Here is a 54,479-nt window from a genome sequence, read left to right on the forward strand (position 1 = left end):
AACGCGGCTGGGCCCCGCAGACCCGCGCGCAATACGACGCCAGCATCACCCCCGAGGGAGCGATGTTCGTCGGCAGCCCGGCGCAGATCACCGACAAGATCCTGAGCCTGCGGGAAGATCTGGGTTTTGACCGGGTCTCGATCCAGATGGCGATCGGCATGATCGACCACAAGGAGATGCTGAAGGCGATCGAGGTTCTGGGCACCAAGGTCGCGCCGGAGCTGCGCAAGGCCGGCTGAGGCGCATCTTTGTGCCGCGCATGCGAATTGCGCGCGGAGCGCGCGCAAGGGGGCGCTGCCCCCTTCGCGTCTTTCAAGGAAAGCCGCTGACCCCCGGGATATTTCCGAAAACCAAAGAGAGAGACGTCTTTTGTTTGCTCTGAGGTGTTGACTCGGAGGTATTCATGGGTAAAAGGCGGGCTTCATGAGATTTCGCGGATGCGCAAGCATCTGCCGTAGGAGAAGTAAAATGGCGAAGCCGACGACCATCAAGATCCGTCTGAACTCGACCGCGGGCACGGGCCATTTCTACGTGACCAAGAAAAACGCGCGCACCATGACCGAAAAGATGGTCGTACGAAAGTACGACCCCGTGGTGCGGAAGCATGTCGAGTACAAGGAAGGCAAGATCAAGTAAGATCGAGACCCTCTGAAAGACATGAAAGCCGCGCCGCACCAGCGCGGCTTTCATCATTTTGGGACCCGCGCGAAGCTTTCCTGAGAAGCGAGCCAAAGGAGGTCCCCATGACCACGCTTCAAACATCCCAACCGCACTCCTGTCTTCTGGCCGATCTGACCAAGAAGGCCACCGTCCGCGTCGCGATGCCCGCGGATACCGATGCGGTCGCGCGGGTGCTGGCGCGGTCCTATCGGGCGCTTCTGGCCAAGGATTATGAGCCCGAGCTGTTGCGACAGGTTCTGCCGCTGATTTCCCAGGCCAATCCGAGATTGCTGAGCTGCGGCACCTATTTCGTTGTCGAAGAGGAGGACCGCATCCTGGCCTGCGGCGGCTGGACCGACGTGTCGCCCCACGGGGCCCCCGGCCGGCTGGGCGTGGGGCATGTGCGCCATGTGGCGGTGGATCCGGGCGTGGCCCGGCAGGGTTATGGCGCGCTTCTGATGGAGCGGGTGCTGGCCTCGGCCCGGGCGACGCAGGTCTGGGATCTGCGTTGTCAGTCGACGCTGACCGGCGCGCCTTTCTACGGCGCGCTTGGCTTTGAAAGCCTGGGCCGGATCGAGGTGCGGATGCCCACGGGCGTGCTGTTCCCCGCAGTGCAGATGCGCCGGGTCGAGCCCGCGCAGGAGCCTGAGGACCTGTAAGGGGTCATGTGAACAAAGAAGGGGGCCGGCGGGCCCCCTTCGTTTGTCTTGGATATGGTCCGGTCATATTGCCGGGTCAGCCGACCGTGGCTCCGTCTTCGCGCCAGACGGCGATGATCGCCGAGCGCGGCTTGCCCGCGCCGTCGGGCCAGGATCCGCCGGGGTGCTGGATGCCGACAAAGGCCGTCTTGCGATCCAGCGACCAGCACAGGCCCGTCACCTCGGCCCCGTTCGGGGCGGTCAGGAAGCGGGCGATTTCGCCGGTTTCCGGGTTGCCGACCAGCATCTGGTTGTTGCCCTGACCGGCAAATTCCCCTTCGTTGCTGTCGTCGCCGTCAGTCTGGATCCAGAGCATGCCCTTGCTGTCGAAGGCCATGCCATCGGGCGAGTTGAACATGTTGCCCTCGGTGACATTTGAGGATCCGGCATAGGCGTTGTCGTAGACCGTCGGGTTGCCGGCCATGACGTAAAGATCCCAGGCGAAATCATCCGACCCGTGGTCGTCGCCCGAGGGCATCCAGCGCACGATCTGGCCATAATTGTTGGTCTCGCGCGGGTTGGGGCCGTTGACGGCGGTGTCGTCGCCACCGGCGTTCGGCTTCACGCCACGGTTCTTGTTGTTGGTCAGCGCGCAGTAGACTTCGGCGTTCAGCGGGTTGGCGGCGATCCATTCCGGGCGGTCCATGGTGGTGGCCCCGACCTTGGATCCAGCCATTCGGGCGAAGACGAGGACCTCGGCCGCGGACATGCCGGTGGTCTCGGGCGTCAGGGGCAGCCATTCGCCGGTCTGATCGTCGTTGAACCGCGCGACGTAAAGCGTGCCGTCGGACAACAGCCCGTCGGTCGGCTGGCCCTCGGCCCAGGTGCCGTTGGAGACATAGCGATAGATGAACTCACCGCGTTCATCGTCGCCCATGTAGACCACGATGCGGCCGTCGGCGGCCTGCACCATTTCCGCGTTCTCGTGCTTGAAGCGGCCCAGGGCGGTGTGTTTGACCGGCGCGCTGGTCGGGTCGGCGGGGTCGATTTCCGTGACCCAGCCGTGGCGGTGCGGTTCGTTCGGTTCCTTCGAGATGTCGAAGCGCGCGTCGTAGACCTCGTAGGCGTAGCGGGAGGAGCCGCCGATGCCATAGCGTTTCTCGCCTGCGTTCGGTTCCTTCTCGGCGGTGGTGCCGAAGTAGCCGTTGAAGTTTTCCTCGCAGGTCAGGTAGGTGCCCCAGAGCGTCTTGCCGGAACCGCAGTTGTTCATCGTGCCCTTGGGGGCCATGCCGGTGGCATCGGCATTGGTCTTGACCAAATCGGACCCGGCGGCGGGGCCGTCCATGGTCATCTGGGTTTCATGGGTGATGCGGCGGTTCAGCGGGCTGTCCTTGACGACCGAAACGCCATCCTGGGTGCCCGAGACTTCCATGACGGTGACGCCCTGGATGTTCTTCAGCATCATGACTTCGTCGGCATTGGCGGGCGTGCCGGCCGAGGCGGCGGGCAGATTGATCTTGGGGTTGGCGTATTCCGAGTTCACGACGATGACCTGGCGGCCGTCGACCTCGAACGTCTCCATCCCGTCGGTGTTTTCGCCAAAGACCTTGTCGGACATGGCGATCGAGAGGCCGGGTTCGTCGTTATAGGCACCGTCGGCCTCGGCAAACAGCGGGTCGCCGTAGCGGACCAGGGTTTTCCACTGGTAGCCTGCGGGCACGTGGATTTCGTAATCGGTGGCGATGCCGATCGGGGCGAAGTCGAAGGCGGCAGCCTGGGCGCGGGCCGAGGTGGCGGACCCCAGAACGCCCGAGCCGAAGACCGCAGCGCCGGACCCGAAGGCCAGCACGCCGCCCAGGAAGCCACGGCGGCCGATGGCGCGTTCGACGACGGCGTCAAAGCCGTTGGCATCGGCGCGCGGGTCGCGCATCTCGTCGAAGTCGTCCCAGGAAAGATCAGAGGTGTCGTGCTTGCTCATCAGGCTGGCCCTTTGGTTGGTGTGTCGCGTGCACGGGTAGTGCCGGATTGTAACGGCTTGATCCCGGGCAGGTCACGGCTTTGCGACAGGGCGCGGAAAGCTGGGGATAAGTGGGGCAGGGGCAGGGGGCGAGGAAACGTGTGGCGCAAAGAAAAAGGGCCGGTCGCGGTGACCGGCCCTTTGGCATTCATGTGTCGCGGAGTGCCCGCGCCAGGTTATTCGCGGTTCCCCAGCAGCTGCAGCAGGAACATGAACATGTTGATGAAGTCGAGGTAGAGGTTCAGCGCGCCCATGATGGCGGCTTTGCCCAGCCACTCGCTGTCACCGGAGTGCGCGTGCTGCAGGTAGGTGTTCTTGATGTTCTGGGTGTCGTAGGCGGTCAGGCCCGCGAAGATCAGAACGCCGATGATCGTGATCGCGAAATGCAGCGCCGAAGAGGCGATGAAGATGTTGATGATCGATGCGACGATCAGGCCGATCACGCCCATGATCAGGAAGGTGCCCATGCCGGACAGGTCCTTCTTCGTCACGTAGCCGTAAAGCGACAGACCAGCAAAGGCGATGGCGGTCACCAGGAAGACCTGCGCGATCGAGAAGCCGGTGAAGGCCTGGAAGATCCAGGCCATCGACAGGCCCATGACGGCGGCGAAAGCGTAGAAGAACAGCTGTGCGCCGGCGGCGGACAGGCGGTTGATCATCGCGCCGAAGGCAAAGACCATGATCAGCGGGGCGAACATGACGATCCAGCCCAGGATGTTGGGGCTGAGGGTCACGGGATCGCGGAAGACCGACAGAAGCGCGGGCGAGGTGCCGACGGCCCAGGCCACGAGGAAGGTCAGAACCATGCCCACGGACATCGTGCCGTAGACCTTGTTCATGTGGGCGCGCAGACCTGCGTCAATGGCCGCAGAGCGTGTGCCTGCCGCAGCGCGCATAGTGTTGTATTCAGCCATTCAAGCCTCCGATACTGAAACTCATGTTCCGGATGGAACTTTTCCATCTCAATATCGGAGAGCCGGGGGCCGTTTTCAAGGTTGGGGAAGGGCCTTGAGCGAAGATTTTCACTTCAGCCAGTTGCAGGGCACGTCCCAGACCGGGCGGGTTGCTTCACGCTTTGCCTGGGTCGCGTCGATCCCGATATCTTCCAGCGCGCGGGCGTCCAGATCGGCCAGCGCCTGACGCGAACGGGACAGCGCCAGCAGGGAGAGGGTCGTGCCGATCAGGGAAAAGGACCGGGAGAGACCGAGGGAAGCGGAGCGGGAGAGCGAAGCCATGGGGGCAACCTTTCTATTCGTGATGATTTCGAGCGTTTGCATAATTCATGTTGATGTATATGGTTGAGTGTGATCATTATTGGAAATGAATGTTTCTGACTTGTTTCATCACGGAGATTGATGGATGCGAAATCTCGACATGACCGCCCTGCGCAGTTTCGTGGCCGTGGCCGACCATGGTGGCGTCACCCGGGCTGCGGGCGTGTTGAACTTCACCCAGTCCGCTGTCTCGATGCAGCTGAAAAGGCTTGAGGAAATGCTGGGGCTGTCGCTGCTGGACCGGACCACGCGGAAGATCGCGCTGACGGCCGAGGGCGAGCAGCTTCTGGGCTATGCGCGGCGGATCATCGACCTGAATGACGAAGCCATGTCGCGCATGACCAGCGACGTTTTCGAAGGCGAGATCGTCATCGGCGTGCCGCATGACATCGTCTATCCGGTGATTCCCAAGGTGCTGAAGCGGTTCAACGCGGAATTCCCGCGGATGAAGGTGCAGCTGATCTCGGGCTATACCTCGAAGCTGAAGACGGATTTCTCGAAGGGGTTGGTGGACCTGATCCTGACGACCGAAACCGCGCCCGGCGGCGATGTCGAGGTTCTGGACGAACGTCAGCTGTGCTGGATCTGCGCCCCCGGTGGCACCGCCTGGCGGCAGCGGCCGCTGCGCTATGCTTCGGCGCGGACCTGCCTGTTCCGGGTCGAGGCACTGCGCGCTCTGGAAACGGCCGGAATTGACTGGGAAAGCGCGGTCGAGACGGACCAGGACCGCACGGTCGAGGCGACGATTTCCGCCGATTTGGCTATCGGGGCCATGCTGGAAGGCACGGTGCCGACGCAGCTGGATACCGTGACCCACAACGGGGAATTGCCGGATCTGGGCGTGCTGCAGATCTGCATGTATTCGCAGGATCGCGGGTTCATGCAGGTGATCGAACGTCTGAAGACCCTGTTGCGTGCCGGGTTCAGCGGCAACGATTCGCTGCCCCTGCAGGGTGATCGAGAGCTGAAGGTGGTCGCCTCCTGACCGGTGGCGACCCGTTTCGGGAGGGGTCCTTCCGTTCTGCGCCTTCGCACAGGTCGGCGCCTTAGATGTTGATGATCACCTTCCCGGTCGATGCGCGGGATCGCAGCAGGTCCAATCCCTCGGCGGCCTGATCCAATGGCAGGCGATGGCTGATATGGGGCTGAATGCGCCCCTTGGCGGCCCAGTCGAATAGAACTGCCAGGCTATCGGTCACGATCTTCGGGCGGAATTTCAGATAGCCGCCCCAATAGAATCCCAGAACGTCGATATTCTTGACCAGCAGGTGATTGGCGGGGATCTGCGGCACGTCCCCCGAGGCATGGCCGATTGCCAACAGCCGCCCTTCGGGTTTCATGGCGCGGAAGGCGGCGCGGAACGGGTCCCCTCCGACGGCGTCATAGACCACGTCGGCACCGCCCAGGGCCTTCAGTTTTTCGCGCAGCTCCGGGTCGGTGGCGTCCAGCAGGTGATCCGCGCCGGCCTGCTTGGCGACTTGCAGCTTTTCCTCGCCCCGGGCGACCGCGATGACCTGCGCGCCCATGAGATGCCCCAGTTCCACAGCCGTCAGGCCGACGCCCCCGGCTGCGCCCAGCACCACAAGGGTTTCGCCGGGTTGCATCCGCGCCTTGTGATCCAGCGCCACATGCGATGTGCCATAGGCCACCTGCAGCGCCGCGGCGGTGTCGAAATCGATGGCCTCGGGCAGGATCACGACGCGATCCGCGGCAAAGATCCCATAGTCGGCCAGCCCGCCCGAGCCGCCGAATACCGCAACCCGCTGACCGGGTTCAAAACCGGCCACATCGGGCCCCAGGGCATCGATCGTTCCGGCGACCTCCATTCCCAATGTGAAGGGCGGTGTCGGCGTGTCCTGGTATTTTCCCTTTACCATCAACAGATCCGCGAAGTTCAATCCGCAGGAGGCAATGCGGATCCGCACCTGACCGGGGCCGGGAGTGGGGATCTCGCACTCGGTCAGTTCGGGGGGCTGGTCGAGGGCGGTCACTTGAAAGGCGCGCATGTCTATTCCTTGATTGATTCGAACGCTTTTCTGACGGCGGATTGAAATTTGTGCAAATTCTGAGTGGACGAACAATCACTTTAAGAATTAAAGACTGTTGCCAGTTGTAATCTAAAGTATAGGTTTGCCCCAACGTCACTTTCCGCCACTCAGGGCTAATTTACTTGCGCGTAACCCAGATGATGCTAACGTAATGCAGCCCATCAGGGGTTGTCGGGAACGTGTTTGCAACCAGCGGTGGATTTTTAGACTAAACTGTAAGCACTATTTTTGTTTTCCCCATATGGTAGTTCGAGGAGACGCGTGATGACGCACCCAGTTGATGTACATGTCGGAAAAAGGATTCGTCACCGCCGGTGGCTGGTCGGCATGACTCAGCAGCAGCTCGCTGAACGCGTCGGGATCAAGTTCCAGCAGATCCAGAAGTATGAAACCGGGGCCAATCGCGTCAGCGCGTCGCGTCTTTGGGACATCGCCGATGCGCTGGAAGTGCCGGTGAACTTCTTCTTCGAAGGCCTGGACGAGGAAAACCCGCGTCAGGCAACGGGCATCCCCGCCGATATCATGGGCGACAAGGAAGCACTGGATCTGGTGCGGTCTTACTATGCCATCCCCGAGGCGCAGCGCCGCCGCCTGTTCGAACTGGCCCGCGTCCTTAGCGACGTCGCCTGATCCGGGCGATCTGGGCCGATCCGGCTCGATCTGGCCTGACCGCAGCGAACAGACCTTGAATACCAAAGAATCGGGCGCCCTGAGGCGCCTTTTCTATTTGGGCGGCCCGTCCTATAGCGGGATCATGGACCGACAGCAGATCATCGCCACCGCTCATGAAATGGCCGACGCCGCGCGGGCGGCCATTCTTCCCCTGTTCCGGGTCACCGGGCTGGATACCACCAACAAGCTGGAAGGCGGGTTCGATCCGGTCACGGCCGCCGATCACGCCGCCGAACGCGCCATGCGCGAGGTTCTGGCGCGGCGCCGTCCCATGGACGCGATCCTGGGCGAGGAATTCGGCGCGCAAGAGGGCACAAGCGGCCTGACTTGGGTGCTGGACCCGATCGACGGCACTCGCGCCTTCATCTCGGGCACACCGACCTGGGGCGTGCTGATCGCCGTTTCTGACGACACGGGCCCGCTGTTTGGCATCGTCGATCAGCCCTATATCGGGGAAAGGTTCGAGGGCGGCTTTGGCCGGGCCACGCTGACCGGCCCGCATGGCACGATGCCCCTGCGCAGCAGTGCGACGGCCGTGCTGGCCGAGGCGAAGCTGTTCACTACCTTCCCCGAAGTCGGAACCGAGCAGGAGCGCGCAGGCTTCAACGCCGTCGCCGCCCAGGCCAAGCTGACCCGCTATGGCATGGATTGCTACGCCTATGCGCTGGTCGCCATGGGGCAGGCCGATCTGGTGATCGAGGCCGGGCTGAACGCCTATGACATCCAGGGGCCGATGGCGGTGATCGCTGCCGCTGGCGGGATCGTCACCGACTGGACCGGCGGGCCCGCACATCAGGGCGGCCGGGTTCTGGCCGCCGCAAATGCAACGCTGCACGCCGAGGCGCTGGAGCTTCTGAAACCCTTCACCTGAGGTCCTCATGTCCGAGATCCTGATCCGCGCCGCCGACACCATCCTGACCATGGACGGGACGCGCCGCGAATTGCAGGGCGCGGACATCCGGATCCGCGACGGCATGATCGCCGAGGTGGGCACCGGGCTGCATAGCGAAGGCGAGGTCGTGCTGGCCAAGGGCTGTGTGGTGACCCCCGGCCTGGTGAACACGCATCACCACCTCTACCAGACGCTGACCCGTGCGGTGCCGGGCGGGCAGGATGCGCTTCTGTTCGGCTGGCTGCGGACGCTTTATCCCATCTGGTCGCGCTTCGGCCCGGAGGAGATGCGGATCTCGGCCCTGGCCGGGCTGGCGGAACTGGCGCTTTCAGGCTGCACGCTGACCTCGGATCATCTGTACCTGTTCCCGAACGGGTCGCGGCTGGACGACACGATCCATGCGGCGGGCGAGATCGGGGTGCGCTTTCACCCGACGCGCGGCGCGATGTCCATCGGCGAAAGCGACGGCGGCCTGCCCCCCGATGCGCTGGTCGAGCGTGAGGCCGACATCCTGAACGATTGTATCCGCGTCATCGACGCCTTCCACGATCCGCGCCCCGGCGCGATGGTGCGCGTCGGTGTCGCCCCCTGTTCGCCCTTTTCGGTTAGCCGCGACCTGATGCGCGACGCGGCGATTTTGGCGCGGGACAAGGGGGTGATGCTGCACACCCATCTGGCCGAGAATGACGAAGACATCGCCTATTCGCTGGAACAATTCGGCTGTCGTCCCGGCCAATATGCCGAGGATCTGGGCTGGACCGGCGATGACGTCTGGCATGCGCATTGCGTGAAGCTTGACGGGGCCGAGATTGATTTGTTCGCCCGGTCACGCACCGGGGTCGCCCATTGCCCCTGTTCCAACTGCCGGCTGGGGTCGGGCATCGCGCCGGTCAGGGCGATGCGGGATGCGGGCGTGAAGGTGGGGCTTGGTGTCGATGGCTCTGCCTCGAACGACGCGGCCAACCTGGTGGGGGAAGCCCGGCAAGCCATGCTGTTGCAGCGGGTCGCCCAGGGGGCCGATGCGATGTCTGCGCGCGAGGCGCTGGAGATTGCCACACGTGGCGGCGCGGATGTGCTGGGCCGCCCCGACTGTGGCCGGATCGAGTTGGGCGCGCGGGGGGATGTCGCGATCTGGGATGTCTCGGGCGTGGAAAGCGCGGGGTCCTGGGATCCCGCGGCCCTGCTGCTGACCGGGCCGACGCGCGTGCGCGACCTGTTTGTCGAAGGGCGGCAGGTGGTGCGCGGTGGTCAGGTCACGACGATCGACCTGCCGCGGGTGGTCGAACAGGCGAACCGGCTGGCGCGGGCGCTGGCGGGCTAAGGCTCAGCCCGTCGCGCGGCCGTTGATCCAGGTGGCCCGCACCGCCCGGTCATCGCCCATCATGATCGTCGCAAACAGATCGTCCCAGTCGCTTTCCGCCCGCTCGGCCCGCTGCGCGATGGCAGGGGTCGAGGCCAGGTCGAGCACCGTCAGATCCGCCTCCATCCCCCGGTCCAGCCGCCCGATGTGGGTATCCAGCCGCAGCGCCCGGGCCGATCCTTCGGTCGCCAGCCAGATCAGCTGCGCCGCATGCAGGGGCGTGCCGCGCAGTTGGCCGATCTCGTAGGCGGCGGCCATGGTGCGCAGCATGGAAAAGGACGACCCGCCGCCGGTGTCCGTGGCCAGCCCGATGCGATGGCCCTGTGCCATCAGCCCCGCCATGTCGAAAAGACCCGAGCCGATGAAGGTGTTCGAGGTCGGGCAATGCACCAGCGCGGCCCCGACCTCGCGCAGGCGGTCCTGTTCGCGCGGCTCAAGGTGGATGGCGTGCCCATAAAGGCCGTTCGGCCCCAGCAGCCCGTGCTGTTCGTAGGTGTCCAGGTAGTCCCGCGCCTGCGGATACAGCGACCGCACCCAGGCGATTTCGTCAACCTGTTCAGACAGATGCGTCTGCATCAGGCAATCGGGATGTTCGGCCCAAAGCGCGCCCAGGGCCGCCATCTGATCCGGGGTCGAGGTGGGCGAGAACCGCGGCGTGATGGCATAGGACAGCCGGTCCACACCGTGCCATGCCTCAAGCAGGGCCTTGCTGTCGTCATAGGCGCTTTGCGCGGTGTCCTGCAGCCCCTCGGGCGCGTTGCGGTCCATGCAGGTCTTGCCGGCGACGATCCGCTGGCCCCGCGCCTGCGCGGCCTGCATGATCGCATCGACCGAGCCCGGGTGCACCGTGCAGAAGGAACAGACGGTCGTCGTGCCATGGGTAGCGGTCAGATCCAGATAGCGGGTCGCGATCGCGTCCGCATAGGCGGGATCCGCCAGGCGCATTTCTTCCGGAAAAGTATAGCTGTTGAGCCAGTCGATCAGCCGTTTCCCCCAGGAGGCGATGATCGCCGTCTGCGGATAATGCACATGGGCGTCGACGAAACCGGGGCAGATCAGGTCGCGGCCATAGGCGATTTCGGTGACCTGCGGCCAGTTGGCGCGCAGGGTCGCGGCGGGCCCGATGTCGGCGATCCGTCCGTCCTGCAGCACCACGCCCCAGTCGGTTTCGATCCGCAGCGCGGTCTCGGGCGCGGCGATGAAAGGGTCGTCCAGCGTGCGCAGCACGCGGCCGGTCAGCAGGGTGGGGTGGGGCATCGGTCTCTCCGGTTCGGCAGTGCAGCGTAGCGCGTGGGCGGGTCGCGGTAAACGGGCAGAAATCCCATGTGGATTACGTTCTGAACCATTGTTTTTCTCGGCGCTTGTCCTCTATGACACCCATGCAGAAGGAGCGACGACATGAGCGAAGAAAACCAGCCGGTCGAAGAAAACGAGCGTCCCGAAGAGGACAGCTATACCATCGACCGCAAGGTGATTGCGTCGATCCTTTATGCCGTGGACACGGACGACCGCGACAAGCTGGTCGAGCTGATGGAGCCGCTGCACGCCGCCGACATCGCCGACCTTCTGGAACAGATCAACGCCTATGACCGCCGCCGGCTTGTCCTGCTGTACGACAAGGAATTCGACGGTGAGATCCTGTCGGAACTGGGCGATTCCATCCGGGAAGAGATCATTTCGATCCTCAAACCCGACGTCCTGGCCGAGGCCGTGCGGGAACTTGATTCCGATGACGTGGTCGACCTGGTCGAATACCTGGAAGACGACCAGCAGACCGCGATCCTTGACGTGCTGGAAGACAGCGACCGGGTCGCCGTCGAACAGGCGCTGTCCTTCCCGGAAGAATCCGCCGGTCGTCTCATGCAGCGCGAGGTCGTCGCGGTGCCCGAGTTCTGGAATGTCGGCCAGGCCATCGACTACATGCGCGAACGCGACGACCTGCCCGAGCAGTTCTATCACGTCATCCTGACCGACCCCCGGTTCAAGCCGGTGGCGCATGTGACCCTGGGGATGCTGATGGCCAGCCCCCGCCGCACCCCGCTAAGCGAAATCACGGAACCCAGTTTCCGTACCTTCAACGGCAGCGTGGACGAAGGCGACGTGGCCTATGCCTTCAACCAGTATCACCTGATTTCGGCCCCGGTTGTGGACGACGACGAACGGCTGGTCGGCGTGATCACCATCGACGACGCCATGATCGTGCTGGACGAGGAACACGACGAAGACATCCTGCGTCTGGCGGGGGTGAGCGAGGAAAGCTCTCTTTCCGACCGCATCTACGAGACGACCAAGCGGCGGTTCCCCTGGCTGGCGGTGAACCTGGTGACGGCGATCCTGGCCTCGCTCGTCATTGCCCAGTTCGAAGCGACGATCGCGCAATTCGTGGCGCTGGCGGTGCTGATGCCGATCGTGGCCTCCATGGGCGGGAACGCGGGCACGCAGTCGCTGACCGTTGCGGTGCGATCGATCGCCACCAAGGACCTTACCGGGGCCAACGTCTGGCGGGTGATCTGGCGGGAAGGGGCCGTGGGTCTGATCAACGGCGTGATCTTTGCCGTGGTCATGGGGATCGTCGGTATCATCTGGTTCGGTTCACCCGCGCTTGGGGCGGTGATCGGCATGGCCATGGTGATCAACCTGGTGATCGCGGGGCTTGCGGGCACGGTGATCCCGGTGGTGCTGGACCGCGTGGGCGTTGACCCGGCGCTGGCCTCGGGCGCGTTCGTGACCACCGTAACCGACATCGTGGGCTTCTTCGCCTTCCTTGGCCTTGCCGGCGTGGTGCTGCTGTGAGCACCGGGGACCTGGCCGCGGTGAAAGAGGAAGCGCGCCGCGCGGCCTTTGCCCGACGGTCCGCCGCACACAAGATGAACCGGGGTGATGCCGCCGGCGTCCTGTCCGAGGTGCTGGCAGGCCATCGCGGTGTGCCGATTTCGGGCTATCTGCCGATCCGCACGGAAATCGACCCGCGCCCCGCCATGGCCGAGGCCGTGGCCTATGGCCCGGTCGGCGTGCCGATCATCGAAGGCGCGGGCAAGCCGCTGATCTTTTCGCAATGGGCCCCGAACATGCCGCTGGTCGATGGGCCTTTCGGCGCGCAGATCCCGGAAGAACCGCTGCCCATGGTGCCGCAGATCGTCATCGTGCCGCTTGTGGCCTTCGACCGGCGCGGCGGGCGGCTGGGCTATGGCGGCGGCTTCTACGACCGCACGCTGGAGCAGCTGCGTGCCAAGGGGCCGGTCATGGCCATCGGCTTTGCCTACGGCGCGCAAGAGGCCGAGGCTCTGCCGCTTGAGCCGACGGATCAGCCGCTGGATCTGATCGTGACCGAACGCCGTGTGATCGAATTCACCTGACGCCTGCGGCGGCCCCGCTGCCATTCCCGATTTACCGCGCGCCGCCCATGGGCTAAGACGCGCCGACAGAGCAGGAGGCCCAGACATGTCCGCCCATGGCACCCCGATCCCCATGCAATCGCTGGCCGCAGGGCCTCTGACCGGTACGGCCGATGTGCCGGGGGACAAGTCGATCTCGCACCGGTCGCTGATCCTTGGCGCGCTGTCCATGGGAGAGACCCGGATTTCCGGCCTTCTCGAAGGGCAGGACGTATTGGATACCGCCAAGGCGATGCGCGCCTTCGGGGCCGAGGTGACGGATCTGGGCGGCGGCAACTGGCGGGTGCAGGGCGTCGGTGTCGGCGGCTTTGCCGAGCCGGACAATGTCATCGACTGCGGCAACTCGGGCACCGGGGTGCGGCTGATCATGGGGGCGATGGCCACATCGCCCATCACCGCGACCTTCACCGGCGATGCCAGCCTGAACAAGCGCCCGATGGCGCGTGTGACCGATCCGCTGGCGCTGTTCGGTGCGCAGTCGGTCGGGCGCGAGGGCGGGCGTCTGCCCATGACCATCGTCGGCGCGGCCGATCCGGTGCCGGTGCGCTATGTGGTGCCGGTGCCCTCGGCTCAGGTGAAATCCGCCGTGCTTCTGGCCGGGCTGAACGCCCCGGGCCAGACCGTCGTGATCGAGAAGGAAGCCACCCGCGATCATACCGAACGGATGCTGGCGGGCTTTGGCGCGACCATCACCAGCGAAGACAGTGAAGAGGGTCGGGTCATCACCCTGACCGGTCAGCCCGAGCTGACGGGCCAGACCATCGTCGTGCCACGCGATCCGTCCTCGGCCGCGTTTCCGGTCTGTGCGGCGCTGATCGTGCCGGGATCGGACGTACTGGTGCCGAACATCGGGCTGAACCCGACCCGCGCCGGCCTGTTCGAGACGCTGCGCGACATGGGGGCGGACCTGACCTATGAGAACCCGCGCGAAGAGGGTGGCGAACCGGTCGCCGACCTGCGCGCGCGCTTCTCGCCCGACCTCAAGGGGATCGAGGTTCCGCCGGACCGCGCGGCCTCGATGATCGACGAATATCCCATCCTGTCGGTGGTCGCCGCCTATGCCGAAGGCCAGACCGTGATGCGTGGCGTGAAAGAGCTGCGGGTCAAGGAATCCGACCGGATCGACGCCATGGCCACCGGGTTGCGCGCCAATGGGATCGAGGTCGAAGACGGCGAGGACTGGTGGATCGTCACCGGGCGCGGCCATGGAAATGTGCCCGGCGGGGCCGAGGTGGAAAGCCATCTGGACCACCGCATCGCCATGTCCTTCCTGTGCCTCGGCATGGCCTCGACGGCACCCGTGCGGGTCGATGACGGCGGGCCGATCGCCACGTCCTTCCCGATTTTCGAACCGCTGATGGCCACCCTTGGTGCGCGGATCGAACGTCTGGCCTGACGGGGTTCAGGCGGTCAGCGCCTGTCCCCTTCCGGGTTTGCCAAGCCTTCCGGGATCTGGCATCAATCGCGTCCCAGCAGGAGAGAGTGCATGAGCCCGACACGTCTGACCATCGCCATCGACGGCCCCGCCGCGGCCGGCAAGGGCACCCTGTCGCGCGCCCTGGCGGTGGCCTTTGGGCTGGCGCATCTGGACACCGGCCTGATCTATCGTGCCACGGGGCGGCGGACACTGGACGGCACCGCCGCGCTTGAGGCCGCGCAGACCCTGACGGCCGAGGATCTTCAGGCCGATGACCTGCGCACCCCCGAAGTCGCCCGCGCGGCCAGCGTTGTCGCCGCCATCCCCGAGGTCCGCGCCGCACTGGTGGATTTCCAGCGCGCCTTTGCCCGCCGTCAAGGCGGGGCGGTTCTGGACGGGCGCGACATCGGCACGGTGATCTGCCCCGAGGCCGAGGTGAAATTCTTCGTCACCGCCTCGGACGCGGTGCGGGCCGAGCGTCGGTTCAAGGAGCTGGTCGAAGGCGGTCATGACGTCACTCTGGACGGCGTGCTGTCGGATCTGCGCGAACGCGACGCACGGGATTCGGCGCGGGCTTCGGCCCCGATGGTCGCGGCCGAGGATGCGGTGACGCTGGATACCTCGGACATGGATATCGCCGCTGCGGTCCAGGCCGCGATCCGTCTGGTGACCGAAAAGACCGGCCACGCCCCGGTTCAGTGATTGGGTTCAGGGACGGGGCGCAGGGATGCGCCGATTGGCAACTGTCTGAAAATTGAACCGATCGGACGAGTCCCCGCCGGGGATCTTCCTTTTTTCTGACATGGTTGCAGGCGATACTGCCTGAAACAGCTGTCGAAAGGCCGGGGACACGGCCGGGCAGCATCAGGCAGAGCAGCAAAGGCGGTGGCCGGCATGGGCACCCAAACGGGCATTTCAGGCAAACAGGCCGACCTGTCGGGCTGGGGACGGTTTCCCCGGCTGACCGGTCGGCTGACCCGCATCCGCAGCCTTGATGCACTGCGCAAGGCGCTTGGCCCGCACCCCGTGATCGCGCGCGGCAATGGCCGCAGCTATGGCGACAGCGCGGTGCAAGTGCAGGGCACGCTGGATATGCGCGGCATGGCCCATATGCTGTCGTTCGATGACAGCACCGGCGTTCTGGTGGCTCAGGCCGGGGTGCTTCTGGGCGATGTGATCGACAGCTTCCTGCCGCGCGGCTGGTTCCCGCCGGTGACGCCGGGGACCAAGTTCGTCACCCTGGGCGGCATGCTGGCCGCCGATGTGCACGGCAAGAACCACCTGCGCGACGGCAGCATCCGCCAGCATGTCGACTGGATCGAGGTGCTGGGCCCGGATGGGCAGATCCACCGCGCCTCTGCATCCGAGAACCCGGAGCTGTTCGACTGGACCCTTGGCGGCATGGGGCTGACCGGGGTGATCCTGCGCTGCGCCCTGCGTCTGCGCCGGGTCGAGACGGGATATATCCGGCAATCGCTGCATGTGGCCGGGAACCTGGATCGGGCGATAGAGGTCTTTGAAGTGGCCACCAGCCGCTATGCGGTGGCCTGGTTCGATTGCCTGGGCCAGGGTGCGGCGCTTGGCCGGTCGGTGGTCATGCTGGGCGATCACGCAGAACCCGAGGATCTGGAACCTGCGCAGCGCGCCGCCCCCTATGATATCCCGCGCCGCCGCCCCTTGCGGATGCCCGTGGATGCGCCGGGCTTTGCGCTGAACCGCCATACCCTGCGGGCCTTCAACGCGGTCTATTACCGGGCGCAGGCGCGCAAGGCGGGCGAAAGCCTGGTGGACTGGGACCGCTATTTCTATCCACTGGACACTGTGCTGGGCTGGAACCGGATCTACGGTGGCCGGGGATTCGCTCAATATCAGGTGGTGATCCCGCTGGCCTCGGCCCGCGCGGGGCTGACCGAACTGCTGGGCGCGATTTCGGATGCGGGCGCGGGGTCCTTCCTGGCGGTGCTGAAACGGCTGGGGCCCGAGGCCGGGCCGATCTCCTTCCCGATGGAGGGCTACACGCTGGCGCTGGATTTCCCGGTGTCCGACGCGGTGCTGGCCCTGCTGACGCGGCTGGACGCGATCACGGCAGCACACGGCGGGCGGGCTTATCTAGCCAAGGACAGCCGCATGACTGCCGAGACATTTCACAAGACAGACCCCCGCGCGGCGCGTTTTGCGGCCTATCGCGACGGGATCGGGGCGCGGGGCGTCTTTGCCTCGGCGCAATCGGAAAGGGTGACACTATGAACCGACGTGTGACGATCCTTGGGGCGCGGTCCGACATCGCGATGGCCTGCGCCCATGCCTTTGCGGCGGCGGGCGATGATCTGACCCTATGTGCGCGCCAGTCCGAAACCCTGGCCGAGGCCGCGCAGGATCTGGAGCTCCGCCATGGCGGCAGCGTCACCCTGCGGGAGCTGGACGTGCTGGACGTCGACCCGCAGGCCTTTGCCGATGACGGTGATCTGCCTGACGTGGTGATCTGCGCCGTGGGTGTGCTGGGCGACCAGCTGCTGGACCAGGACAATGCAGCGGCGATCCGGTCGGTGCTGCGGGCGAATTTCGAAGCCCCGGCGGCGCTGCTCTCGGCCTATGCGACGGCGATGGAGGATCGCGGATCGGGCGTGATTGTCGGCATCTCGTCCGTGGCGGGCGACCGGGGTCGGGCGACGAATTACGTCTATGGATCGGCCAAGGCGGGCTTTACCGCCTTCCTGTCGGGGATGCGCAACCGGCTGGCGAAAACCGGGGTGCATGTGATCACCGTGAAGCCCGGGTTCGTCGACACCAGGATGACCGAAGACATGGACCTTCCGGGTGCGCTGACCGCGCAACCAGCGGAAGTTGGCGCAGCCGTGCTGAAAGCCGTTGAGCGGCGTCAGGACGTGATCTATGTGCGCGGCGTCTGGCGGCTGATCATGGGACTCATCCGCCTGATACCGGAGCGCATCTTCAAGAAACTCTCGCTCTGATCCGGATGGGACCAGGGCCACGACCAGAGAAAATAACAAGACAGGGAAGATGGGCATCCACCCTTTGTGAAAGCAGGCAGACATGATCGACAAGACCAAGGAAACCCCGCGCGCCGACCAGGCGCATCAACCGCAACAAAGCGTGCCGGACTGGCGCCGTCTGGACTTTGCCTCGGACTGCCTGTGCCTGCGGTCCGAACCGGCATCGGACACGCCGCACGCGCCGCGTTAAGGGCGATCTGCGGCAGGCTGACGCAGGGATTCTGGCCCGGATGTTGACGCTATCATCGCCCGCAAGGTGTTGATATCGCGCCGTGTTTTCGGGCTGGAAACAGAGTGTCGGGGATTCTGCGCTAAGGCGAATGGTGGAACTGGTGTAGGCTGAACGTGTTGATTTTACTAACAACACGCTTTCGGAGGAGGATTTCATGACCTTCATGTTCACTGCACCCAACACGCCGATTACGCCGCGTGATCGTTCGACCAAGGACCCAAAGGTTGCCACGGAAGACCAGTGGCGCAGGTTCGATTTCGGGATGGATTGCCTGATCCCGGCCGAGGATTACGCCCTGCCCAAGGGGTACGAGCAGTCCCGGCAGGATTGATCCGGGCCTCGACCCCGGCAATCGACGACCCGGCAATCGGGCCTGAACGGCACGGGGCCCGGCAAGGGACAGCCCCGCATCCGGTGACAGGATCTGACGTCCAAAGGCGGCCCATGGCCGCCTTTTGGCGTTTTCAGGGGCAGGGGGTACTGGCCTTTTGCTCTTGATTTGTTGGTGCATTGGGGGTATCCGCCCTGCGTCGACAAGGCAAAAGCCGCGATGGAACACAGGCAGGGTCGGACCACCGGCCCTTTCTTCATTCCCGGCTTGCTCGAAATGACCAACCCAAGACCGGCGGAGACAACCGCTCGGCCAGTATAACCCTTGAAAAGGAAATCATAGGCCACATGGCTCAGAACGCATCCATGGAGGAATTCGAAGCCCTCCTGAACGAAAGCTTCGAAATGGACACGCCCGAAGAGGGTTCCGTTGTCAAAGGCAAGGTCATCGCTGTTGAAGCAGGCCAGGCCATCATCGACGTTGGCTACAAGATGGAAGGCCGCGTCGATCTGAAAGAATTCGCAAACCCCGGTGAACAGGCAGAAATCTCTGTCGGTGACGAGGTTGAAGTTTTCCTGCGCGCAGCTGAAAACGCCCGTGGCGAAGCCGTCATTTCCCGTGAAATGGCCCGCCGCGAAGAAGCCTGGGACCGCCTGGAAAAAGCATACGCAGACGACGCCCGCGTCGAAGGCGCGATCTTCGGCCGCGTCAAAGGCGGCTTCACCGTCGATCTGGGCGGCGCTGTTGCGTTCCTGCCCGGCTCTCAGGTTGACGTGCGCCCCGTGCGCGACGCCGGCCCGCTGATGGGTCTGAAGCAGCCGTTCCAGATTCTGAAAATGGACCGTCGCCGTGGCAACATCGTTGTTTCGCGTCGCGCAATCCTGGAAGAATCGCGTGCCGAACAGCGCGCCGAGGTCATCTCGAACCTCGAAGAAGGCCAGGCCGTGGATGGTGTCGTCAAGAACATCACCGAATACGGTGCCTTCGTTGACCTGGGCGGCGTTGACGGCCTGCTGCACGTCACCGACATGGCATGGCGTCGCGTGAACCACCCCTCCGAGATCCTGTCGATCGGCGAAACCGTCAAGGTTCAGGTCATCAAGATCAACAAGGAAACGCACCGCATCAGCCTGGGCATGAAGCAGCTGCAGGAAGATCCGTGGGATCTGGTTGCTGCCAAGTACCCGCTGGAATCCACCCATCAGGGTCGCGTCACCAACATCACCGACTACGGTGCATTTGTTGAGCTGGAGCCCGGTGTCGAAGGTCTGGTCCACGTCTCCGAGATGTCCTGGACCAAGAAGAACGTGCACCCCGGCAAGATCGTCTCGACCTCGCAGGAAGTCGAAGTCATGGTCCTGGAAATCGATGGTGCCAAGCGCCGCGTGTCCCTGGGTCTCAAGCAGACGATGCGCAACCCGTGGGAAGTCTTCGCGGAAACCCATCCCGAAGGCACCGTTGTCGAAGGCGAAGTCAAGAACATCACCGAATTCGGTCTGTTCGTTGGTCTCGACGGCGACATCGACGGCATGGTTCACCTGTCCGACATCTCCTGGGACGAGCGTGGCGAAGACGCCATCCAGAACTACCGCAAGGGCGACATGGTCCAGGCGGTTGTCTCGGAAGTCGACACCGACAAAGAGCGTATCTCGCTCTCGATCAAGAACGTGGGCGGCGACAAGTTCGCGGATGCCGTTGGCGGCGTGAAGCGCGGCTCGGTCATCACCGTCAACGTGACCTCCATCGAAGATGGCGGGATCGAAGTGGAATACGAAGGCATGAAGTCCTTCATCCGCCGCTCCGATCTGTCGCGTGACCGTGCCGAACAGCGCCCCGAGCGTTTCTCGGTCGGTGACCACGTCGACGTGCGCGTCACCAACGTGGACAGCAAGACCCGTCGTCTGGGCCTGTCCATCAAGGCACGCGAAATCGCGGAAGAGAAAGAGGCCGTGGAACAGTACGGTTCCTCCGACTCGGGCGCGTCGCTTGGCGACATCCTGGGCGCAGCCCTGAAAAACGACTGATCTGTCTGACAGATCTTCGGAAAACCCCGGCCATCGCGCCGGGGTTTTTTGTTGCGCGGATGGTGGGGCGTGAGGGTCCGAATCAGGGCCGCATGCCGCGCTGCAGCGTCACGCGATTCTGCGGCTGCTGTGTTGCGGCAAGGGATTTCTCTGCGCGCGCAAGGCGCAAAACCCCGATTTAACATGAAAATTTCGGCCCCCGACCCTTGCTAGTCTGTTTCGGGATGCCACAATTGATCCTATAGTCGTAACAAGTCCGATTGCGCTGCCACGTGACCTGGGAGAACTCGAAATGATCCGCTCTGAGCTGATTCAGAAAATCGCCGACGAAAATCCGCATCTGTACCAGCGGGATGTCGAAAAGATCGTGAACGTCATCTTTGACGAGATCATCGAGGCGATGGCACGGGGCGACCGGGTCGAGCTGCGCGGTTTTGGGGCCTTTTCCGTCAAGAAGCGGGATGCGAGAACGGGTCGTAACCCGCGCACCGGCGAAGCGGTCGAGGTCGAGGAAAAGCACGTGCCTTTCTTCAAGACCGGCAAGCTGTTGCGCGACCGACTGAACGGACAAGCCTGACATGAAATACATCCGGTATCTTTTCCTGCTCTGCCTCGCGGTGGTGCTGATCGCGGTCGCCTTGGCTAACCGTGGTGCCGTGGAACTGAAACTGCTGCCCGAAGGGCTGGCGCGTGTGGCGGGGATCGACCCGGGCACCTCGCTGCCGCTGTTCGTGGTGATCTTCGGCGGCGTCGTTGCCGGCCTGCTGATCGGGTTCGTCTGGGAATGGCTGCGCGAGCACAAGCACCGCGTCGAAGTGGACCGCAAGGCCCGCGAGGTCGGCAAGCTTGAGCGCGAAGTGAAGAAGCTGAAGGGTGAGAAGAACCGCGGCAAGGACGACGTCCTGGCGCTTCTCGACTGATCCCGATTGCCGTCCAGGGCCTTGCGCTGATCAGGCGCAATCTGGACGGCATCCCCCATCTCGCCTAGACCTGCGGCATGGATATTCGCGTCAAGATCTGCGGTCTCAGCCGCCCCGAGGATGTCGCCGCCGCCGCCGATGCCGGCGCGGTCTATGGCGGCTTTGTCTTCTTTCCGAAATCCCCCCGGAACGTGTCGATCGACGTGGCGCGGGACCTGGCGGTTGCGGCGCCCGTAGGGCTGGCCAAGGTCGCGCTGGTGGTGAATGCCGATGACGCCCTGATCGACGCGATCACCGGGGCGGTGCCGCTGGACATGTTGCAGCTGCACGGCAAGGAAAGCCCCGAACGGGTGGCCGAGTTGCGGGCCCGCACCGGGTTGCCGGTGATGAAGGCCGTGGGCATCGCCGGGCCCGAGGATCTGGAGCAGATCGCGATCTACGAACAGGTGGCGGATCAGATCCTGATCGACGCCAAACCGCCCAAGGGGGCGGATCTGCCGGGCGGCAACGGGCTGGCCTTTGACTGGCGGCTGCTGCAGGGGCGCAAGTACTGGACGCGGCCCTGGATGCTGGCCGGTGGCCTGACCCCCGACAACGTGGCCGAAGCCGTGCGCCTGACCGGGGCGCGTCAGGTCGATGTCTCCTCGGGCGTGGAAAGCGCGCCGGGGGTGAAGGATCTGGACCGGATCGGGGATTTCGTCCGCGCCGCACAGGGCTGAGGGGCGGGACGCCCCCGAGGGCTAACGGAAGCTGACCGGCTGAACCCACCATTTGGGATGCGCCAGGCGCTGCGCCATGGCCTCGGCCGCGTCTCGGGTGTCGCTCAGGCCAAAGCAGGTCGCGCCGGATCCGGACATGCGGGCCAGGCGACAGTCGGGATCCTGGCTTAGCCGTTCCAGAACCGTGCCGATGATCGGGGTGATGGCGATGGCCGGGGCCTCAAGATCGTTGCGGGTGGTCTTCAGCCAGTCGATCAGGGTCCTTGTGTCGGGGCCCTCGGGCAGATCGGGCATGGGCGGATTGTCCCGCCGGGTCAGTGCCTTGAAGACCGACGGGGTCGGCACCTCGACCCGGGGGTTGATCAGCACGCCGTGCAGGGCGGGCAGCGGGGGCAGGGGGGTGACGATGTCTCCGATCCCCTGCATCCGGGCGGCGCGACCGATCAGGCAGACGGGAATATCCGCGCCCAGGCGGTGCGTGTCGCGGGGCAGGTCGGTGCCGTGGATCTGCGCCAGCCCGCGCAGCGTGGCGGCCGCATCCGAGGATCCGCCCCCGATCCCTGCGGCGGCTGGCAGGTGTTTTTCCAGGTGCACATCGGCCGTCAGCCCGGCGAACTCCATGGCCTTTACCACCAGGTTGCGCGCGTCGGTCGGGACCCCGGCGGCGAGCGGACCTGACAGGGTCAGAGAGCCATCGCCCCGCGTCAGGGTCAGGCGGTCGCCCATGTCGGCAAAGACCACCAGCGAATCCAGCAGGTGATAGCCATCCTGACGCTGCCCGGTGACGTGCAGCGCCAGATTGATCTTGGCCGGTGCGATCTGCTGCACCGGGGATGTGTCTTGCATGGATCAGCCGCCGTTGCTTGTGTCCTGGGCCACTTTCAGGGGATTGGCCCCTTCTTCGGCCAGAACAGCATCCAGGCCAACCTTCAACTTGCGGCGGATGCGTTCGGCATCGCCCGCTTCGGGGTCGAAGGACAGGGCGCGCTGCCACTGGAATTCGGCTTCAAGCCGCCGGCCGACGGCCCAGTAGACATCGCCCAGGTGGTCGGTGACCGTGGGATCCACGGGCATCAGTTCTGCGGCGCGTTCCATGTGGCCAACCGAATCGTCATAGCGGCCCAGCCGGTACAGCGCCCAGCCCAGGCTATCCAGGATATAACCGCTGTCGGGGCGCGCATCGGCGGCGCGTTCGATCATCGACAGCGCTTCCTCCAGCTTTTCTTGCTTTTCGACCAGAGAATAGCCCAGGTAGTTCAGCACGCGGGGATGTTCGGGGTTGAACTGAAGCGCGGCGCGGAAATCGGCCTCGGCCTCGTCCCAGTGGTTCAGGCGTTCCTGGCAGATGCCCCGGACATAAAGGACAAACCATTGCGCGCGGTCGTCTTCATCGTAAAGCGACAGGGCCCGGTCATAGGCTTTCACCGCCTCCATGTAGCGTTCGGAGCCACGGAACAGATCGCCGCGCGTGCTGTGCACGATCGGCATGTCCGCGTGGGTCTCGGCCAGCTGGTCCAGCACTTCCAGCGCGGCATCGGCGCGGCCCGACCGGCGCAGCGCCTCGGCCCGGCCCAGTTCGGCGGCGTGGAAGGCGGGGTTGTCGCGCGGCACCCTGCGATAGGCGCGGGTGGCCAGTTCCGGGCGGCCCATGTCTTCCAGAAGTTCGGCCGACAGAAGGATCGCGTCGACGTGGTCGCGGCGCAGATCCTCGGCCACGCGGGAATAGATCAGCGTGTAGTCGTTCGTGGCCTCACCGCGCAGGGCGGCGGCAACGGAATAGAAGATCTCGGCCACGCCGTCGGTGATGCGGGTCACATGGGTGAAGGGCAGGGTCTCACCGGTTTCGAGCCCTGTCCGCATCGCCGACAGGCCGGGGTCCAGGTCCGTGCCGAACAGACGGTCCAGCAGGGCCAGCGCATCGGCGTTGCGGTCCAGTTGCGACAGCACCTCGATCCGGGCCATGGCACCACGGCGGGTCATCTGCAGGGGGCCGGCCTGTTCGTCGGAATAGATCGCCTCAGAGGCTTCGAAATCGCCGACCATCGCAAGGGCCAGGGCCTTGTGGTACAGGGCAAAGCCGCGCAGGCCTTTGGTCTCAGCCACGGTGTCGAAGGCGGCAAGGGCGGCGGTCATGTCGCCGGACCCCAGGCGCGCCCAGGCGGCCATCAGGCCATCGACCAGCGGGCCGACGCCGCGATCTTCGGTCACGCGGGACAGAACGGCGGTGTAATCGCCCGCCTCGAATTCATGGGCGGCCAGAATGGCGCGGGCGATCTGGCTTTCGACGCCGTTCTTTTCCATCCGTTCGGCCACGGGCACGGCGCGGGCCAGGTCCCCGGCCGAGAGCTGCGACAGGGCGGCCCCCTCAAGCAGCTGCGGATTCTTCGGATCATCCCCAAGGGCGCGTATGTAGTAATAGACGGCCGCATCGAAATCGCCGGCCATGCGCGCCTGCCGCGCGGCCAGGTAATCGCCTGAATTGCCGGCAAATGCCGGCGTTGCCAACGTCGTGGTCGCCGTCAGGGCCAAGGCAGTCAGAAACTTTGCAGTCAGGATCTTGCGTTTGGTCATGTGGTCCCTCGCCTCACTTGGGGTCAGGTCAGGGTAAGGGGACTTCGTTACCAAAAGCAATGCGGGGCACCGGTGGATGCCCCGCATTTAAGAAATTGTGATCGGTCGACGACAGGGGGCCGTCAACCTGCTGATTTATTGGGCCAGCTTACATGTTCGGATAGTTCGGGCCGTCGCCGCCCTGGGGCGTGGTCCAGACGATGTTCTGGGACGGATCCTTGATGTCGCAGGTCTTGCAGTGCACGCAGTTCTGGAAGTTGATGACAAAGCGCGTGTCCTTGCCTTCTTCCTCGACGAATTCGTAGACGCCTGCCGGGCAATAGCGCGACGAGGGGCCGGCGTATTTCGGCAGGTTGTCCAGAACCGGCACGTTCGGGTCCTTCAGTTTCAGGTGCGCCGGCTGGCTTTCCTCGTGGTTGGTCATCGAGAAGCTGACGTTGGTCAGGCGATCGAAGGACAGCTTGCCGTCGGGCTTGGGATAGTCGATCGGCTTGTGCTGCGATGCCATTTCGGTCGCTTGGGCGTCGGTCTTACCGTGTTTCAGCGTGCCCAGCAGTGAGAAGCCGAAGGTGTTGGTCCACATGTCGAACCCGCCCAGCCCCAAAGAGGCCACGAGCCCGTACTTGGACCACAGCGGTTTCACGTTGCGCACCTTCTTCAGGTCCTTGCCGATCGGGCCCTTGCGCACGGCTTCTTCATAGTCGTGCAGCTCGTCGCCCGAGCGGCCGGCCTTGATCGCGGCATGGGCGGCTTCGGCCGCGGCCTTGCCGGACAGCATGGCGTTGTGGTTGCCCTTGATGCGCGGCACGTTGACCATGCCGACGGAACAGCCCAGCAGCGCCACGCCGGGCGCAACCATCTGCGGCATCGACTGATAGCCGCCTTCGGAAATCGCCCGCGCGCCATAGGCCACGCGCTTGCCGCCTTCCAGCAGCTCGGCGACCATCGGGTGGTGCTTGAAGCGCTGGAATTCCATGTAGGGGAACAGGTGCGGGTTCTTGTAGTTCAGGTGAACCACGAAGCCGATCAGCACCTGGTTGTTCTCGAAGTGATAGATGAACGAGCCGCCGCCGGCATTGCCGCCCAGGGGCCAGCCCATGGTGTGGGTGACGGTACCTTCCTTGTGCTTGGCCGGATCGATTTCCCAGATCTCTTTCATGCCAAGGCCGAATTTCTGCGGCTCCTTGCCGTCGGACAGGCCGTACTTCTCGATCACTTCCTTCGACAGCGACCCGCGCACGCCTTCCGACAGGAAGACGTATTTGCCGTGCAGCTCCATCCCCGGCTCATAGCCCGGGCCCTGCGTGCCATCGGGGTTCAGGCCGAATTCACCGGCCACGACGCCCTTGATGTCGCCGTTGTCGCCATAGACCAGTTCCGAACAGGCCATGCCCGGGAAGATCTCGACGCCCAGTTCCTCGGCCTGTTCCGCCATCCAGCGGCAGACGTTGCCCATCGACACGATGTAGTTGCCGTGGTTGTTCATCAGCGGCGGCATGGGGAAGTTCGGCACGCGCAGCTTGCCTGCCTCGCCCAGCATGTAGAAGTTGTCTTCCTTGACCGGAACGTTCAGGGGGGCACCCTTTTCCTTCCAGTCGGGGATCAGCGCGTCCAGGCCGCAGGGATCCAGAACCGCGCCCGAGAGGATATGCGCGCCCACTTCCGAGCCCTTTTCAAGCACCACGACTTCCATGTCGGGATCAAGCTGCTTCAGGCGGATCGCCGCGCTGAGGCCAGCGGGGCCGGCACCGACGATGACCACATCGTATTCCATCGTTTCGCGCTGCACTTCGGACATTTGATTCCTCTCCCTTCGCGGGTCATTTGCGAAATTTTGTTTCGCCGTGGATATCGCGCCGCGGTGCGGCGGGTCAATTGCGACAGAGCGTCATTTTGACCGATCGGTCACCAAAATCACGGTTTTTCTTCGGTCAATGGCGCGTCACCCAGCATATAGCGCGGTCCGGGCCCCTGTCTCGCCGCGCGGTCGCCGGGATTGTACAGGCCGCACCGGTCCAGTGACAGGCAGCCGCAGCCGATGCAGCCGTCCAGGTCGTCGCGCAGGCGGGTCAGCTGATCGATTCGGCGGTCCAGGTCGGCGCGGTAGGTCGCGGACAGGCGTCTCCAGTCGGCGGCGGTCGGGGTGCGACCCTCGGGCAGGGAGGAGAGCTGATCGCGGATCTCGGCGATCGAGAAGCCAAGGCTCTGGGCGATCATGATGAAGCTGAGCCTGCGGATATCCGCCTTTTCGAACTGGCGCTGTCCGCCGGGGCCGCGACCCGGCGCAATCAGCCCCTGATCTTCGTAGTACCGGATGGCCGATGCGGCCAGACCGGTGCGACCGGCGATATGGCTGATGGATAAGCCTCTGTTTTTCATCAACTCATACCCCTTGCCTTCAAGTTAACTTGAGGAATTACAAAGCAGGGGTCAACGACGAAAGGGACACAGATGATTACCTTGGAGCACGCAAATGTCACCGTTTCCGATCCTGATGCGACTGCGGCCTGGCTGGCCAAGGTCTTTGGCTGGCACATTCGCTGGTCGGGACCCGCGATGCAGACCGGTCGAACCGTCCATGTGGGAACACCCCAGGCTTATGTCGCGCTCTTTTCCCACGGAGAAACGCAGACAACAGATGCGGATAGCTATCGCACTGTCGGCATGCTGAACCACCTGGCGGTCTTCACCGACGAAGACATCGACGCGGTCGAGGGGCGGGTGAAGGCGGCCGGGTTCACGCCGATCAACCACAACGACTATGCCCCCGGACGGCGCTTCTATTTCCACGATTCCGACGGGATCGAATGGGAAGTCGCCTCGCACCAGGGATGATGGCCATTTCACTTGCATTTGCCGGCCCGATTGGGTTGGGTAGCCGGACCTGATTTGTAGCGAAGGGGCCTTGGTGAAAGGCCCCTTCGTCATTGCCGTGGAGGACCGAATGGAAAAGATCCCGATGACCCGCGCCGGTTTCGTTGCCCTCGAAGCCGAGTTGAAGCATCTCAAAAGCGTGGAACGTCCCGAGATCATCAAGGCCATCGCCGAAGCGCGTGAGCTGGGTGATTTGTCGGAGAACGCGGAATACCATTCGGCGCGCGAAAAGCAGTCCTTCATCGAAGGCCGCATCAAGGAACTTGAAGGCGTGATTTCCCTGGCCGACGTCATCGACCCCAAGACCCTGTCCGGTGCGGTGAAATTCGGTGCCAAGGTCACCGTCGTGGACGAGGACACCGACGAAGAGAAGAACTGGCAGATCGTTGGCGAATACGAAGCCAACATCGAAAAGGGTCTTCTGAACGTCAAATCCCCGATCGCGCGGGCGCTGATCGGCAAGGACGAAGGCGATTCCGTCGAGGTTCGCACGCCGGGCGGGCAGCGGTCCTATGAGATTCTCAAGATTGAATATAGTTGAATAGGGACCACAGCGATTCCCCGTTCATTGGTTGAGTGATGACCAACACCCCCGATCCCAGGCCGACCCCCGTCGGAGTCTATGACCAGCCCCTGCCAGAGCGTCTGTCAAACGCAGAGAAGATCGCCCTGGGTCTTTCGGTGGTCTGGCTGCTGGGTGCGGGTCTGTTCTTCGTGGTGATGCGCGGTTCCTCGGCCCGCTCGGAAGGGAGCTATGATCCCTTGACCTTCGTCATGGTTATTCTGGCCGTCTTCCTGCCGGTCGCGATGTTCTGGGTGGCGGCGACCGTGGCCCGGACCTCGCGCCAGATCCGCGAGGAAAACCGCCAGCTGCGCGCCGCTATCGACGCGATCCGCGAAAGCCACGCCGCCGACATGGCGCGGGCCGGCGGCGGCGAAGGCAGCATTGCCCGCAAGCTGGATGAAATCGCCGCCGCGCAGCGCAAGACGGAAACCACGCTGGCGACCTTCCATTCGATCCGCGCAACCGAAGCCGCGCGCCCCGATGTGGCACGTGCGGAAACGCCGGGCGACACCCCCGGCCTTCCCGCCGGGGTCGAGGAACAGGTGGATCTGCCCCTTGCTGTCGAGCTCGAGGACAGCCCGCCGCTGCCCCGAGCGACCTTCATCCGCGCGCTGAACTTCCCCGAAACCGCCGAGGACGAAGTGGGCTTTGGCGCGCTGCGCCAGGCGCTGAAGGACCGGCAGTCGGCCAACCTGATCCAGGCGGCTCAGGACGTTCTGACCCTGCTTAGCCAGGACGGCATCTACATGGACGACCTGCGCCCCGACATGGCCCGCCCCGAGGTCTGGCGCCGCTTTGCCAATGGCGAACGCGGCCGCGTGGTCGCGGCGCTTGGCGGGATCCGCGACAGGTCTTCGCTGGCGCTGACGGCCGGGCGGATGCGGCAGGACCCGGTGTTCCGCGACGCGGCGCACCATTTCCTGCGCCGCTTCGACCGCATGTTCGTAGACTTCGAAAAGACCGCGTCGGACCAGGACATCACGGCGCTGTCGGAAACCCGCACCTCGCGCGCCTTCATGCTGCTGGGGCGTGTGGCGGGCGTCTTCAACTGACCGATGTCCCCGCAAGGGGGGCCTGGCCAGGCGGCTAAAGCCCAAGCGTCGCGCTGATGAAATCCGCAATCGCGCCCGTGTCATCCAGATGGAAGACCACCCAGCCCTCGGGGCAGGCCGAGGGCGTGTCGCTGGCGATGGCCAGGATCGTCGGATCCTGATCGGCCAGGAAGGGCTTGCCGGTCTCCGCTCGGTGCGCCTCGATCCGGGGATGGGGGCCGGATTTGTAGCCCTCGACCAGCACCAGGTCGACCGGCGACAGCTTGGGCAACAGCGCCTCGAGCGGCGGTTCGGGATCCTCGCGCAGCTCATGCAACAGGGCCCAACGGTTTTCCGACACGATCAGCACCTCTTGTGCGCCGGCCTCGCGGTGGCGGTGGCTGTCCTTGCCGGGCTTGTCCAGATCGACCCGGTGGTGGGTGTGCTTGACCGTGGACACGCGCAGCCCACGGGCGGTGAATTCCGCCACAAGCCGTTCGGTCAGCCCGGTCTTGCCCGAGTTCTTGTAGCCCGCGATGCCGAAAATTTTCATGTTGTTCCGTCCAGATAGGCCGCGGCCCGGGTCAGGTCCTCGGGCGTGTTCACATTGTAGAAAGGGTCCGGGTCGGTCGCCGGAAAATTGGCGGTACGGGCGTCGATCGCCGTGGTCCAGTCGGTGACGCGGCGGGTGCCGCCGCGGATCGCCCGGTCCAGATCATCGGCCAAAGCGGTCGGCCAGAGCCCGCAGACCGGATGCAGCCGCCCGCCGCTTGCCGCCAGCGCGGCGTGGTGCGCGGGGTCGTCCGCGGCCAGCATCAGCCGGGGGATCAGATCGCCGGGCAAAAAGGGCGCATCGGCCGGCACGGTGATGACAAAGGGCTGATCGCCGAGTTCGCGGGCCCATCTTATCGCGGTCAGGATACCCGCCAGCGGTCCGGGGCGGTCGGGCAGGGTGTCGGGATGACAGGGCAGGTCGATGCCCGCCAGTCCTCCGAGGGTGTTGGTATTCACCGCCACGGCCCCGGCCTGCGGTTCGATCCGGTCGCGCACATGGGCGATCAGCGGGTGACCGGCCAGCGGCAACAGCGCCTTGTCCGTCCCGCCCATCCGGCGCGAGCCCCCGCCAGCCAGGATCATTACCCAGGGCGCAGTCATGCGCGGACTCCGGCGACACGCCGGGAAGCGCGCCAAATCGCGCAGCGGGCAAAAGCGCTTTTGTCTGGGGGGGAAGATTGCATCGGGATGGGGCAGGGCTTAGGGACGTCTGGGTTCACTCTAGGGGCTTGTCGCCATGTCCTCCACCATTTCCAAATGCTTCTGGCGCGGTTTCCGGGATGGGTTGCCGTTTCTCCTCGTCGTGGGGCCGTTTTCGGTTCTCTTCGGGGTGGTCGCGGCCGAGGCCGGGCTGAACGTGATCGAGGCGCTGAGCTTCTCGGTCGTGGTGATCGCGGGCGCGGCGCAGTTCACGGCCGTGCAGCTGCTGCAGGATGATGCCCCGACGGTGATCATCATCCTCTCGGCGCTGGCGATCAACCTGCGCATGGCGATGTATTCCGCCACGCTGACCCCGCATCTGGGCAAGGCCCCGCTGTGGCAGCGTGCCTTCGTGGCCTATTTCCTGGTGGATCAGAGCTTTGCCCTGTCGGCCGCGAAATACGAAAAGGAACGCGGCTGGACCACGGCGCAGAAGATCGCCTATTTCTTCGGGACGGTCACGCCGATCTGTCCGATGTGGTACGTGCTGACCGTGGTCGGTGCGCTGATCGGAAATGCGATCCCGCCCGAATACGCGCTGGACTTTGCGCTGCCCATCACCTTCCTGGCCATGATCGCGCCGATGCTGCGGTCCCTTCCGCACCTGGCGGCGGCGGCGGTGGCTATGACCGCGTCGCTGGTCTTTTCGGGGCTGCCCCTGAACCTGGGCCTTCTGGTAGCCGGCGTACTGGGCATGATGACCGGTGCCCGCGTCGAACTGTGGACCACCGCCAAGCAGAAGGAGGCGCTGGCATGACGGGCATGATCGACCGGACCGAACTTTGGATCGTGATCCTGGCCCTTGGGCTGGGCAGCTTTGGCCTGCGCTTCGTCTTTCTTGGCCTGGTCGGGGACAAGGCGATGCCAGACTGGGTGCTGCGGCATCTGCGGTACACGGCGGTTTCGGTGCTGCCGGCGCTGGTCGCGCCGCTGGTCGTCTGGCCCGGTGCCACCGAAGGAGAGATTGATCCCCCCCGGCTGATCGCCGCGCTTGTGGCGGTGGCCGTGGGGCTGGGAACCGGGCGCACCCTGGCCGCGATCCTTTGCGGCTTTGCGGCGCTTTACGGGATGTTCTGGCTGATCGGCTAGGAGCGGCGGGTCGCTGGACCCGCCTTGCCGCGTATCACGGGGCCAGCCGCCCGACCACGATCAGTCGTTTTCGATGATCGTGGTTTCCTTGGCCGTCACCAGCCGCTTGATCTGGTTTTCCAGGTTGACCGGGTAATAGGTCCGTTCCACCCCTTCGAACCCGGGCAGGGTCTGCAGGATCGACGAGGTGCTTTGCGCGCAATGGGCCGCACCGACCGCGCCGTAGGTTTTCACCTTCTGAAGCGCCATCTGCGCCACCTGCGGCGAAACCGGGATTTCAAGCTTGTTCACCAGGTAGGCGCTGCGCGCGTGCTGGCTGGAGAAGGCGTTTTCGACAGGCGGGGTGAAGCCGTACAGCACGTCGCCGGACCGCACGACGCCCTGGGCCTCGAAGCTGCCGGCGGGGTCGAAAAGGACGCGTTCGTCGGCATTGACGCCAAGCGCGGTATGGCCCCCCGCACCGGTGTTGCGGTTGATCACCGTGTAAAGCGTCAGTGTGGTGGGGCCGGTGTTGGGAACCTTCAGCGCGGCCAGTTCGGCCGGCGGGGCGGTTTCCGGGTTGCGGGCGGTACAGCCCGCAAGAACGGCCACGGCCGCCAGGGCAAGAAACAGGCGTTTCATCGTCGTCTCCTGTCCGGGCGGGCGCGGCCGCCCGATGGGTTTAGCTGTTGAACAGGGCCAGGAAGATCAGCACGCCGATCGAGATGCCGGAAACCCAAGCCGAGGCCTTGATGAAGCCGTCAAAGGTCTTTTCCTGAACTTCGATGTCCATTTCACCGTGCTTGTGGTCGGCCATTGTGCAGATCCCTTATCTTTCACGCCATCTGGCGAATGCTGTTGGTCGCAGGCTGATTAGCGGATTTGCCGGGCCGAGTCACGCGTCCCCGGCGGCCTGCGACGACTTTTCCAGATCCTGTCGTAGCCGGAACCCGATCCGGCGCGGCGGTTCCTGTTCGACAACCTTGGGCATGGCGCGCAGGGTCACCGACAGCTGGGTCACGTGCTGGATCAGCTGGGTCTTCGTGCCGGTGGCGTCCTGACCGTAAAAGGTCACGATGTCGGGGTCGAAAAAGCCCATGCCCTCGATCCGCAGGGTGCCGGTTTCGCCGCCGACAAAGCCCATGGCGACCTCGTGATCCGCGTCCAGGCCTTCCTCGAAGTTCTGGATGTACAGGATCAGCCGTTCATAGGCCCATTCCGCGGGGCTTTTCGCCTTGGCGGGCTTGTCGGTGACATGGTCGGCGCGGTCGCAGTCGTCGTTCCGGTCGGCCTCGGGGAGGGCGTCGTGACGGCGCGGGATGGCGTCGTTCTCGTGGGCTTCGGCCGAGGTTTCGATCTGATCGTTGCTCATCATGTTGCCTGCCAGGTATAGGCCCCGTCCTCGCGCAGGGTCCGCGTGGCGCGGCCGATCTTGTGCAGGTGCTGGAGGTGGGCGTATGCCTCGACCATGGCCAGCCCGTAGATCGCATCGACGATCTCGCGCTTGAACAGGGGAGAGAAGCATTCCACCGCCGTGCGGGGCGTTTCGATATGTTTCGCAAGCCGGTCCAGCGCGGTGTGGTGGTTCGCGATCAGGTCCTGCATGCGGCGGGGCAGCCCGGTAAAGGGCAGCTTGTGCCCGCCGATCACCAGGTGATCTTCGCGGGACAGCGGGGCCAGCCGTTCGCAGGCTTCCAGCCATTCGGCCAGGGGGTCGGCCTCGGGTTCGGCAGGCTGCACGCCGATATTGGGGCTGATCGTGGGCAGGACCTGGTCCCCGGCGATCACCAGGTTGTCGTCACGCGACCACAGGGTGACATGTTCCGGCGCATGGCCGTTGCCCATGTGCACGTCCCAGTCGCGGCCGCCGGCGCGGATCACGTCGCCCTGCTGGATGCGGACGTGGCCCACGGGCACCGGGTGCACGATGTCCGAGAAGTTGAAGGGCCGTTCGGTACGGCGCTTGTCTAGCTTGTCCTTGGGCATCCCGGCGCGGGTCCAGTAGCGGATCGCCGGTTCGGTCGGGTATTTCTCTTCGTCCAGCACCAGCATCCGCGTCAGCAGATACGAGGTGCGCGAGGCCCAGTGTTCCGCCCCGTGGTTCTGCATCAGCCAGCCCAGCATGCCGACGTGGTCGGGGTGGTGATGGGTGATGATGACGCGCGAAATCGGCTTGCCCTTCAGGGGCCCGCCGATGATCGCCTGCCATTCCTCGATCGTGTCGGGGCGATAGGTGCCGGTGTCGACGATGGTCCAGCTGTCGCCGTCGTCCAGCGCGATGACGTTCACCCATTTCAGCGCCATCGGCAGGGTGATCGAGAACCAGAGCACGCCTTCCGCGATTTCGATGGCTTTCCCCGGTTCCGGAGGTTCGGACCAGGGAAAGGCGAGCGGGGCGTGATCCGAGGGGCTCATGCGGTCAGCTCATCCGTGGTCAGCGCATAAAGATCCTCGGCTCCGCAGGTGGCATGGGCCAGGTGGCCTATGTGTTCCGGCAGCAGGCGGGTGATGTAGAACCGAGCCAGGCGGGTGCGCGGGCCATTATCGCCCTCGGCCAGGGCGGCCTTGAGGTGGTAATGCGCGCCCAGCACACGGGCAAAGCCCATCAGATAGGGGACCGCGCCGGCAAAGCGTTCGTTCAGCTCTCCCTGGGCGGTCATCCATTCGGTGGCCTCGCGCAGGGTCTCGGCCGATTGCCAGACCGCTTCGCCCAGGTCGGGCAGCTTGGCGCGGGCTTCCTCGGCGGTGGCCTCGATCTCGTCGATGATGGCATTGGCGGTTTCGCCGCCGTCCATCATCTTGCGCGCGACCATGTCCATCGCCTGGATGCCGTTGGTGCCTTCGTAGATCGCGGTGACGCGGACGTCGCGGGAATATTGCGCCGCACCGGTTTCCTCGATGAAGCCCATGCCGCCGTGGATCTGCACGCCCAGTTCGGACACGCGCATGCCGACCTCGGTGCCGAAGGCCTTGGCGATCGGCGTCAGGAAGGCCGCGCGGGCGGTCCAGGCCTTGTCGCCGGTGGCGGCGGTCATGTCGATGCCCACACCGCAGGCCAAAGCGATGGCGCGGGCGGCAAAGGTGTCGGCCTTCATGGTGGCGACCATGCGGCGCACGTCGGCGTGGTCTAGGATGGTGCCGGTGCCCTCGGGGGTGCCGTCCAGCGGCGTGCGGCCCTGCTTGCGGTCCATGGCATAGGCGATGGCGTGCTGCATCGCGCCTTCGGCAATGCCGATGCCCTGGATGCCGACGCCCAGGCGGGCGTTGTTCATCATGGTGAACATCGCCGCCATGCCCTTGTTTTCCTCACCGACCAGCCAGCCGGTGGCGCGGTCGTATTCCATCACGCAGGTCGGCGATCCGTGGATGCCCAGCTTGTGTTCCAGCGACACGACGCGCAGCGAATTCGCCTCGCCCAGGGAACCGTCTTCGTTCGGGATGTACTTGGGCACCATGAACAGGCTGATGCCCTTGGTGCCCGGGGCCGCATCGGGCAGCCGCGCCAGGACCAGGTGACAGATGTTGCCGCCGAAATCGTGATCCCCCCAGGAGATATAGATCTTCTGCCCCGAGATCGCATAGGTGCCGTCGCCCTGCGGTTCGGCCTTCGAGGTCAGCGCGCCGACGTCGGACCCGGCCTGCGGTTCGGTCAGGTTCATCGTGCCCGACCACTCGCCCGAGATCAGCTTGGGCAGGTAGAGGTCCTTCATCCAGTCGGGCGCATGGTGTTCCAGCGCCTCGATATGGCCCTGGGTCAGCAGCGGGTTCAGGCCAAGCGACATGCACGACGCGGCGAAGAAGTCGTTCACCGCGCAGCTCAGCGTCTGGGGCAGGCCCATGCCGCCGTATTCGGGCGTTGCCGCCAGGCCCAGCCAGCCGCCTTCGGTCATCGCCTTGTAGCCGTCGGCAAACCCCTTGGAGGTGCGCACAACGCCGTTTTCCAGCCGCGCCGGGTCCAGGTCGCCGTTGCGGTTCAGCGGAGCCATGACCTCGTCTGCCAGTTTCGCGACCTCGGTCAGGATGGCATCCACGGTGTCGGGCGTTGCCTCGGCATAGGTGTCCGTGGACGAGACGTCCGAGAAGCCGACGACATGTTCCAGAACGAACTTGTATTCGGAGACGGGCGAACGATAGGGCATGGGATCCTCCTGAACTCTGGTCCGGATGCCTGGCAGGCGCGGCACTGTCGCGTTGCTTGGCAATCGGCACGCCGTCTTCTATGCACGGCTTTAAGTCGAAAGACTAGTGACCGCCCGGTGGAGGACCCGCCGACGCGGCGTCATTTGGGGGCCGAACCGTGACCGAGATACTGGAGCCAAACGCGCAGGGCCTGCGCAGCGCCGCCGCGATTCTGGGCCGGGGCGGGCTGGTCGCCTTGCCGACGGAAACGGTCTATGGGCTGGCGGGCGACGCCACCAATGACAGCGCCGTGGCCGCGATCTACCAGGCCAAGGGACGCCCCAGTTTCAACCCCCTGATCGTGCATGTGGCCGATGCCTCTGTGGCCGAAGGGCTGGTGACGGTGTCGCCCATGGCGCAGCGCCTGGCGGATGCCTTCTGGCCCGGCCCGCTGACGCTTGTGCTGCCGCTGCGTCCGGATGCGGGCGTGTCGCCACTGGTGACGGCGGGGCTGACGACGCTGGCGGTGCGGGTGCCGGAACACCCCGTCGCGCAGGGGCTTCTGCAGGTCTTCGGCGGCGGTTTGGCCGCGCCTTCGGCCAACCCCTCGGGGCGGGTCAGCGCGGTGACGGCGGACCACGTGATGACCGGGCTTGCGGGTCGCATCGACGCGGTTCTGGATGGTGGACCCTGCAGCGTCGGCGTGGAAAGCACCATCGTCGGCTTCGATGGCGACCGCGCCGTGATCCTGCGCGAAGGCGGTGTCCCGGCCGAGGCGCTGGCCGAGGTGCTGGGCCACGATCCCGACCGCCGGAAAGAGGTCGGGGCGATTACGGCACCCGGTCAGCTTGCCTCGCATTACGCGCCGGGCGGTGCCGTGCGGATCAATGCGACCATGGCGCAGCCGGGCGAGGTCTTTGTCGGCTTTGGCCCGATGGAGTGTGATCTGAACCTGTCGGAAACCGGTGATCTGGCCGAGGCGGCGGCGAACCTGTTCCGGCATTTCCACCAGCTGGACGCCGAGGGTGCCGCGCGTATCGCCGTGGCCCCGGTTCCCGAAACGGGGCTGGGCCGGGCGATCAACGACCGGCTGCGCCGGGCCGCCGCCCCGCGCGACAGCTGAACTGGGAAAGCGCTGCTATCAGGCGTGACCGGCGGTCGAGGACAGGGTGAGGATGTCGATATTCTCGTTAACCAGGGCCTTGTCCCACTTGCGCGCATCCTCGGTCCCGAAGACCAGGTCAAAGGGCGCGTCCCCGATCAGCCAGGCGTTCTGGGCGATTTCGCTTTCCAGCTGGCCGGGGCCCCAGCCGCAATAGCCCAGAAGGACCAGCGTCTGCACCGGTCCCTGGCCCAGGGCGATGTCTTCCAGAATATCCAGCGTGCCGGTCAGGGCCAGATCCTCGGTCACGGGCAGGGTGGAGATCGCGCTGGCATAATCCTGCGAATGCAGCACGAAGCCGCGTTCGGTTTCGACGGGCCCGCCGGTGTGGATCGGCAGGTCGCGAAAACCGTCGTTGGTGTCCAGGTCCAGCTGTTCGGTCAGATCGGCCAGGGTGATCCCCTGGCTGGGCTGGTTGATCATCAGCCCCATGGCCCCTTCGTCGGAATGGGCGCAGATCACGATGACCGAGCGTGAGAATCGCGGATCCCCCATGTCGGGCATGGCGATCAGGATCTTTCCGCTAAGGTCGAGGGTCTGTGACACGTCTGCTCCGGGTCTGAAGGGTGGGTCCAAGTGTGGGCGCTTTGTGGCCCGGATTCAACGGGTGTCGTCATGGAAAGCTGTCTCGCCTATTTGTGAGTTGGCTTTGAAGTCGTGACCCGGCAAATCTGGCGATCATGACTTTGCGCCACCTTCTGTCCTCTTGCTGCCTTGCGCTGCTTCCGGTTGTTGCCGGGGGTGTGGCGCAGGCCAATCCCTATGCCGACCACCTTGCCGTGCGGCTTTTGCCGGGCTGGAAACAGGCCGACGGGTCGCATATCGCGGGGCTGGAATTCCAGCTGAGCCAGGGGTGGAAGACCTATTGGCGCGCGCCCGGTGACGCCGGGGTGCCGCCGGTTTTTGACTGGAGCGCATCGCAGAACGTCGCCCGCGTCGACGTGATCTGGCCGACGCCGCATGTCTTCTGGCAGAACGGCATGCGGTCCATCGGCTATAGCGACCGGGTGGTGCTGCCGCTGCGGATCGAACCCTCGGGCTCGGGCGCGGTGCATCTGGACGGCGTGCTTCAGGTCGGCATCTGTTCCGACATCTGCGTGCCGCTGCATGTGGATCTGTCGACGCTGGTGCTTCCGCCGCAGGGGCGGCGCGACCCGGCGATTGCCGCATCTCTGGCGGAACGGCCCTTTTCCGGGGCCGAGGCCGGGGTGCGCGACGTGACCTGCCGGGTGGAACCCAAGGGCCGCAAGATGCGCCTGCGGGCCGAGATCGTGATGCCCGCCGCCGGCGCGGATGAGGTCGTCGTGGTCGAGACCCGCGATCCCAACCTCTGGGTGTCCGAGGCCAAGACCCGCCGCCAGGGCGATCATCTGACCGCCGAGGCTGTGATCATGCCGATGTCGGGTGGTGCGATGATGTTTGACCGCTCGTCCCTGAACCTGACGGTTCTGGGCGGGGGCCAGACCATCGAGATCGAGGGCTGCGCGGCCCGTTAAGCCACGCCCTTTCCCGTATCTTCCAGCCTCAGCCCGCCCGCCGGCGGGCCATCATCAGCGTCAGCGCGCCCAGGGCGTAGACCGCCAGCGCGATCAGCGCCGTGCCCAGCACGAACAGGATCAGGCCCGCGGTCATCGCCGATCCCACGGGGGCCAGCGGGGCGATCATCGCGGGCAGCGCGCCGGTGACGGCGACCCAGCCCAGGGTCAGCGCGAACCAGCCCAGCACCAGCACGGTCGCGGCCTGAAGCGCGCCGCGCAGCTGCGTCGCGCGCCGGGCCCGCAGCCCGCGCCGCCAGGCCCCGACCAGCCGCGAAATGTCGTCCTGCACCGCCAGAAGGGCGGGCACGATCATCAGGACCAGCACCATGCCGAAGCCCAGGCCATAGACCAGGGTGATCACGGTCGGTCGCAGGAACTGTGCCTGGCTGGATTGTTCGTAGAGCAGCGGGGCCAGGCCCAGGACCGTCGTCAGCGTGGTCAGCATCACGGGCCGCAGCCGGTCCGCCGTGCCGTCGATGATCGACGGCACCAGCCCGCGGGTTTCGGAATATTCGTCGATCGTGGTCACCAGCACGATGGAATCGTTGATGATGATCCCGGTCATGCCCAGCAGGCCGACCACGGTGAACATCGACAGCGGTACATCCCACAGATAGTGGCCATAGACCGTCCCGACGAGGCCGAAGGGAATGATCGCCATGACGACCATGGGCCGGGTCCAGCTGGAAAACACCCAGGCCAGGACAAGGTAGATACCGACCATGACCAGGATCGCGCCATTGCGCGCATCGGTCAGGAATTCGTCTTCCTGTTCGCTCAGCCCCGACAGGCGCCATTCGACCTGGTGATCGGCGGCGATGATCGGCAGGATCTCGTCCTGCAGGGCTTCCAGGATTTCCGACGCGCGGGCAGGATCGTCTTCCGAGATGTCGCCGGTGACCGAGATCAGCCGCAGCCCGTTTTCCCGCCGCACGGTGGAAAATCCGGTCTGCCGGTCGACGCGCACGATGTCGGCCAACGGCACATAGCCGCCCGAGGCTGTGCGCATCTGGGTGCGGTCCAGGAAATCGGCCGTCAGCTCTCCCTCGGGCAGTTCGACGCGGATGGTGGCGCTGCGGGGGCCATCGGGATAGGTCGCGGCCTCGATCCCGTTCAGGCGGTTGCGCAGCACGCGGCCCAGGGTGTCGATGGTGAAGCCAAGCGCCTGGCCCTGCGGGGTCAGCTCCAGGATCAGCTCTTCCTTGTCGAAGGCCATGCTGTCCTCGACGGCGGAAACCTCGGGGAAGGGCAGAAGCGCGACCTTCAGCGCCTCGGCCGCCGTTTTCAGCGCGTCGGAACTGGCCCCGTAGAACTGCACGTCCAGCGCATCGCCGCCGGGGCCCGACCGCCAGCCGCGGAAGCTGAGTTCTTCCAGCATCGGATGGCGTTCGACGCGGTCCTGAAGATCGCCCAGGAAGACAAAGCTGGAATAGGGGCGGTCGTCGGCCTCGATCAGTTCGATCGCGATGGACCCCAGCTGATCGGCGTCCTTGGTGTCGGCCCCGGTCAGGGCGCGGCCGGTGTTGCCGCCGATCTCGGCCAGGGCATAGTCGACGGGGTTCTTGCCGTGCTCTTTCTCGTACTCCGCCGCCAGGTCGGTGACGGCCTTCTGCAGCAGGCGCATCTGCGCCAGGGTGTCGTCGCGGCTGGCCCCTTCGGCCATCATGAAGTTGCCGCTGATCGACCCGCGTTCCGGCGCGTTGAAGAACCGCCAGGGCACATCGCCGCTGATCAGCAGCACGGCCTGGCTGGACAGCGCCACGGTGACCAGCGCAAAGACCGGATAGCGGGCCCAGACCACGGCGGCGACGAAGGGGCGGAACAGGGTGTCACGGACCCAGCCGAAGCCCCGGTTCACCTGGCGCGAGGGCCAGTCGTACCAATGTTCGCGGTCGGTGTGTTCCAGCGCATGGGACATGTGGCGCGGCAGGATCAGGAAACATTCCACCAGCGAGGCGATCAGCACCGCGATCACCGTAAAGGGAATGTCCGCGATCATGTCGCCGAAGCGGCCGCCGATGGCCGTCAGGCCAAAGAAGGCGATGACCGTGGTCAGCGTGGCGGAAAACACCGGCATGGCCATGCGGCGGGCGGCATTCTCGGCGGCGATGATGGGCGGTTCGCGCAGCTTGCGGGCGCGGGCGTCGGCGTGTTCTCCCACGACGATGGCGTCATCCACCACGATGCCGGTGGTGATGATCAGCGCAAAAAGCGAGATCATGTTGATCGTCAGCCCGCCCAGATACATCAGCGCAATCGCGGCCAGCATCGACACCGGGATGCCGGCGGCAACCCAGAAGGCGGTGCGCGCGTTCAGGAACAGAAACAGCAGGATCACCACAAGGCCCAGGCCCATCAGCCCGTTGTCCAGCAGGATGTTCAGGCGGCCGGTGATCGCCTCGGCCCTTGTGCGGATCAGGTCGATCGAGGTGCCCTCGGGCAGGGTCTGCACCATCTGGTCGGCGACATCCTGCACCACGCCCTGGATCTTGATCGCATCGCCCTGGTCGGACCGGTCGACCCGCACCGAGATGGCCGGGTTTTCGCCGACGAAATAGCCCCGCAGGCGCGATGCGCCCTCGACCGTGATCGTGGCCACGTCGCCCACGGTCAGGTTGGTGCCATCGGTGTTCGACCGCAGCACGATGCCGGCGATCTGGTCGGCGGATCGCTTTTCGACCCCGGTGCGGACGCGGGCATTGGCCCCGGTGACGTCGCCCGCCGGGCTGGCGTCGACCTCGGCCGCGATGGCGCTGGCGATCTCGGCCATGGTGATGTCATGGGCGATCAGGTTGACTGAGGGCACCTCGACCATGGTCTGCGGCGCGGCGACGCCACGGATGGTGGTGCGGGTGACGCCTTCGGCGAACAGGCGGGTGACGAATTCATCGGCAAAGCGGCCCAGTTGATCCACATCGACGGGGCCGGTGATGACCACGTCGGTGACCCGGTCGCGCCAGCCACCGCGGCGGATCTCGGGGTCGTCGGATTCCTCGGGCAGGGTGCTGATCGCATCGACCGCCGCCTGCACGTCGTCGCTGGCGCGGGACATGTCCCAACCCGGCTCGAACTCCAGGTTGATGCTGGCGCGCCCCTCGGTCGAGGTCGAGGTCGAGCTTTCGACGCCTTCGACCGCCAGCAGCGCGGGTTCCATCAGCTGGACGATGGCGCTGTCGATATCCTCGGCCCCGGCGCCGTCCCAGGCCACGGTGACGGTGATGTCATCGACGATGGTGTCGGGGAAGAACTGCGCCCGCATCTGCGGCACGGCGCTGATGCCAAGCGCCAGCAGAAGCACCAGCAGCAGGTTCGCGGCGGTGCGGTGCCGGGTGAAATAGGACAGGATGCCCTGGGCGGGCGCCGGCGCGGGGATCATCCTAGCCCCCCATCCGGGATTCGATGCGTTCGATCATGGCGGCGGGCACGCGGTCGGCTTCAAGCTGGGTCAGGATCCGGGTCTTGATGTCCGACGGCAGGCGGTCGTTACCGGTGATGAAGGCCTTCAGCTTTTCGCGCCGTTCCGGCGTCAGTTCGACCAGCGCGGGGGCGCTGCCGGCTTCGTCCTGGGGGCCTGTGCGCAGGGGGCGGACCTTGATGCCGCTGCCCAGCAGGGGAGAGCGTTGCGCGACGATCTCGCGCCCCTCGATGTCGGGGGCGCGGACCAGCACGTCATCGCCCTGGCGGCGCATCAGCGTGACCTGCAGCGTTTCCAGGCGGTCATCGGGGGTGATCGCCAGCACGGTTTCCGCCGCATCCAGCGCGGTTGCGGGCAGGCGGGCGACGTTTTCCAGCGGCGGTTCCGTGATCGAGACGGTGACGAAATCGCCGGGTTTCAGGCCCCGCGCGCTGTCGAGGCGGGCATAGATCAGCCGGCCGGTCTGGCCTTCGCCAACGGCGGCGCTGTCACGGGTGATCGTGCCGTCCGCCGTCAGCGCGATGCCCGAGACATCCAGCGTGACGGTCACGGGCGCGGACAGAAGCCGCCCCTGGTCGTTCAACAGCCGCGCATATTGCGAGGTCGAGACACGAAAGGCGACCTCAAGCGCGGTGTCGTCGACCAGCTGCGCCAGCTGTTCATTGGCAGATACCAGCCCGCCCTGAACCGCCGTCGGTCCCGACAGCGTGCCGTCGAATTCGGCGCGGACCACGGTATTGTCCAGCACGCGCTGCGCCTCGCCCTGGGCGATGCGGGCGCGGCTGAGGTCATTGGCGGCGGTTTCGACCCGGGTTTCGGCGGTGGCCAGGGCATTGCGGGCGGACAGGACGGATTGGCGGGCGGCCGCGGCGGCGATTTCGGCCGTCTCCACCGCAGAGGCGCTGCCAACGCCGCGATCCGCCAGATCGACCTGGCGTTCATAGGCGCGCTGGCGCAGGTCGGCCTGTTCCTGGGTGGCGGTCAGCGTGTCGCGGGCGATGGCCACGGCGCGTTCGGCATCGCGGGTCGCGACATCGGCATCGGCCAGGTTGTTGGTGGCGCGGTCCAGGGCGGATTGCGCGTTGGCCGGGTCGATCCGGGCCAGCACTTGGCCCCTGGTGACGCGGGCGCCTTCTTCGAAATCCTCGGCCAGTTCGATCACTGTTCCGGCGGTGGCGGCGCGGATTTCCAGGGTGCGGCGGCTTAAAATTTCACCAAAGGCCGTCATCTCGGGCGTGATCGTTTCCAGCCGGGCGGGCACGGCGTTGACGGAAAAGACCCGTTCCTGGGCGGGCGGCATGCGCGGGGTTTCCGACATCCGCGCCACGACCGCATCCCGGACCGAGGAGACGGCGACCACGATCAGCCCAAGCGTCAGCGCAACAAGGAAAAGCCCCGACAGGCTATGTCTAAGAAATCGCATTCAAATCTTCCGACTGGCAGGCACGGCCCCCTGGCCACGCGGCTGGTAGTCACCCGGCAACGCAGAGGTCACTTAGGGTGTTACGCGGCAGTTTCCCCTTTCCGTCGAAAAAAGGCGAATAAATTTATTTTTTACGGCGCAGGTGTTCGTCGAGCCTTGGCATGATCTCGACAAAGTTGCAGGGCGCGTGGCGGTAGTCGAACTGATGGACAAGGATTTCGTCCCAGGCGTCCTTGCAGGCCCCGGTGCTGCCGGGCAGGGCAAACAGGTAGGTGCCGCCCGCGACGCCCGCCGTGGCGCGGCTTTGCACCGCCGAAGTGCCGATCTTCTGCATCGAGACGATGGTGAAGATCGTGCCGAAGGCGTCGATTTCCTTTTCATAGACGTCGCGATGCGCCTCGACCGTGACATCGCGGCCTGTCAGCCCGGTGCCGCCCGTGGTCAGGATGGCGTCGATCTTCGGGTCGGCGATCCAGTCGCGCAGCTGGGCGCTGATCCGGTCGCGGTCGTCGGTGGTGATGGCGCGGGCGGCCAGACGGTGGCCGGCCGCTTCGATCCGCGCGGCCAGGGTATCGCCCGACCGGTCGTCCGCCGCGGTGCGGGTGTCCGAAACGGTCAGGACGGCGATGCCGATGGGAATGAAGTCCTTGGACATGTTGGCCTCGGTGCTTGGGATCAGGAGGATTTCATCAGCGCCAGGCGCAGCGCCAGCAGGCCGAAGACCCCGGCGCTGGCACGGCCCAGCCAGCGGGCGAAGGTGTCGGACCGGGCCAGCCGGTTGCCCGCGCCACCCGCCATCTGACCGACCAGCCCGTTGATGACAAAGCCGCCCAGCCCCAGCATCACGCCATAGGCCAGGAACTGCGGCAAAACCGGCAGGGCAGGGTCGAGGAACTGCGGGATGAAGGCCAGGATGAACAAGATCACCTTGGGGTTGGTCAGGTTGACGAACAGCCCGTCGCGGAAGGCGTGGCGCGAGGCATCCCGGGGGATCTCGGACCGGGTGGAGCGCAGGGATTTAACGGCCAGCCAAAGAAGATAGGCGACGCCGATCCAGCGGATCACATCCAGAAGCGCGGGATGCGCGGCGATCAGCGCGGCCAGGCCCAGCCCGGCAATCGTCGCATGCACGATCGCCCCAAGCGCGATCCCGCCCGAGGCCGCCCAGGCCGGACGCGGCCCGCGCCGCAGCCCCTGGGCAAAGCAGAACATCATGTCCGCGCCGGGCGTCAGGTTCAGCGCGATACCGGCCGGAAGAAAGGCCATAAGCATCAGGGGATCGAAGGGCAGGGTCATCGTGGGGTCCCTTGGGGCAGGTCAGCCATTCAGCCGTTTAGCCATTGAGCCGGGCGCGAAGCGACAGAAGGTCGGCCCAGGCGTCGCGCTTGGCATGGGGCTGGCGCAGCAGATAGGCGGGGTGCGTCATGGGCAGGGCGGGTTTGCCGAAGGCCTGCGCCCAGGTGCCGCGCAGGCGCAGGATCCCCTGTTTGCCCAGGCCGGCGCGGCAGGCGATATTGCCCATCAGCACGATGAAATCCGGCGCGACCAGTTCGATATGCTTCTGCACAAAGGGCAGCATCATCGCGATTTCTTCCGGCTCGGGGTCACGGTTCTGCGGCGGCCGCCAGGGCAGAACGTTGGTGATATAGACCGCCTTTTCGGGCGTGTCGGCGCTGCGGTCCAGGTCGATGGCCGCCAGCATCCGGTCCAGAAGCTGCCCGGCGCGGCCGACAAAGGGGCGACCTTCGCGGTCCTCGTCACGGCCCGGGGCCTCGCCCAGGATCAGCACGCGGGCGCTGGCATGACCATCGGCAAAGACCAGCGACCTTGCGCCGCGCTTCAGGGTGCAATGATCGAAATCGGCGATGGCGGCCTGCAATTCGTCCAGGGATTTCGCGGTGCTGGCGGCCTCTCGGGCGACCTCGACGGCGTCGACTTCCTTGCGGCGCACGACGTGGTCTTCGGCCTGGCCCTGCGCCTGGGCCTTCCTGGCCTGGGCTTTCTCGGCGGCCTCCTTGGCCACGGCAAAACGGTCGACCGGGGCATCCCCGATCGCCTCGTCCGCGCCAAGGTCCACCTGCCAGTCCAGCAGGGCCAGGGCGCTATGCCATTCCAGAGCCGATTCCATTTGAACAGAGTAAACCTTTGTGCGGGGAGGGGAAACGGGGTGTCGACGTCGCGGATCGTCGGGCCGCGGTGCGGCGAGAAAGCGTAGGAACGATGCGTTTTATGTCTGCCGTGGAAGAGCTTCTGTGGAACGTCGCGCAAACGGATGCCGATCGCCGTGCCGGGGGGCGGCCCGTCGATGCGCGGCGGCCTGCGGCCTTGATTCCGCGCGGGGGCTGGTCATCGACCCGTATCCCATTTAATCACGCATGAAACCGCAGGGAGCGATGGCGATGGACGATCTTTTCAACTCCTTCATGAACGGGCCGGACGAAAAGGGCCGGTTCGGGCAATTCGGCGGGCGCTTCGTTTCGGAAACGCTGATGCCCCTGATCCTCGACCTCGAGGCGGAATATGAAAAGGCCAAGACCGACCCGACCTTCTGGGCCGAGATGGACGATCTGTGGAAGCACTATGTCGGCCGTCCCTCGCCGCTGTATCACGCGTCGCGGCTGACCGAACACCTGGGCGGGGCCAAGATCTATCTCAAGCGGGATGAACTGAACCACACCGGCGCGCACAAGGTGAACAACGTGCTGGGCCAGATCATTCTGGCCCGCCGTATGGGCAAGACCCGGATCATCGCGGAAACCGGCGCCGGCCAGCACGGCGTGGCCACCGCCACCGTCTGCGCCAAGTTCGGTCTGAAATGCGTGGTCTACATGGGCGCGCATGACGTGCAGCGCCAGGCCCCGAACGTCTTCCGCATGCGGCTTCTGGGGGCCGAGGTGGTGCCGGTGACCTCTGGTCGCGGCACGCTGAAGGACGCGATGAACGACGCGCTGCGCGACTGGGTGACCAACGTGCATGAAACCTTCTATTGCATCGGCACCGTCGCGGGGCCTCATCCCTATCCGGCCATGGTGCGCGATTTCCAGTCGATCATCGGCAAGGAAGTGCGCTGGCAGCTGGCGGAACAGGAAGGCGAAGGCCGTCTGCCCGACACCGTGATCGCGGCGATCGGCGGCGGGTCCAACGCCATGGGCTTGTTCTACGAATTCCTCGATGACCCCTCGGTACGGATCATCGGTGTCGAAGCCGGCGGCAAGGGCGTGACCGAGAAGATGGAGCATTGCGCATCGCTGACCGGCGGGCGTCCGGGCGTGCTGCATGGCAACCGGACCTACCTGCTTCAGGACGACGACGGGCAGATCCTGGAGGGGCATTCGATTTCCGCCGGTCTGGACTATCCGGGCATCGGGCCGGAACATTCCTGGCTGCACGACATCGGCCGAGCGGAATATGTTTCGATCACCGATACCGAGGCGCTTGAGGCGTTCCAGCTGTCCTGCTCGACCGAGGGGATCATCCCCGCGCTGGAGCCCAGCCACGCGCTGGCCCATGTGATGAAGATCGCGCCGACCCTGCCCAAGGATCATATCCTGGTCATGAACATGTGCGGTCGCGGTGACAAGGACGTGCAGACCGTCGCCCGTTACCTGGGCTTCGACATGTCCGATACCGAGGGCCGCGTGGCCGATTGATCCGGCTCTTGCGGTGATGAATTGAAAACAGCCCGGCGGTGACGCCGGGCTGTTTTCGTTTGGAACGCACGCAGCCTAGAAGGGCAGATCATCCTCCTGATGCTGGCGCAGCACGGCCAGCGGCACGATGTCCAGCGCGCGCTGATGCGTCGCCTCGAGCCGGACTTTGGGCGCGCAGCCTTCGTCATGGGCCTGCAGGAAGCGCGCGGCGCAAAGGCACCAGCGGTCTCCGGGCTTCAGGCCGGCAAAGCGATAGGCCGGGATCGGGGTGCTCAGATCGTTGCCGACGTATTTCGAATAGGCTAGGAATTCCGCCGTCATGACGGCGCAGACGGTGTGGGATCCGGAGTCCTCGGCGCAGGTGTTGCAATGTCCGTCGCGGAAGAAGCCGGTGACGGGATCGGTCGAGCAGCTTTCAAGCGCGGTGCCCAGGACGTTGATCGACGGGTCGGGCGTTGTCATCGGCGGCTCCTTTTCGGGGCGTTTAGGGCGTGTCAGGATTTTGCGGTTTATCGGACGGGACCCGCCAGGGCGATGTGGCGGCCATGGGCATCCATGCGGCCAAGGTTCAGGATCTCAGGCTCGGGCGTGCCCGTCCAGAGGGTCAGGCGCAGGGCGGCCCCGGGAGCCTTACCATCGGCCTCGACCGACAGATGCGCGACCGGAGCGGTCGGGGTGGCGCGGGCCCCGGCATTGGCGATGGCAGTAGCGCAGGCGGCATCGGTGTCGGCGGGGAAATACTGCCAGGCGATGGTGTGATAGATCAGGTCGATCTGGCCCCGTGCGGGGGTGTCCAGGCGGGCCGTCAGCCAGGCCCCGGCATCCGCGCGGTCGACCACCGGGGTGGCCACAGACAGGGCCGCGTCCAGCCGGGCCATGCGGTCGGGCTGATCGGGCCAAGTGTAGCTGCGCAGCCGCAGGACATCGGCGGGGCTGGTCGGGTCAAGCGGGTTCAGGTCCACACCGCGCCGGTCGGCGATCACCACCTGGGACTGCGGCGGCAGGGGGCCGGTCCAGTCGGGCGACAGGGTCAGGACGGGCCGGGACGGTCCCCGGGTGGTGCCATCGGGCAGGGCAAGACCGAAGCGGTCGAAGAACAGGTTCAGCCCGGCCGAGGCCCCCAACTCGCTGATGCGGAAGGGCAGGCCGGGGCAGCGGGCGGCCAGCATATGGGTGGCCAGGATCATCGCGGTGGCGCGCCGGACCTCGTTCGTCTGGGGCGCGCTGTCGAGCCAGTGTTGCATGTGCTCCGGGTGGCGGGCCATCGCCCCGGAGACTGCCGCCCAGAGCCGTTCGTCGTCCAGCAGGTTCGGGGGATAGGCGGCCTGAAGTTCCGCATCCTGGCCCATGAGGACCAGGGCATGCAGCGCGCCGGCCAGACGCAGGGCGATGGCATCGCCATAGGCGGTGGCGTCCCCCGGCCAGGCCAGCAGCCGGTCCGATACCGGATCGCCGGGGGCCATACGCCGCCCGAGCAGCCGCAGGAGCCGCCCCATGAAGGGAGAGCCGAGGGATTCGCAGGCCTCGGCCTGGGCATCGAAGAGCCGCAAAAGGTCGAGGGGCTGGGTCATCGCGGGTCTGCCTTGTACTGGCGTGCTTTGGGCGTGCTGTGGGCGGGACGGGGTTACCGGAACTTGTCCGCCAGCCGTTGTAGCGCGCTGCGGGTGTCGGGTTCGGGATCGGGTTGGGGGGTGGCCCGGGGTTTTTCGGGGTTCGAGGCGGGCGCGGGCTCATCCGCCCTGACAGGCGTCTTCGCCGGGCCGCGGCTGCCACCGGAGGATCGGGGCGGGGCCGTGCGCAGGGCGACCGCGTTCATGAACTTGGCCGGATCGCCCTTGGCCAGATGGCCCGCGCCATCGGCGATGCCGCGCATCAGGTCGTCCAGCCAGCCCTGTTCGGCCTTGGCGAAATCCGACAGCACGTAGGGCGCGACCTTGTCCTTGTGGGCGGGGTGGCCGATGCCAAGGCGCACGCGCTGATACTCGGCCCCGATGTGCTGATGGATCGAGCGCAGCCCGTTGTGACCCGCGTGGCCGCCGCCCATTTTCACCTTGAGCTTGCCGGGCGCGAGGTCGAGTTCGTCGTGAAAGACGGTCACGTCGCCGGGGGTGAGCTTGTAGAAACGCGTCGCCTCGCCCACGGATTGTCCCGAGAGGTTCATGAAGGTCATGGGCTTGAGAAGGATGGTCTTTTCGCCGTTCAACACGCCCTCGGACACCTCGGCCTGGAACTTGGACCGCCAGGGGGCAAAGCCGTGATCCTCGGCGATGCGGTCAAGGGCCATGAAGCCGATGTTGTGGCGGTTGGCGGCGTATTTGCCGCCGGGATTTCCAAGGCCGACGAAAAGCTGCACGGGGTCTGTTCCTTCTGGCTGCGGATTGGCGGGCACGGATTGGCGGGGGCAGAGGGACCTGCCCGCATCGCCTGGGCCCGGGTTTACCGAAGCACTCCGCGCTGGTCCAGCAGACGAAGCCGCGGCGCATGGCGGGCCCGGTAGAGGCGGTTTGCCCAGGCCACCACCAGTGGGGTCTTCCAGCCGGCGTCGATGAAGATCTCGTCGATCAGGCGGGCGCCGGTCTCGGTTTCCTCGACCCGGCCGGTGTGGTTCCAGCTTTTGACGCCCGAGCCATGTTCGGTCGAGCGGAAGATGCGCAGGGTGTCGTCGACCTCGAGCACGTGGATCCCGTAGGGTTGTTTCGGCAGCACCCCGAAGAGAGAGACCTGCGCCACGAATTCCTGGCCCGAATACATGTCGCCGGAGGGCACGCCCTGCATCTTCACCATGCGGGCATTCATCGCCACCAGCGCGTCGAGATCCTTGGTCAAAGCCCAGAGATCATCGGGTGAGGTTCGGTAGTCGGACACCAGGTGGACCTTGCCGGTCATGCGCACCCCCATGCGGAACAGGCGTTCAGGCTGACACGGGTTGGCGGCGCTGGCAAAAGAAAAGTGCCGGGCAGGGGGGCGGTCGGCGGAGGGTGGCGCGATGTCCGGCCTGTCGGGCGGTGCCGAGGGGAGGTTGTGAGGCGGCAGCGCGAGAGGACGCGCAGGGGAGCGCAAAGAAAAACGGCCCCGCGAGGCAGGGCCGTTCCATCCTTGTCGAAGTTGGGGGAAGATTACTCTTCGCCGCCCTCTTCTTCGCCTTCACCTTCGGCTTCATCCTCGGCGCTGCGCAGGCCGGAGGGTGCGGTGATGTTGGCGATGACGAAGTCACGCTCGATCACGGGCTTCACGCCTTCGGGCAGGGTCACGGAGCTGATGGTGATGGTGTCACCGATGTTCAGCCCTTCGAGGTCGACCGTGATGTGGTCCGGGATGTCGCCGGCCAGCACGTTCAGGTCCACGTCGGCGCGAACGACGGTCAGAACGCCGCCCTTCTTGAGGCCGGGGGCCTTGTCCTCGTTGATGAACTCAACGGGGATGTGCAGGTTCACACGGCTGGTGCGACGCAGGCGCATCAGGTCCAGGTGGGTCGGCAGGTCCTTGACGACGTCACGCTGAACGCCGCGGCAGATGACGCGGACGTCTTCGTGGCCCTCGACCTTGAGGTTCCACAGGGTCGCGAGGAAGCGGCCGGCACGCAGCTTCTTCAGCAGGTCGTTGAACGGGATCTGGATCGACAGGGGCTCTGCGTCACCACCGTAAACAACACCCGGAACCATGCCAGCGCGACGCGCTGCGCGAGCGGCGCCCTTGCCCGTCCCCGCACGTTCCTGGGCTACGAGATCAGGAATTTCTCCAGCCATCAGACTATTCTCCATAAGTTGGGGCGGACATCCTCCAAGGCTGTATGTCCGCGTGAAGTGGCGCGCTTACACGGATTCTGGGGGTTTGGAAAGGGGAAAAGGGGCGGGATCCAAAGGCGACGCCTGCGGCGTCACGCTATTCATGGCGACTATCCGGGGGATGGTCGCGGTGCCGCCGGCGGGAGTATTTGCGGCAAGATGATGGGGATCGGGTTGTGAGGCGGCCCGGCCTCGTATAGGCGGCGGGGTTTTTCGGGCAGTGAACCGGGTGATGGAGACGGGCATGGCGGCGGTACTGGCAGTGGATTTCGGCACCTCGAACACGGCGGCGGCGGTGCTTGAGGACGGGCGCGTGAGGCGGCTTGAGATCGAGGCGGGCGGAGAGACCCTGCCGACGGCGGTGTTCTTTCCCGTGGAGGGCGGCATGCGCATCGGAGAGGCCGCGGCGCGGGCGCTGATCGACGGGGAAGAAGGCCGATACATGCGGGCGCTGAAGTCGGTTCTGGGCACGGCGCTGATTCACGAGAGCCGGCTGATCGGCGGGCGGCGGCGGACGCTGAAGGACGTGGTGACCGAGTTCCTGGTGGCGCTGAAGGCGCGGGCCGAGGCGCAGTGCGGTGTTGTCTTTGATGCGGTGCTGTCGGGGCGGCCAGTGCGGTTTCACGAGGACGCGGAGCGGGACGCCCGGGCCGAGGCGGACCTGCGGGCTTGTTACCAATCGGCGGGGTTTCGCGAGGTCAGGTTTCTGTATGAGCCGGAGGCGGCGGCGCTGGCGTCTTCGGGAGAGGAAGGCGAGGTCGGGCTGATCGTCGATATCGGCGGCGGCACCTCGGATTTCACGGTGTTCCGGCGGGAGCAGGGCGTGCAGGTGGTGGCGAGCCATGGCATCCGGCTGGGCGGCACGGATTTCGACCGGACCCTGTCGCTGGCCTTTGCCATGCCCGAGCTGGGGCGCGGAGGCGAATTGCGGCGCGAGATGGGCGAGGGGCGGCTGCCCGTGCCCCAGGCGATCTATGGCGACCTGGCCAGCTGGGCGACGATCCCGTTTCTGTATACCCGAGAGACAGAGCGCATGGTCGAGGACCTGGTGCGTTTTGCCGTGGATCGCGTTCGGATGGAGCGTTTGTACCGGGTGATCCGCGACCACCTGGGCCATGACCTGGCCTTTGCGGTGGAAGCCGGGAAGATCGCCGCCAATGGCGGGGCCGCCGGGGCGGGGATCGATTTGGGCGTGGTCGAGCGCGGGCTTTGGGTGCGGATGGCGCAGGGCATGGCGAATGCGGCGCTGGCGGATCACGGCGCGGCGCTGCGCGCGGCGATCTACGAGGTGCTGATGCAGGCGGGGGTGGCCCCGGCCGAGGTTGGGCGCGTGGTGCTGGTCGGCGGGTCGAGCCTGATGGAGATGGTTGTCGAACAGGCGCGGGCGGTCTGTCCGGGGGCGCAGGTGTCGCGGTCGGAAGCGTTCACCGGGGTGGTGGACGGCTTGGCGCTGGCGACTGGGGATACGTGAGTTGCGATAGGGCGGCGGTTCGAAGTAGGGGCTGATTGTTTGGTCGCAATGGTGGTTTTCGCGGGGCGGGAAACGAATTCTTTACTGCGCTGAGTTAGGTTCAGGTGGAACGGGCAGTTTCGAAGACGTGCTGGTGGATTCCGATGGGTGTTGCGTCGTTTGGTTTGCGGAATGCGCAGTATATGGGAGTTAATGCAGGAGGGATTTGTAGGCCGCGGAGAGGCCCAAGTTGGTCATGTGGGGCCTTCTCGACGCTATGGTCACGCATGGGGACTTCCAAAAACCTATGCAGGGGTCAGAGCGGTCAGTCCGTAGGGATGTGAATGCCGCGTGTCACCATGACGACCGTGCCCGGATGATCGTTGGGCAAATAGGCAGGAAGCTGAGGCTTCGGAAGCCTTGTTCAGTAGTTGGTTCGCGGTCCCTCGCTATACGCTTGAGCTGTGGACCGACGCGGCAGCGCAAACGTGAACCGTTGAACCCAACAGGGGTGCCAAACGCAGGCAGAGTGTGAGCCGAATGTGATCCGCAAACCCGACCTGGGAACCCGGTTCTCAAGCCGGGTCTGTGGTGAACTGCGGGTCGGTGTCGGAACCTCCTCACCGAAAGGCATCGCAATTTATTGCATTTGGCCACGCCCGGATGTCAGGCGCGGCCCAAACCGAAGGTCCGGCCCCTTAGGTGAAGGCCCAGACAGGGTCAGACCCAGTCGCCGGAAAACCCTGCGGGCACCAGGATGCTGTCGCGGCCGACGTCCTTGATGTCGCGCTTGCCGGTGAAGGCCATGGAGATATCAAGCTCGTTCCGGATGACCTCGAGCGCGCGGGTGACACCGGCCTCTCCCTGGGCGCCCAGGCCATGCACGAAGGCGCGGCCGATCATGGTGCCGGTGGCCCCCATGGCAACGGCCTTGAGCACGTCCTGACCGGAGCGGATGCCGCTGTCCAGGTGCACCTCGAGATCGCCGCCGACGGCCTGAAGGATCGGGTCCAACGCGCGGATCGAGGACAGCGCGCCGTCCTGCTGGCGACCGCCGTGGTTCGACACCACGATGGCGTCGCAGCCGACCTTCTTGGCCATCACCGCGTCCTCGGGGTCCAGGATGCCCTTGAGGATGACGGGGCCGTCCCACATGGTCTTGATCTCTTCGATCTTGGACCAGTCCAGCGCGGGATCGAACTGCTGTGCGGTCCATTCGCCAAGGCGAGAGGTATCTTCGACCCCTTTGACATGGCCGACGATATTGCCGAACTGCCGACGTTTCGTCTGTAGCATCTCGATCCCCCAGGTCCATTTGGTCATCAGGTCGGCGATGACGGCGGGGGTCAGTTTTGGCGGAGCCGAGAGGCCGTTTTTCAGGTCCTTGTGGCGCTGGCCGAGGATCTGCAGATCGAGCGTGATCACCAGGGCCGAACATTTGGCGTCCTTTGCGCGGCCGATCAGGCGGCGCAGGTAGTCCTGGTCCTTCATGGTGTAAAGCTGGAACCAGAAGGGTTTCGTGGTGTGTTCGGCCACGTCTTCGATGGAACAGATGGACATGGTCGACAGGGTAAAGGGCACGCCGAACTTCTCGGCGGCGCGGGCCGCCTTGATCTCTCCGTCGGCGCGCTGCATTCCGGTCAGGCCGACAGGGGCCAGGGCCACGGGCATCGACACCTTCTGGCCGATCATCTCGGTTTCCAGCGTGCGGCCCTCCATGTTCACCGCGACCCGCTGGCGCAGGCGGATGTCGTTGAAGTCGCTGGTGTTCTCGCGGAAGGTCTGTTCCGTCCAGGACCCGCTTTCGCAGTAATCGTAGAACATTTTGGGCGTGCGGCGCTTATGCAGACGCTTGAGATCGTCGATACAGGTGATGACGGGCATGTGGTGGCCTTTCCCTTGGTTGGGAAAGGTTTAGCAATGCGGGCAGGGGGCGGCAATAGAACGCCGCAGGCTGCGGCGTTCGGCGCGGTTTGTCAGGATTGATCGGATGCGATCGGGCCCGAACCGGCCCAATCAGGATCAGGCGCTGTGCGCGCCGTCGGCCAGGGTCTTGACGTAGGCCGCGACCTCGTCCGGGGTCTTGCCGTCCGCGATCTGCGCCACGATGGCCGACCCGACGACGGTGCCATCCGCGACCGAGGCGATGTTGCGCGCGGTTTCGGGGGTGCGGACGCCGAAGCCCACGATCACGGGCAGGTCGGTGGCGGATTTGATGCGCTTGACCTCGGGCGCGACAGCCTCGGCCGAGGCTTCGGCGGACCCGGTGATGCCGGTGATCGAGACGTAGTAGACAAAGCCCGAGGTGTTCTGCAGCACCTTCGGCAGGCGCCGGTCATCCGTCGTCGGTGTGGCCAGGCGGATGAAGTTCATCCCGGCCTTCTGGGCGGGAATGCACAGTTCGTCATCCTCTTCGGGCGGCAGGTCGACAACGATCAGCCCGTCGATGCCCGCGGCTTTCGCGTCGTCTAGGAACCGGTCCACGCCGCGGCTGAAGATGGGGTTGTAGTACCCCATCAGCACGATCGGGGTGGTGTCGTTTTCCTTGCGGAATTCGGTCGCCATATCCAGCGTCTTCTGCAGCGTCATGCCCGCGTTCAGCGCGCGCTGGCCGGCCAGCTGGATCGTCGGGCCGTCGGCCATGGGATCGGTGAAGGGCAGGCCCAGTTCGATCACGTCGACGCCGGCCTCGGGCAGCTTGCGCATGATGGTCAGCGAGGTTTCGGGATCGGGATCCCCGGCCATGATGTAGGCGACGAATGCCTTTTTGCCTTCGCTGCGCAGGCGGTCGAAGGTGTCGTCGATACGTGTCATGGCGGTCCTTTCCCGGAAAGCTATGCGGCGCGCCGCAAGGGGCTGATCCCCGACTTGCCCAAAAGCGCGGGCGGGGTCAATCACTACCGGGTGAAACGGGGCCAAACCGGGTGAAACAGGGGATTTTCGGGCCCGCGAAAGGGCCTA

Annotated in this window: 58 protein-coding genes (2 of these 58 running past the window's edge); 28 read left to right on the forward strand and 30 right to left on the reverse strand. The window is 65.4% G+C overall.

Going from position 1 to position 54,479, the window contains the following annotated elements; translation table 11 throughout:
• The 3 genes from BMX99_RS09035 to BMX99_RS09045 all read left to right on the forward strand — a co-directional run.
• Window positions 1–239: the 3' portion of an LLM class flavin-dependent oxidoreductase gene (locus tag BMX99_RS09035; protein WP_093450317.1), read on the forward strand. Its footprint begins 787 nt before the window's first position; 239 of the gene's 1,026 nt are visible here — the last part of the coding sequence; its start codon lies beyond the left edge, outside the window; the stop codon is at window positions 237–239.
• Between the two features lie 229 nt (window positions 240–468).
• Window positions 469–636 (forward strand): 50S ribosomal protein L33, encoded by a 168-nt coding sequence (gene rpmG, locus BMX99_RS09040; protein WP_007814563.1) that lies wholly within the window; start codon window positions 469–471, stop codon window positions 634–636.
• A 107-nt stretch (window positions 637–743) separates the two neighbouring features.
• Window positions 744–1,319 (forward strand): GNAT family N-acetyltransferase, encoded by a 576-nt coding sequence (locus tag BMX99_RS09045; RefSeq protein ID WP_093450319.1) that lies wholly within the window; start codon window positions 744–746, stop codon window positions 1,317–1,319.
• A 76-nt stretch (window positions 1,320–1,395) separates the two neighbouring features.
• Here BMX99_RS09045 and BMX99_RS09050 read toward each other — a convergent pair whose 3' ends face one another.
• The 3 genes from BMX99_RS09050 to BMX99_RS09060 all read right to left on the reverse strand — a co-directional run bounded on the left by BMX99_RS09050 (window position 1,396) and on the right by BMX99_RS09060 (window position 4,550).
• Window positions 1,396–3,276: a PhoX family protein gene (locus BMX99_RS09050; protein WP_093450321.1), complete on the reverse strand. Its 1,881-nt coding sequence runs from the start codon at window positions 3,274–3,276 to the stop codon at window positions 1,396–1,398.
• Window positions 3,277–3,491: 215 nt separating this feature from the next.
• Window positions 3,492–4,229, reverse strand: coding sequence for a Bax inhibitor-1/YccA family protein (locus BMX99_RS09055; protein WP_093450324.1), 738 nt, complete (start codon window positions 4,227–4,229; stop codon window positions 3,492–3,494).
• 108 nt (window positions 4,230–4,337) lie between these two features.
• Window positions 4,338–4,550 carry a DUF1127 domain-containing protein gene (locus BMX99_RS09060; RefSeq protein ID WP_093450327.1) on the reverse strand — a complete coding sequence of 71 codons (213 nt, stop codon included), beginning with the start codon at window positions 4,548–4,550 and terminating at the stop codon, window positions 4,338–4,340.
• A 124-nt stretch (window positions 4,551–4,674) separates the two neighbouring features.
• Between BMX99_RS09060 and BMX99_RS09065 the strand changes: the two genes are divergently transcribed.
• Window positions 4,675–5,574, forward strand: a complete 900-nt coding sequence (locus BMX99_RS09065; protein ID WP_093450329.1) for a LysR family transcriptional regulator — start codon at window positions 4,675–4,677, stop codon at window positions 5,572–5,574.
• Window positions 5,575–5,635: 61 nt separating this feature from the next.
• Here BMX99_RS09065 and BMX99_RS09070 read toward each other — a convergent pair whose 3' ends face one another.
• Entirely contained in the window at window positions 5,636–6,595 is a 960-nt protein-coding gene (locus BMX99_RS09070; protein ID WP_093450331.1) for an NADPH:quinone oxidoreductase family protein, read from the reverse strand.
• Between the two features lie 306 nt (window positions 6,596–6,901).
• Between BMX99_RS09070 and BMX99_RS09075 the strand changes: the two genes are divergently transcribed.
• The 3 genes from BMX99_RS09075 to BMX99_RS09085 all read left to right on the forward strand — a co-directional run bounded on the left by BMX99_RS09075 (window position 6,902) and on the right by BMX99_RS09085 (window position 9,522).
• Window positions 6,902–7,267 carry a helix-turn-helix domain-containing protein gene (locus tag BMX99_RS09075; protein WP_093450333.1) on the forward strand — a complete coding sequence of 122 codons (366 nt, stop codon included), beginning with the start codon at window positions 6,902–6,904 and terminating at the stop codon, window positions 7,265–7,267.
• Between the two features lie 124 nt (window positions 7,268–7,391).
• Window positions 7,392–8,180: an inositol monophosphatase family protein gene (locus BMX99_RS09080; protein WP_093451278.1), complete on the forward strand. Its 789-nt coding sequence runs from the start codon at window positions 7,392–7,394 to the stop codon at window positions 8,178–8,180.
• Between the two features lie 7 nt (window positions 8,181–8,187).
• Window positions 8,188–9,522, forward strand: coding sequence for an 8-oxoguanine deaminase (locus BMX99_RS09085; RefSeq protein ID WP_093450336.1), 1,335 nt, complete (start codon window positions 8,188–8,190; stop codon window positions 9,520–9,522).
• Window positions 9,523–9,525: 3 nt separating this feature from the next.
• Here the strand turns inward: BMX99_RS09085 and guaD are convergent, their stop codons facing one another.
• Window positions 9,526–10,818, reverse strand: a complete 1,293-nt coding sequence (gene guaD, locus BMX99_RS09090) for a guanine deaminase (protein ID WP_093450339.1) — start codon at window positions 10,816–10,818, stop codon at window positions 9,526–9,528.
• A 141-nt stretch (window positions 10,819–10,959) separates the two neighbouring features.
• Here guaD and mgtE point away from each other — a divergent pair, with 141 nt between their 5' ends.
• From mgtE to BMX99_RS09140, 12 genes are all read left to right on the forward strand, one after another.
• The gene (mgtE, locus tag BMX99_RS09095; RefSeq protein WP_093450342.1) at window positions 10,960–12,354 is read left to right on the forward strand and encodes a magnesium transporter; all 1,395 of its coding nucleotides are present in this window, start codon (window positions 10,960–10,962) and stop codon (window positions 12,352–12,354) included.
• Complete coding sequence (locus BMX99_RS09100) at window positions 12,351–12,917, forward strand: 5-formyltetrahydrofolate cyclo-ligase (protein ID WP_093450345.1); 567 nt, start codon at window positions 12,351–12,353, stop codon at window positions 12,915–12,917. The genes mgtE and BMX99_RS09100 overlap by 4 nt, the downstream gene beginning before the upstream one ends.
• An 85-nt stretch (window positions 12,918–13,002) precedes the next feature.
• A complete protein-coding gene (gene aroA / locus BMX99_RS09105; RefSeq protein WP_093450348.1) occupies window positions 13,003–14,352 on the forward strand; it encodes a 3-phosphoshikimate 1-carboxyvinyltransferase in 1,350 nt (449 codons plus the stop codon).
• A 90-nt stretch (window positions 14,353–14,442) separates the two neighbouring features.
• Entirely contained in the window at window positions 14,443–15,075 is a 633-nt protein-coding gene (locus tag BMX99_RS09110) for a (d)CMP kinase (protein WP_093450351.1), read from the forward strand.
• Between the two features lie 192 nt (window positions 15,076–15,267).
• Window positions 15,268–16,620, forward strand: coding sequence for an FAD-binding oxidoreductase (locus BMX99_RS09115; protein WP_093450354.1), 1,353 nt, complete (start codon window positions 15,268–15,270; stop codon window positions 16,618–16,620).
• Window positions 16,617–17,345, forward strand: coding sequence for an SDR family oxidoreductase (locus BMX99_RS09120; RefSeq protein ID WP_093450356.1), 729 nt, complete (start codon window positions 16,617–16,619; stop codon window positions 17,343–17,345). The genes BMX99_RS09115 and BMX99_RS09120 overlap by 4 nt, the downstream gene beginning before the upstream one ends.
• Before the next feature lie 82 nt (window positions 17,346–17,427).
• Window positions 17,428–17,577, forward strand: coding sequence for a hypothetical protein (locus BMX99_RS19650; protein ID WP_170848692.1), 150 nt, complete (start codon window positions 17,428–17,430; stop codon window positions 17,575–17,577).
• A gap of 196 nt (window positions 17,578–17,773) precedes the next feature.
• Window positions 17,774–17,950, forward strand: coding sequence for a hypothetical protein (locus BMX99_RS19655; RefSeq protein WP_170848693.1), 177 nt, complete (start codon window positions 17,774–17,776; stop codon window positions 17,948–17,950).
• Window positions 17,951–18,297: 347 nt separating this feature from the next.
• Window positions 18,298–19,974, forward strand: coding sequence for a 30S ribosomal protein S1 (gene rpsA, locus BMX99_RS09125; protein ID WP_093450359.1), 1,677 nt, complete (start codon window positions 18,298–18,300; stop codon window positions 19,972–19,974).
• A gap of 292 nt (window positions 19,975–20,266) precedes the next feature.
• Window positions 20,267–20,551, forward strand: a complete 285-nt coding sequence (gene ihfB, locus BMX99_RS09130; RefSeq protein ID WP_009806213.1) for an integration host factor subunit beta — start codon at window positions 20,267–20,269, stop codon at window positions 20,549–20,551.
• A gap of 1 nt (window position 20,552) precedes the next feature.
• Window positions 20,553–20,894, forward strand: a complete 342-nt coding sequence (locus BMX99_RS09135) for a lipopolysaccharide assembly protein LapA domain-containing protein (RefSeq protein ID WP_093450361.1) — start codon at window positions 20,553–20,555, stop codon at window positions 20,892–20,894.
• A gap of 77 nt (window positions 20,895–20,971) precedes the next feature.
• Entirely contained in the window at window positions 20,972–21,613 is a 642-nt protein-coding gene (locus BMX99_RS09140; RefSeq protein WP_093450364.1) for a phosphoribosylanthranilate isomerase, read from the forward strand.
• 21 nt (window positions 21,614–21,634) lie between these two features.
• On the opposite strand, the gene BMX99_RS09145 is transcribed toward BMX99_RS09140, so the two are convergent.
• The 4 genes from BMX99_RS09145 to soxR all read right to left on the reverse strand — a co-directional run bounded on the left by BMX99_RS09145 (window position 21,635) and on the right by soxR (window position 26,563).
• A complete protein-coding gene (locus BMX99_RS09145) occupies window positions 21,635–22,459 on the reverse strand; it encodes a 4-(cytidine 5'-diphospho)-2-C-methyl-D-erythritol kinase (RefSeq protein WP_093450367.1) in 825 nt (274 codons plus the stop codon).
• A 3-nt stretch (window positions 22,460–22,462) separates the two neighbouring features.
• Window positions 22,463–24,184: a tetratricopeptide repeat protein gene (locus BMX99_RS09150; protein ID WP_093450370.1), complete on the reverse strand. Its 1,722-nt coding sequence runs from the start codon at window positions 24,182–24,184 to the stop codon at window positions 22,463–22,465.
• Between the two features lie 148 nt (window positions 24,185–24,332).
• Window positions 24,333–25,982 (reverse strand): electron transfer flavoprotein-ubiquinone oxidoreductase, encoded by a 1,650-nt coding sequence (locus BMX99_RS09155; RefSeq protein WP_093450373.1) that lies wholly within the window; start codon window positions 25,980–25,982, stop codon window positions 24,333–24,335.
• Window positions 25,983–26,098: 116 nt separating this feature from the next.
• Window positions 26,099–26,563: a redox-sensitive transcriptional activator SoxR gene (gene soxR, locus BMX99_RS09160; protein WP_170848694.1), complete on the reverse strand. Its 465-nt coding sequence runs from the start codon at window positions 26,561–26,563 to the stop codon at window positions 26,099–26,101.
• Window positions 26,564–26,635: 72 nt separating this feature from the next.
• Here soxR and BMX99_RS09165 point away from each other — a divergent pair, with 72 nt between their 5' ends.
• The 3 genes from BMX99_RS09165 to BMX99_RS09175 all read left to right on the forward strand — a co-directional run bounded on the left by BMX99_RS09165 (window position 26,636) and on the right by BMX99_RS09175 (window position 28,675).
• Window positions 26,636–27,019: a VOC family protein gene (locus BMX99_RS09165; RefSeq protein ID WP_093450379.1), complete on the forward strand. Its 384-nt coding sequence runs from the start codon at window positions 26,636–26,638 to the stop codon at window positions 27,017–27,019.
• A 109-nt stretch (window positions 27,020–27,128) separates the two neighbouring features.
• Window positions 27,129–27,599 (forward strand): transcription elongation factor GreA, encoded by a 471-nt coding sequence (greA, locus tag BMX99_RS09170; RefSeq protein WP_093450381.1) that lies wholly within the window; start codon window positions 27,129–27,131, stop codon window positions 27,597–27,599.
• A gap of 38 nt (window positions 27,600–27,637) precedes the next feature.
• The gene (locus BMX99_RS09175; RefSeq protein WP_093450386.1) at window positions 27,638–28,675 is read left to right on the forward strand and encodes a hypothetical protein; all 1,038 of its coding nucleotides are present in this window, start codon (window positions 27,638–27,640) and stop codon (window positions 28,673–28,675) included.
• 34 nt (window positions 28,676–28,709) lie between these two features.
• Here the strand turns inward: BMX99_RS09175 and mobB are convergent, their stop codons facing one another.
• Both mobB and mobA read right to left on the reverse strand, forming a co-directional pair.
• Complete coding sequence (gene mobB / locus BMX99_RS09180) at window positions 28,710–29,207, reverse strand: molybdopterin-guanine dinucleotide biosynthesis protein B (protein WP_093450389.1); 498 nt, start codon at window positions 29,205–29,207, stop codon at window positions 28,710–28,712.
• Window positions 29,204–29,809 carry a molybdenum cofactor guanylyltransferase MobA gene (gene mobA / locus BMX99_RS09185; RefSeq protein WP_093450393.1) on the reverse strand — a complete coding sequence of 202 codons (606 nt, stop codon included), beginning with the start codon at window positions 29,807–29,809 and terminating at the stop codon, window positions 29,204–29,206. The genes mobB and mobA overlap by 4 nt, the downstream gene beginning before the upstream one ends.
• A 136-nt stretch (window positions 29,810–29,945) precedes the next feature.
• Here mobA and BMX99_RS09190 point away from each other — a divergent pair, with 136 nt between their 5' ends.
• Both BMX99_RS09190 and BMX99_RS09195 read left to right on the forward strand, forming a co-directional pair.
• On the forward strand, window positions 29,946–30,665 hold the full coding sequence (locus tag BMX99_RS09190; RefSeq protein WP_093450396.1) for an AzlC family ABC transporter permease: 720 nt from the start codon (window positions 29,946–29,948) through the stop codon (window positions 30,663–30,665).
• Between the two features lie 5 nt (window positions 30,666–30,670).
• Window positions 30,671–30,997 carry an AzlD domain-containing protein gene (locus BMX99_RS09195; protein WP_093451280.1) on the forward strand — a complete coding sequence of 109 codons (327 nt, stop codon included), beginning with the start codon at window positions 30,671–30,673 and terminating at the stop codon, window positions 30,995–30,997.
• A 60-nt stretch (window positions 30,998–31,057) separates the two neighbouring features.
• Here the strand turns inward: BMX99_RS09195 and BMX99_RS09200 are convergent, their stop codons facing one another.
• From BMX99_RS09200 to BMX99_RS09220, 5 genes are all read right to left on the reverse strand, one after another.
• Window positions 31,058–31,618, reverse strand: coding sequence for a hypothetical protein (locus BMX99_RS09200; RefSeq protein WP_093450399.1), 561 nt, complete (start codon window positions 31,616–31,618; stop codon window positions 31,058–31,060).
• 40 nt (window positions 31,619–31,658) lie between these two features.
• On the reverse strand, window positions 31,659–31,793 hold the full coding sequence (locus tag BMX99_RS09205) for an aa3-type cytochrome c oxidase subunit IV (RefSeq protein ID WP_093450402.1): 135 nt from the start codon (window positions 31,791–31,793) through the stop codon (window positions 31,659–31,661).
• A 78-nt stretch (window positions 31,794–31,871) separates the two neighbouring features.
• Entirely contained in the window at window positions 31,872–32,348 is a 477-nt protein-coding gene (locus tag BMX99_RS09210; RefSeq protein ID WP_093450406.1) for a DUF6173 family protein, read from the reverse strand.
• Window positions 32,348–33,391: an MBL fold metallo-hydrolase gene (locus BMX99_RS09215; protein ID WP_093450409.1), complete on the reverse strand. Its 1,044-nt coding sequence runs from the start codon at window positions 33,389–33,391 to the stop codon at window positions 32,348–32,350. Before BMX99_RS09215 ends, BMX99_RS09210 begins: the two co-directional genes overlap by 1 nt.
• A complete protein-coding gene (locus BMX99_RS09220) occupies window positions 33,388–35,115 on the reverse strand; it encodes an acyl-CoA dehydrogenase (protein ID WP_093450412.1) in 1,728 nt (575 codons plus the stop codon). The genes BMX99_RS09215 and BMX99_RS09220 overlap by 4 nt, the downstream gene beginning before the upstream one ends.
• A 158-nt stretch (window positions 35,116–35,273) precedes the next feature.
• On the opposite strand from BMX99_RS09220, the gene BMX99_RS09225 reads away from it, so the two are divergent.
• Complete coding sequence (locus BMX99_RS09225) at window positions 35,274–36,218, forward strand: L-threonylcarbamoyladenylate synthase (RefSeq protein WP_093450415.1); 945 nt, start codon at window positions 35,274–35,276, stop codon at window positions 36,216–36,218.
• 18 nt (window positions 36,219–36,236) lie between these two features.
• Here BMX99_RS09225 and BMX99_RS09230 read toward each other — a convergent pair whose 3' ends face one another.
• Window positions 36,237–36,803, reverse strand: a complete 567-nt coding sequence (locus BMX99_RS09230; protein WP_093450417.1) for a YqgE/AlgH family protein — start codon at window positions 36,801–36,803, stop codon at window positions 36,237–36,239.
• 134 nt (window positions 36,804–36,937) lie between these two features.
• Here BMX99_RS09230 and BMX99_RS09235 point away from each other — a divergent pair, with 134 nt between their 5' ends.
• On the forward strand, window positions 36,938–37,753 hold the full coding sequence (locus tag BMX99_RS09235) for a protein-disulfide reductase DsbD domain-containing protein (protein WP_093450420.1): 816 nt from the start codon (window positions 36,938–36,940) through the stop codon (window positions 37,751–37,753).
• A 28-nt stretch (window positions 37,754–37,781) separates the two neighbouring features.
• Here BMX99_RS09235 and BMX99_RS09240 read toward each other — a convergent pair whose 3' ends face one another.
• The 5 genes from BMX99_RS09240 to BMX99_RS09260 form a co-directional block, all read right to left on the reverse strand.
• Complete coding sequence (locus tag BMX99_RS09240) at window positions 37,782–41,171, reverse strand: efflux RND transporter permease subunit (protein WP_093450423.1); 3,390 nt, start codon at window positions 41,169–41,171, stop codon at window positions 37,782–37,784.
• A gap of 1 nt (window position 41,172) precedes the next feature.
• Window positions 41,173–42,633, reverse strand: a complete 1,461-nt coding sequence (locus BMX99_RS09245) for an efflux RND transporter periplasmic adaptor subunit (protein ID WP_093450426.1) — start codon at window positions 42,631–42,633, stop codon at window positions 41,173–41,175.
• Between the two features lie 124 nt (window positions 42,634–42,757).
• The gene (moaB, locus tag BMX99_RS09250) at window positions 42,758–43,288 is read right to left on the reverse strand and encodes a molybdenum cofactor biosynthesis protein B (RefSeq protein WP_093450428.1); all 531 of its coding nucleotides are present in this window, start codon (window positions 43,286–43,288) and stop codon (window positions 42,758–42,760) included.
• A gap of 20 nt (window positions 43,289–43,308) precedes the next feature.
• Entirely contained in the window at window positions 43,309–43,929 is a 621-nt protein-coding gene (locus tag BMX99_RS09255; RefSeq protein ID WP_170848695.1) for a LysE family translocator, read from the reverse strand.
• A 37-nt stretch (window positions 43,930–43,966) separates the two neighbouring features.
• Window positions 43,967–44,761, reverse strand: coding sequence for a uracil-DNA glycosylase (locus BMX99_RS09260; protein WP_093450430.1), 795 nt, complete (start codon window positions 44,759–44,761; stop codon window positions 43,967–43,969).
• A gap of 271 nt (window positions 44,762–45,032) precedes the next feature.
• On the opposite strand from BMX99_RS09260, the gene trpB reads away from it, so the two are divergent.
• A complete protein-coding gene (gene trpB, locus BMX99_RS09265) occupies window positions 45,033–46,283 on the forward strand; it encodes a tryptophan synthase subunit beta (protein WP_093451284.1) in 1,251 nt (416 codons plus the stop codon).
• Between the two features lie 75 nt (window positions 46,284–46,358).
• Here the strand turns inward: trpB and BMX99_RS09270 are convergent, their stop codons facing one another.
• The 5 genes from BMX99_RS09270 to BMX99_RS09290 all read right to left on the reverse strand — a co-directional run bounded on the left by BMX99_RS09270 (window position 46,359) and on the right by BMX99_RS09290 (window position 50,029).
• Window positions 46,359–46,745, reverse strand: a complete 387-nt coding sequence (locus tag BMX99_RS09270; protein WP_093450432.1) for a DUF2237 family protein — start codon at window positions 46,743–46,745, stop codon at window positions 46,359–46,361.
• A gap of 47 nt (window positions 46,746–46,792) precedes the next feature.
• Window positions 46,793–47,854, reverse strand: coding sequence for a DUF2332 domain-containing protein (locus tag BMX99_RS09275; protein WP_093450435.1), 1,062 nt, complete (start codon window positions 47,852–47,854; stop codon window positions 46,793–46,795).
• Window positions 47,855–47,907: 53 nt separating this feature from the next.
• Entirely contained in the window at window positions 47,908–48,636 is a 729-nt protein-coding gene (pth, locus tag BMX99_RS09280) for an aminoacyl-tRNA hydrolase (RefSeq protein ID WP_093450437.1), read from the reverse strand.
• An 83-nt stretch (window positions 48,637–48,719) separates the two neighbouring features.
• Window positions 48,720–49,169 (reverse strand): hypothetical protein, encoded by a 450-nt coding sequence (locus tag BMX99_RS09285; protein ID WP_139199472.1) that lies wholly within the window; start codon window positions 49,167–49,169, stop codon window positions 48,720–48,722.
• Between the two features lie 230 nt (window positions 49,170–49,399).
• Window positions 49,400–50,029 carry a 50S ribosomal protein L25/general stress protein Ctc gene (locus BMX99_RS09290; RefSeq protein ID WP_093451287.1) on the reverse strand — a complete coding sequence of 210 codons (630 nt, stop codon included), beginning with the start codon at window positions 50,027–50,029 and terminating at the stop codon, window positions 49,400–49,402.
• 283 nt (window positions 50,030–50,312) lie between these two features.
• Here BMX99_RS09290 and BMX99_RS09295 point away from each other — a divergent pair, with 283 nt between their 5' ends.
• Complete coding sequence (locus tag BMX99_RS09295; protein WP_093451291.1) at window positions 50,313–51,539, forward strand: Hsp70 family protein; 1,227 nt, start codon at window positions 50,313–50,315, stop codon at window positions 51,537–51,539.
• A 699-nt stretch (window positions 51,540–52,238) separates the two neighbouring features.
• Here the strand turns inward: BMX99_RS09295 and BMX99_RS09300 are convergent.
• The 3 genes from BMX99_RS09300 to BMX99_RS09310 form a co-directional block, all read right to left on the reverse strand.
• Window positions 52,239–53,402: an alpha-hydroxy acid oxidase gene (locus tag BMX99_RS09300; protein WP_093450443.1), complete on the reverse strand. Its 1,164-nt coding sequence runs from the start codon at window positions 53,400–53,402 to the stop codon at window positions 52,239–52,241.
• 138 nt (window positions 53,403–53,540) lie between these two features.
• Entirely contained in the window at window positions 53,541–54,332 is a 792-nt protein-coding gene (gene trpA / locus BMX99_RS09305) for a tryptophan synthase subunit alpha (RefSeq protein WP_093450445.1), read from the reverse strand.
• A gap of 144 nt (window positions 54,333–54,476) precedes the next feature.
• Window positions 54,477–54,479, reverse strand: the 3' portion of a protein-coding gene (locus BMX99_RS09310) for a polyprenyl synthetase family protein (protein ID WP_093450447.1). Its footprint extends 960 nt past the window's final position; only the last 3 of its 963 coding nucleotides appear in the window; its start codon lies off the right edge, out of view; its stop codon occupies window positions 54,477–54,479.

This window comes from Pseudooceanicola nitratireducens, from assembly GCF_900109195.1.
Classification (GTDB): domain Bacteria; phylum Pseudomonadota; class Alphaproteobacteria; order Rhodobacterales; family Rhodobacteraceae; genus Pseudooceanicola; species Pseudooceanicola nitratireducens.

Bases quoted from the DNA above. Each gene is read 5' to 3' on its own strand.
- rpmG (WP_007814563.1), top strand. From the start codon at position 469: ATGGCGAAGCCGACGACCATCAAGATCCGTCTGAACTCGACCGCGGGC.
- BMX99_RS09045 (WP_093450319.1), top strand. From the start codon at position 744: ATGACCACGCTTCAAACATCCCAACCGCACTCCTGTCTTCTGGCCGAT.
- BMX99_RS09050 (WP_093450321.1), bottom strand. From the start codon at position 3,276: ATGAGCAAGCACGACACCTCTGATCTTTCCTGGGACGACTTCGACGAG.
- BMX99_RS09055 (WP_093450324.1), bottom strand. From the start codon at position 4,229: ATGGCTGAATACAACACTATGCGCGCTGCGGCAGGCACACGCTCTGCG.
- BMX99_RS09060 (WP_093450327.1), bottom strand. From the start codon at position 4,550: ATGGCTTCGCTCTCCCGCTCCGCTTCCCTCGGTCTCTCCCGGTCCTTT.
- BMX99_RS09065 (WP_093450329.1), top strand. From the start codon at position 4,675: ATGCGAAATCTCGACATGACCGCCCTGCGCAGTTTCGTGGCCGTGGCC.
- BMX99_RS09070 (WP_093450331.1), bottom strand. From the start codon at position 6,595: ATGCGCGCCTTTCAAGTGACCGCCCTCGACCAGCCCCCCGAACTGACC.
- BMX99_RS09075 (WP_093450333.1), top strand. From the start codon at position 6,902: ATGACGCACCCAGTTGATGTACATGTCGGAAAAAGGATTCGTCACCGC.
- BMX99_RS09080 (WP_093451278.1), top strand. From the start codon at position 7,392: ATGGACCGACAGCAGATCATCGCCACCGCTCATGAAATGGCCGACGCC.
- BMX99_RS09085 (WP_093450336.1), top strand. From the start codon at position 8,188: ATGTCCGAGATCCTGATCCGCGCCGCCGACACCATCCTGACCATGGAC.
- guaD (WP_093450339.1), bottom strand. From the start codon at position 10,818: ATGCCCCACCCCACCCTGCTGACCGGCCGCGTGCTGCGCACGCTGGAC.
- mgtE (WP_093450342.1), top strand. From the start codon at position 10,960: ATGAGCGAAGAAAACCAGCCGGTCGAAGAAAACGAGCGTCCCGAAGAG.
- aroA (WP_093450348.1), top strand. From the start codon at position 13,003: ATGTCCGCCCATGGCACCCCGATCCCCATGCAATCGCTGGCCGCAGGG.
- BMX99_RS09110 (WP_093450351.1), top strand. From the start codon at position 14,443: ATGAGCCCGACACGTCTGACCATCGCCATCGACGGCCCCGCCGCGGCC.
- BMX99_RS09115 (WP_093450354.1), top strand. From the start codon at position 15,268: ATGGGCACCCAAACGGGCATTTCAGGCAAACAGGCCGACCTGTCGGGC.
- BMX99_RS09120 (WP_093450356.1), top strand. From the start codon at position 16,617: ATGAACCGACGTGTGACGATCCTTGGGGCGCGGTCCGACATCGCGATG.
- BMX99_RS19650 (WP_170848692.1), top strand. From the start codon at position 17,428: ATGATCGACAAGACCAAGGAAACCCCGCGCGCCGACCAGGCGCATCAA.
- BMX99_RS19655 (WP_170848693.1), top strand. From the start codon at position 17,774: ATGACCTTCATGTTCACTGCACCCAACACGCCGATTACGCCGCGTGAT.
- rpsA (WP_093450359.1), top strand. From the start codon at position 18,298: ATGGCTCAGAACGCATCCATGGAGGAATTCGAAGCCCTCCTGAACGAA.
- ihfB (WP_009806213.1), top strand. From the start codon at position 20,267: ATGATCCGCTCTGAGCTGATTCAGAAAATCGCCGACGAAAATCCGCAT.
- BMX99_RS09135 (WP_093450361.1), top strand. From the start codon at position 20,553: ATGAAATACATCCGGTATCTTTTCCTGCTCTGCCTCGCGGTGGTGCTG.
- BMX99_RS09140 (WP_093450364.1), top strand. From the start codon at position 20,972: ATGGATATTCGCGTCAAGATCTGCGGTCTCAGCCGCCCCGAGGATGTC.
- BMX99_RS09145 (WP_093450367.1), bottom strand. From the start codon at position 22,459: ATGCAAGACACATCCCCGGTGCAGCAGATCGCACCGGCCAAGATCAAT.
- BMX99_RS09150 (WP_093450370.1), bottom strand. From the start codon at position 24,184: ATGACCAAACGCAAGATCCTGACTGCAAAGTTTCTGACTGCCTTGGCC.
- BMX99_RS09155 (WP_093450373.1), bottom strand. From the start codon at position 25,982: ATGTCCGAAGTGCAGCGCGAAACGATGGAATACGATGTGGTCATCGTC.
- soxR (WP_170848694.1), bottom strand. From the start codon at position 26,563: ATGAAAAACAGAGGCTTATCCATCAGCCATATCGCCGGTCGCACCGGT.
- BMX99_RS09165 (WP_093450379.1), top strand. From the start codon at position 26,636: ATGATTACCTTGGAGCACGCAAATGTCACCGTTTCCGATCCTGATGCG.
- greA (WP_093450381.1), top strand. From the start codon at position 27,129: ATGGAAAAGATCCCGATGACCCGCGCCGGTTTCGTTGCCCTCGAAGCC.
- BMX99_RS09175 (WP_093450386.1), top strand. From the start codon at position 27,638: ATGACCAACACCCCCGATCCCAGGCCGACCCCCGTCGGAGTCTATGAC.
- mobB (WP_093450389.1), bottom strand. From the start codon at position 29,207: ATGAAAATTTTCGGCATCGCGGGCTACAAGAACTCGGGCAAGACCGGG.
- mobA (WP_093450393.1), bottom strand. From the start codon at position 29,809: ATGACTGCGCCCTGGGTAATGATCCTGGCTGGCGGGGGCTCGCGCCGG.
- BMX99_RS09190 (WP_093450396.1), top strand. From the start codon at position 29,946: ATGTCCTCCACCATTTCCAAATGCTTCTGGCGCGGTTTCCGGGATGGG.
- BMX99_RS09195 (WP_093451280.1), top strand. From the start codon at position 30,671: ATGATCGACCGGACCGAACTTTGGATCGTGATCCTGGCCCTTGGGCTG.
- BMX99_RS09200 (WP_093450399.1), bottom strand. From the start codon at position 31,618: ATGAAACGCCTGTTTCTTGCCCTGGCGGCCGTGGCCGTTCTTGCGGGC.
- BMX99_RS09205 (WP_093450402.1), bottom strand. From the start codon at position 31,793: ATGGCCGACCACAAGCACGGTGAAATGGACATCGAAGTTCAGGAAAAG.
- BMX99_RS09210 (WP_093450406.1), bottom strand. From the start codon at position 32,348: ATGAGCAACGATCAGATCGAAACCTCGGCCGAAGCCCACGAGAACGAC.
- BMX99_RS09215 (WP_093450409.1), bottom strand. From the start codon at position 33,391: ATGAGCCCCTCGGATCACGCCCCGCTCGCCTTTCCCTGGTCCGAACCT.
- BMX99_RS09220 (WP_093450412.1), bottom strand. From the start codon at position 35,115: ATGCCCTATCGTTCGCCCGTCTCCGAATACAAGTTCGTTCTGGAACAT.
- BMX99_RS09235 (WP_093450420.1), top strand. From the start codon at position 36,938: ATGACTTTGCGCCACCTTCTGTCCTCTTGCTGCCTTGCGCTGCTTCCG.
- BMX99_RS09240 (WP_093450423.1), bottom strand. From the start codon at position 41,171: ATGATCCCCGCGCCGGCGCCCGCCCAGGGCATCCTGTCCTATTTCACC.
- BMX99_RS09245 (WP_093450426.1), bottom strand. From the start codon at position 42,633: ATGCGATTTCTTAGACATAGCCTGTCGGGGCTTTTCCTTGTTGCGCTG.
- moaB (WP_093450428.1), bottom strand. From the start codon at position 43,288: ATGTCCAAGGACTTCATTCCCATCGGCATCGCCGTCCTGACCGTTTCG.
- BMX99_RS09255 (WP_170848695.1), bottom strand. From the start codon at position 43,929: ATGACCCTGCCCTTCGATCCCCTGATGCTTATGGCCTTTCTTCCGGCC.
- BMX99_RS09260 (WP_093450430.1), bottom strand. From the start codon at position 44,761: ATGGAATCGGCTCTGGAATGGCATAGCGCCCTGGCCCTGCTGGACTGG.
- trpB (WP_093451284.1), top strand. From the start codon at position 45,033: ATGGACGATCTTTTCAACTCCTTCATGAACGGGCCGGACGAAAAGGGC.
- BMX99_RS09270 (WP_093450432.1), bottom strand. From the start codon at position 46,745: ATGACAACGCCCGACCCGTCGATCAACGTCCTGGGCACCGCGCTTGAA.
- BMX99_RS09275 (WP_093450435.1), bottom strand. From the start codon at position 47,854: ATGACCCAGCCCCTCGACCTTTTGCGGCTCTTCGATGCCCAGGCCGAG.
- BMX99_RS09285 (WP_139199472.1), bottom strand. From the start codon at position 49,169: ATGACCGGCAAGGTCCACCTGGTGTCCGACTACCGAACCTCACCCGAT.
- BMX99_RS09290 (WP_093451287.1), bottom strand. From the start codon at position 50,029: ATGGCTGGAGAAATTCCTGATCTCGTAGCCCAGGAACGTGCGGGGACG.
- BMX99_RS09295 (WP_093451291.1), top strand. From the start codon at position 50,313: ATGGCGGCGGTACTGGCAGTGGATTTCGGCACCTCGAACACGGCGGCG.
- BMX99_RS09300 (WP_093450443.1), bottom strand. From the start codon at position 53,402: ATGCCCGTCATCACCTGTATCGACGATCTCAAGCGTCTGCATAAGCGC.
- trpA (WP_093450445.1), bottom strand. From the start codon at position 54,332: ATGACACGTATCGACGACACCTTCGACCGCCTGCGCAGCGAAGGCAAA.